This is a genomic window from Rubneribacter sp., assembly GCF_965361815.1.
Genome location: NZ_CBDTNW010000063.1, coordinates 1 through 41,995 on the forward strand (window position 1 = coordinate 1; position 41,995 = coordinate 41,995).

A 41,995-nucleotide genomic window follows, 5' to 3' on the forward strand; every position below is an offset into this window, starting at 1 on the left:
GACGGTCGTGACGTCGACGACGGTGACGTTCAGCTTGCGTTCGAGCTGCTCTCCGTAGCTGGCCCATACGCGCGACAGCAACGCGAAATCCCCGCGTTCGGCCATGACGGCCAAAACGTCGACAAGGACCGGATGGCATTGCGCGAACACCTTGCGCGCAAGCTCGTTCCTCTGCTCGGGCGTATAGGAGCTGTCCTCAAGGGAGCTGGAGAGGTCCATGTTCGAACGCGCGATGCGCATGACGCGCTCGGCCTGGTCGCGAACCTCGAGCACGGCGTCTTGGCCGCCTGCCTCGTATGCGCCGTCCAGCAGGATAGACGCGTACGCCGCAACCTTTTCCTTGAGAACATGGCGGTTAGTTGGCATTGAAACTGCCCGCCTCGTTCACATAGCGCTCGACGATCTTGCGATGCTCGTCGTCGTTCAGATCCTCGCCGATCAGGCGGGATGCGACAGCCACCGACAAGTCGGCCACCGAGCCTTGCAGCTCGGATATGGCGGCCGTCTTCTCGGCCTCGATGGCGGCGTGCGCCTTCTCGATCATCGCCGCAGCCTCGGCCTGCGCCTTGTCGGTGATGTCGGCCTTCACGGCCTCGCCGGTTTTCTTGGCGTCAGCGACGATCTGGGCGGCCTGGCTCTTCGCGTCCTCCAGCTGGCGCTTGTACTCCTCGAGCACGCGCTCGCTCTCGATGCGGGCCTGCTCGGACTTCTCAAGGGAGTCCTTGATGAGCTGCTCGCGCTTCTCCAGCATGCCCTCGAACTTCGGCCAGCCGAACTTCAGCAGCACGACGGCGACCACGATGAAGCCGATGAGCATGGGGATGAACTCCGCCATGTCCGGCAGGATCGCCGATATGCCGGCCGACTCGCTTTCGGCCGCGAACGCGAGCGCAGGGGACGTGAGCGTGAGGCCGCCTGCGGCGACCGCGACGAACCCGATGCAGGCCCCCGTTGTCCTCGCTTGTTCTTTCACGTGGTAACCTCCTTACAGCCTCATGCGGCGTTTTCCCGATGAAGGCTCAGGTTACACGATGAAGACGAGCACGAAGCCGATGAGGGCGAGGGCCTCGGCGAGGGCGGCGCCGATGATGAAGTTCGTGAACAGACGGCCCTGCAGTTCGGGCTGGCGGGCGGTGGCCATGCAGCAGCCGTAGCAGGCGATGCCGATGCCAAGACCAGGGCCGAACGTGGCCAGGCCGTAGCCCACGAGCTTCAAGGCAGCGAGTGTAATTTCCACAGTGTCCTCCTTTTACCGTTTCCGGGCCGCTCCCGGAAACTCCGATCGTACTATGTCCATCCGGCGGTGGATACGCCGATGAAACCCAAGGGATTGGCGCGACCCGCCCCAGGCGGGCGCGCGGGGCAGCTCCTAGTGCTCAGACGTCGCCAGCGAGATGTACACCGCCGACAGGATGGTGAACACGTAAGCTTGCAGGAAGGCGACGAGCACCTCAAGCGCGTACATGGCGATGAGGAACAGCACCCACGCCACCGAGATGCCGCCGTACACGGCGCCGGCGCCCTGGATGGCCGCTCCCAAAAACACGCTCGCGGCCAGCGCGAAGATGCCGAGCACCATGTGGCCCGCGAACATGTTGCCGTAGAGTCGCACGGCCAGCGTGAGCGCGCGCAGCACCATGGAGAGGAACTCGAAGAACCAGATGACGGGCACCATGGGCTTCGGCAGCCCCGACGGGGCGATGGACTTGATGTAGCCCCAGCCGCCGTGCGCCTTCACGCCCCAGTAGTTGAAGTAGACAAACGAGATGATGGCCAGCGCCCACGTGACGCTGATGGAGCCCGTCGGCGTCTTGCAGCCGGGGATGAGCCCCACGAAGTTCGAGATGAGAATGAAGAAGAACAGCGTGGCCAGGAAGGGCACATGGCGCTTGAAGCCGTGGCCGATGGCGCTTTGTCCCATGTCGCGTCGCACGAACTCGTAACCGTACTCCACCATGCCGGCGAACTTGCCGGACGGGACGAGCGAGAGGCGCTTGCTGGCCGCGAGCACCACGATAAGCGTGATGACCAGGCAGATGATCATCCAGAAGATGTACTGGGTCAGCCCGACTCCGTCCCCACCGAGCACGAATGCCGAATTGAACGACGACTGGAGATGGGGAATCTCCTCCGCAAGAGTTTCAAGAGGGTTCACGTGTCTTACCTTTCCATCCTCACTTACGCACCAGTTTCACCACGCCGAAGCCGATGGCCACAGCCGCAAGCGCCACAACCTCGGCCAAAACGAAGGGGAGAACGAGATCGCGCGCCGCCACGATGCAGATGATGGCGGACGCGAAGATCACGATGAACGATAGCAGCACGCCCAGAAGCAAGGCGCCTGCGTGCCCTATGTTGCTGGTATCGGTCACCCGTCTCGTCATTCGCAAGCCGGCGAACAGCGGCACAAACCCCGCCGCACCGGCCAACGCCCCCAACACGATAGCTCCTGCCATAACCCGCTTTCCTGCTGACCGCGCTTTTGATGCGCATTCCACCAAGCCGTTACGTACCATAGCAGAAGTTCCCCTCCAGCGTGCGGCAAGGTTGCAAAAACCTAGAATTTCCGGGTGAACGGGGAGCCGAAGCAGCCGAAAACTGCATAAAGTTGGGCGAAGGACCGCTGGGACTGCATATCGAGGCCAACGGCGCGGCCCGTTGGCAAGGCGGCCGCGCTTGACGGGGGTCGGATCTGCCGCACGGCGGAAACAGAGGGCGCGAGGGCGGCGAGACATCGCGGCTGCAGCGAGGGGCGGCGTGCGTGAGGCCGCGGCGGGGGCGTTGGAGCGACGTGGCTGCGGCGAGGGTCATTGGGGGCGATGCGGCTGCGGCGAGGGTCATTGGGGGCGACGCGGCTGCGGCGGGCGGCGTGCGCGGCCGCCCCTCTGCTCAGCCTTCGAACACGCGCAGCTTGATGCCCGCTTCCTCGAGCATGGACATGGACAGCTCGTCGGGATAGGGGTTTTGGTAGACGATCTCCTCGATGCCGGCGTTGATGATCATCTTGGCGCACGTCACGCACGGCTGCGTTGTGACGTAGATGGACGCGCCCATGATGTTGGTGCCGTAGCGCGCCGCCTGGATGATGGCGTTCTGCTCGGCATGCAAACCGCGGCAGATCTCCTGGCGCTGGCCCGAGGGGATGCCGAGCTGCTGGCGCAAGCACCCCACCTCGGCGCAGTGGCGCAAGCCCGTGGGCACCCCGTTGTAGCCCGTGGCCAGGATGCGGCGGTCCTTCACGATGACCGCGCCCACCGCGCGTCGGACGCACGTGGTGCGCGTGGCCACCTCGTGCGCCAGCTTCATGAAGTACTCGTCCCAGCTGGGACGGTGGTCGATGACCATAGTCAAACCTCCTTCTCCCCCGCCTCGCCCTACGGGGAGGGCGAGGGACGCGAATACCGGGGCACAACCGGAAAAGCGGCAGCCCACCGGGCCTTCTGCCCCGCCTCGCCCCGCGAGGGGCGGGGACGCGCCCGCTTGGGCGCGCGGCAGCGGCCCGCCGGAGCGCTACTTCGTGCCGAAGATGCGATCGCCGGCGTCGCCCAAGCCGGGGACGATGTAGGCGCGCTCGTTGAGGCCCTCGTCGATCGCGCAGGTGTAGATGCGCACGTCGGGGTCGGCGGCGAGCACGGCCTCTATGCCCTCGGGCGCGGCCACGAGCACGACGAGCTTGATGTTCCTCACGCCGAGCTTGCGCAGGTATTGGATGGCCGCGGTGGCCGAGCCGCCGGTGGCCAGCATCGGATCCACCACGAGCACGTCGCGCTGGGCGATGCTGTCGGGCAGCTTCGCGTAGTACTCGTGCGGCTCGTGCGTCTCGGGGTCGCGGTACATGCCGAGATGCCCCACGAACGTGGAGGGCATAAGCTCCTGGATGCCCTCCACCATGCCGAGGCCCGCGCGCAGGATGGGCACGATGACCATCTTCTTGCCGGCCACCTGCTTGCAGGCGGCCTTGCAGATGGGCGTCTCCACCTCCACGTCCTCCAAAGCGAGGTCGCGCGTGGCCTCGTAGCCCTCGAACAGGGCAAGCTCCCGCACAAGGGCGCGGAAGTCCTTCGAGGAGGTGTCCTTGTTGCGCAGCTTGGACAGCTTGTGCTGCACCATGGGATGGTCGACGACGGTGACGCGGTCGTAGGACATGCGCCCTCCCCTTCCTAGTACGAAAGCTCCGGGTACAGCGGATGCGCGGCCAGCATGGCGTCCACCTTGGCGCGGATGTCGGCGAGCTTCGCCTCGTCGCCCGCGTTGAACACCGCGGCGGCTATGAGCTGGCCCACCTGGTAGAAGTCCTCGGCCGTGAAACCGCGCGTGGTGGCCGCGGCGCTTCCCACGCGGATGCCGCTTGTGACGAAGGGGCTGCGCGGCTCGTTGGGGATGGTGTTCTTGTTGACCGTGAGGCCCACGCTTTCGAGCAGCTTCTCGGCGTCTTTGCCGGTGACGTCGGCGGGCGTGAGGTCCACCAGGCACAGATGGTTGTCGGTGCCGCCGGACACCAGGCGAAGCCCGCCGTCCATCATGCCCTGGCCCATGACGCGGGCGTTCTCCACCACGTGGTCGATGTATTCGGCAAACGAAGGCTTGAGCGCCTCGCCGAACGCCACGGCCTTGCCGGCGATGACGTGCATGAGCGGGCCGCCCTGAGAGCCGGGGAACACGGCGCTGTTGATCTTCTTTCCCAGCTCCTCGTCGTTTGAGAGGATGAAGCCGCCGCGCGGGCCGCGCATGGTCTTGTGGCTGGTGGACGTCACGATGTCGGCATGCGGCACGGGGCTTGGGTGCGCGCCCGTGGCCACGAGGCCGGCGATGTGGGCCATGTCCACCATGAAGTACGCGTCCACCTCGCGCGCGATGGCGACCATGCGCTCGAAGTCGATGACGCGCGGGTACGCGCTCGCGCCGCCCACGATCACGCGGGGGCGGCACTTTTTGGCCTGGGCCAGAAGCGCGTCGTAGTCGATGGTCTCGGTTTCGGGGTCAAGCCCGTAGGCCTCCACGTGGTAGAGCTTGCCCGAGAAGTTCACGGGGCTGCCGTGCGTGAGATGCCCGCCCTGATCCAGGCTCATCCCCAAGATGGTGTCGCCCGGCTTTAGGATGGAGAAGTAGGCCGCCAGGTTGGCGTTGGCGCCCGAGTGGGGCTGCACGTTGGCGAACTTCGCGCCGAAAAGCTCGCAGGCGCGGTCGCGCGCGAGGTCCTCCACGATGTCCACCTTCTCGCAGCCGCCGTAGTAGCGCTTGCGGGGGTAGCCCTCGGCGTACTTGTTCGTGAGCACGCTGCCCACGGCCTCCATGACGGCGGGCGACGTGAAGTTCTCCGAGGCGATGAGCTCCACGGAGTCGCGCTGGCGGGCAAGCTCCTGGCGAAGCGCGTCGGCCACCGCGGGATCGGACTGGGGCAGATAGGTCAAGGGCATGACGGTTCCTTTCGACGGAATGTTTCGTCGTATGCTAGCACAACGGAGCCGGCGCGGGGCACGCGGGCCCGAAGGGGATCGGCCGAGGCGGCGGGCGCCCCGGCAGCGCACGAAACGCCCGCGAGCGCGGGAACCCGCGCTCGACGGCCGACGAACAGGGCCCTGCGCCCGGCGCCCGACATGCGCGAAAAGCCTCGGCAGCACGCGAGTCCGAGCAAAACGCCCGGGCTACTCGCTTTCCAGAGCGCTTATCTTGCACACGCGGTCCGCGTGGCGGCCGCCGCCGAAGTCGGTGGAGAGGAAGGTGTCCACGATCTCGCGATTGGTGGAAAGGTCCACGAAGCGGCCCGAGACGGCCACGACGTTGGCGTCGTTGTGCTCGCGCGCGAGCGCCGCGAACACGGGGCTGGTCACGTTGGCGGCGCGGATGCCGCGCACCTTGTTCGCGGCAACGGCCATGCCGATGCCCGTGCCGCACACGAGCACGCCGCGCTCGGCCGCGCCGCCTGCCACGTCCCGCGCCACGAGGGCGGCGTAATCGGGATAGTCCACGCGCGCGTCGGTGTCGGGCCCGCGGTCGATCACGTCGTGGCCCTGCTCTGTCAGATGGTCGACGAGCGCCTGCTTCTGCTCGTAGCCCGCATGGTCGCTCGCAATGCTGATCCTCATTCTAGGACAACCCCTCTTTCGATCCTCGCCCGCCGACGCGCCCGACGGCGCGCGAGCGGCCCTTCTCCATCGTGCGGCCCACGGCGCGCGCCCAACCGTCCAAAAGCCGCGCACGACAGGCACCGTCCATCCGCGGTTCGAAACGCGTGGCATCGCCGCCCAGGTCAAGCAGCTGCGCGGTGTCCTTCCAGAACCCGCCCGCCAACCCGGCGAGATACGCCGCGCCAAGCGCTGTTGCCTCCGTATTCTGCGGACGGACAAGCGGCGTGCGCAAGATGTCGCTTTGGAACTGCATGAGAAAACCGTTCGCCGACGCGCCGCCGTCCACCTTGAGCTCGCGCAGGGGCACGCCCGCGTCGGCCTCCATCGCCACGGCGAGGTCGTGCACCTGGTACGCGAGCGCCTCCAGCGCGGCGCGCACCACCTGCGCGCGCGACGTGCCGCGCGTCAACCCGTAGATGGCGCCGCGGGCCTCCGCGTCCCAATGCGGCGCGCCCAGGCCCGTGAACGCCGGCACCACGTACACCCCGCCCGTGTCGGGCACGCTTTCAGCCAGCTCCTCCGTCTCGGCCGCCGTGGCGACAAGCCCCAGCTCGTCGCGCAGCCACTGCACAAGCGCGCCCGCCGTGAACACGCTGCCCTCCAGCGCGTACTCCGGTCCCGCCGCGCCCGGCGCGCTGGCCGCCAGCGTGGAGAGGAGGCCGTGGCTTGAGCGGCACGCCTTGCCGCCCGTGTGCATGAGCAGAAAGCAGCCGGTGCCGTAGGTGTTCTTCGCCTGGCCCGGCTCGAAGCAGCGCTGGCCGAACAACGCCGCCTGCTGGTCGCCCGCCACGCCGAGGATGGGCACGCCCTCCACCACGCCGGGATGCGAGGTGAGGCCGAAGCCGCCCGCGGAGGGGCGCACCTCGGGCGCCATCGACAGCGGGATGTCGAACAGGTCGAACAACCACGGGTCCCAACGCATCTCGTGGATGTTGTACAGCATGGTGCGGCTGGCGTTGGTGGGGTCGGTGGCGTGCACCTTCCCGCTGGTGAGCTGCCAGATCAGCCAGGTGTCCACCGTGCCGAACACCAGTTTGCCCGCCTGCGCGTCCTCGCGCGCGCCCGGCACGTTGTCAAGGATCCACTTGATCTTGCTGGCCGAGAAGTACGCGTCGGGAACAAGCCCCGTGCGCTCGGCGATGGCGCGCACCGTTTGCGGGTCGGCCGCCAGCTGCTCGATGAGAGGCGCCGTGCGACGGCACTGCCACACGATGGCGTTGCTCACCGGGCGCGCCGTCTCGCGGTTCCACACGACGCAGGTTTCGCGCTGGTTCGCAATGCCGATGCCGGCGATGTCGGCGGGCGCAAGACCGTGGGACACCACCAGCTCGGTGAGCGCTCCCAGCTGGGAGGACAAAAGGTAGGTGGGCGAATGCTCCACCCAGCCCGGCTGCGGGTAGATCTGCGGGAAGGGGTTTTGCACCGCGCCCACGGCGCGCCCCCGCGCGTCCACCAGCACGGCGCGCGAGGACGTGGTTCCCTGGTCGAGCGCTATCACGTAGCGTGCGGTCATAGAAAAGCCTCCTTGCGCTGTTCGCCTTGCCCGCCGGCGACGTCAAAGCCGACGGAGGCGTCGTGGCCGGCGGGGACGCTGCGGTCGGCGGGAACGACGCCGCACCCGCCGAGCGAAGCCTCGCCCTCCTCCCCTTCCCCGCCTTCCCGCCGCTCGGCGGCGCACGCTTCGGCCCAAGGGCGCTGCGCTTCGGAATCGGGGAAGCGTTCGGCCAGGCGCGCCTCCGTCCATTCGGCCACGTCCGCGAACACGCGGGCGCGCTCCGGCTCGTTCAGCACCTCATGCCGCATGCCCTCGTAGAGGATCTCATCCACGCGCTCCACGCCGCTTTGACGCATAAGCTCGACGGCGGCGCGCACGCCTTGACCTTCATCGCCTACCGGATCCTTCGTTCCCGCAACGAACAGCAGCGGCAGGTCGTTCGGCACGCGCTGTGCGCAGGCAGGCGACGCCACCTCTCCGGTAAGGTCGGTGAGGGCCGCATAGCCGCCCACGGTGAACATCGCACCGCACAGCGGGTCGGCGATGAAGGCGTCCACCACGTCGGGGTCGACGGACAGCCAGTCGAAGGGCGTGCGAGCGCCTTCGATACGCTTGCCGTAGGCGCCCGCGCCCATGCCGTCGATAAGCGCACTCCGGCGATGCTCCCCTGCGAAGCGCGCGACCAGGCGCGCGAGCAGGTTGCCCGCCTTCGACAAAGCGCGCGGCGGGTTGCCCGTGCCGCAGAGAACCGCGGCGGCCAGCCCGTCCCCGTGACGCGCCAGGTAGGCGCGCACGATGAAACTGCCCATGGAATGGCCGAACAGGACGTAGGGGATCGACTCGCCCACACGGCGCGTCATCTGCTGGCGCAGCTCGTGCACGTTGGCAATGAGGGCCTCTTTGCCGTACGCGAGCGGAATGTGACCGAGGTCATCCGGCGTGGCGGCCGTGCGACCATGGCCCACATGGTCCTCGCCGCACACGACGAACCCCTGACGTGCGAGGTAGCGCGCGAACTCGTCATAGCGAGCCATGTGCTCGGCCATGCCGTGGACGATCTGAAAGACGCCGCGCGGACACGCGGCGCCCGAAGCGACGTCAAAGCGCTGCCAAAGCAGCCCTTTGATCTGGTACGACCCGTCGGCTGAAGGGCATTTCAGATCCTCGCGGACAATGCTTGACGCAGTGGAAGTCATGGTTATTTTCCTTCCTCGCTCAGCGTCTCGATGTCGGAGAGCGTGATGGCCCCTTCGCGCAGCACGCGCGGGCGCGGGCCTGTGCAGTCGAGGACGGTGGAGGCCACGCCGCTTTTGCCGGCGTCGTGGACATCGGCGTCGTCGGCCAGGACGGCAGCTGCGCGGGAGGCGAGCGCGGGATCGACCGCGGCAAGCGAGCGCGGCGCGGGATGCCCGGAGATGTTCGCGGACGTGGTGGCCAGCGGGCAGCCCGCCGCCCGGATGAGCGCGAGGGCGCGCGCGTTGCCGGGCATGCGCAGGCCGACGGTGCCCGCATCCGAGCGGAACGCGGGCGGCACCGCTTTCGAAGCGCGCACGACGAGCGTGAGCGGACCCGGCCAGAAGCGCGCTGCGGCAGCCCGCGCGAAGTCGGGGACGCCCGCGCCGTAGCGGTCGAGGTCATCCGGCGAGCCAACGAGCCAGGCGATGGGCTTGCCGCGGTCGCGCTCCTTCAGCGCGTAAAGCGCATCGGGGCCTGCGGTCGCGCGGATGGAAACGCCCAGGCCGTACACGGTGTCCGTGGGAAACACCACCGCCTGGCCGCGCTTGAGCGCATCGGCGGCCTCCTCGAAGGTTGCGCGAACGGGCATGGGGCTCCTTCCCGACGGATGCGCCGGCGTGGCGCGACAGGAAACACTACGGGCATTGTACCCCGATTTGCGAGTTGCCGTATACTGGGCGTGCTCAAGGAACTCACGCGAAGTTGAATCCGGGCTTTTTGGTTCAGCCTCGCAGCGCTTCGATGCAGGCTCAAACCCCTCAACCCGCATCGATAAGGAAACGTCGCATAAAAGGCAGATTGGACGGAACGGCAGCACAATGGGAGATTTCTCGAAGCGGGTGTTTGAGGTGGTACGGCGGGTGCCGCGCGGCACCGTGGCAACCTACGGGCAGGTGGGGCGGCTCATCGGCGCGCCGCGGTCCGCGCGCTACGTGGGTTACGCGTTGCGGACGAACCCCAAGCCCGGCACCGACCCAGGATGCATTCCGTGCCATCGCGTTGTGTTCAAGGACGGGTCGCTGTGCAAGGGCTTCGTCTTCGGCGGCCCCGACGAGCAGCGCGCGATGCTCGAAGCCGAGGGCGTGACGTTTCTTGCCGACGGGCGCGTGGATATGGAAGCGTGCCAGTGGGACGGGCGCGAGGGCGGTGCCGACGCGGACGACGCCGACATCCCGTGCGCGCCGCCGCCCGACTTCGATTGGGCGCACGAGCTGGGAGAAGAGTAGCGCGCAGGGGATTACCTTGCCTTTGGAGGCCCTCGGTGGAGGCGCGGGGTTGGCGCTGCCGCCGCGCCGTCAGCCGAAGGCGCGCGCAAGCGCTTCGGCCACGCGCAATCCGTCGCAGGCCGCGCTCATGATGCCGCCCGCATAGCCCGCGCCCTCGCCGCAGGGGTAGAGGCCGCTCCCCGACGGGCCGCAAGCCTCCGGAGTCTCCGCGCCCTCCCCTGTTCGCACGCGTGCCTGCAACCCCTCGTCGCGCACGATGCGCACAGGGCTTGAGCTGCGCGTTTCCACGCCGGTCATCACCGCGTCGGCATCGGCGAAGCCAGCGAGCCGACGGTCGAGCGCAGGCAGCGCCTCGGCGATCGCGTCCGCGATAAACGGCGGCAGGCAGGCGCGCAGGTCGCACCAAGCCACGCCGCGCGCGTAGGTGGGGCGCACCGTGGCGCTTGCGCGCCCAGCGCAACCGGCCAGAAAGTCGCCCACCGTCTGCGCGGGAGCGGCATACGGCGCGCCGCCGGCCGCACGCGCCGCCTTGTAGGCCGCGCGCTCCATGCGCCGCTGCAGCTCAACGCCCGCAAGCGGATGATCGCTTCCGAAATCATCCGGCCCCACGCCCACCAGAAGCGCGCTGTTGGCGTTTTCGCCGTCGCGCGCGAAGCGGCTCATGCCGTTCACCACCACGCCGCCCTCCTCGCTGGCGGCGCACACCACCTCCCCGCCCGGGCACATGCAAAACGTGTAGGCGCTCCGGCCCCCCGGCAGGTGGACGGCCAGCTTGTAGTCGGCCGCCCCGAGCGCCGGATGCGCGGCGGCATCCCCGTATTGCGCCCGGTTGATGGCGGCCTGGCAATGCTCGATGCGCACGCCCACCGAAAACGGCTTCTGCTCCATGAACGCACCCGCCTCGTGGAGCATGGCGAACGTGTCGCGCGCCGAATGCCCGCAGGCAAGCACCACACGCCGTGCGGCGATGCGCTCCCGCGCTCCCGTGCGCCCGTCCAGCACCTCCGCGCCGGCCAGCCGCCCGCCCTCGAAATCCAACCCAACGAGCTGCGCATGGAACCGCACCTCGCCGCCCGCGTCTTCGATCTGCGCGCGCAGGGAGCGCACGACGTCCGCAAGCACGTCGGTGCCGATGTGGGGCTTCGCCTGCCAGAGGATCTCCTCGGGCGCGCCCGCGTCCGCGAACCAACGCAGCACATGGCGCGCATACGGGCTTTTGATGTTGGTGGTCAGCTTGCCGTCCGAGAACGTGCCCGCGCCGCCCTCGCCGAACTGGATGTTCGTCTGCGCATCAAGCGGACCGCCTGCATCGAAGGCCGCGACGGCGGCTTGGCGTTCGTCCACGTTGCCGCCGCGCTCGATCAAAAGCGGCCGCACGCCCGCACGCGCCAAATAAAGGGCTGCGAACAGGCCGGCGGGACCCGCGCCCACAACGATGGGCCGCGGCTCGCCGGACGCCGCATACGCGCGGGCGAGGTCGGACACGGCAAGGGGCGCGTACGGCGCGTGCGCGCGCACGTTCGCGCAACCTTGGGCGAGCGCGCGGCGCTCGGCCGCGCTGTCGGCCAGCTGCACGGCAAGGGTCGCCACGAAGTGGACATCGCGCTTCTTGCGCGCGTCCACGCTGCGCTTGAGCAGCCGCACGTCGCGCACGGCTCCTTCCGCAACGCCGAGCGCGCCCGCAGCCGCCGCTCGCACGCATGCCTTAGCCTGCGGACCCGGCACACCCGCGTCAAGCGGAAGCCTCACGTTGGCGACTTCAAGCACGGCCCGTCCCCTTCTCCTTACGCTTTGCGAGCGCGGCTGCGGCAGCGCGGCCCGCCACGATGCCGCTCGCCCACGCCCAGTGCAGGTTGTAGCCGCCGCAGGGCGCGTCCACATCAAGCGCCTCCCCCGCCGCGAACAGACCCGGCAGCTCCCGCGCCTCCAACGTGCGCGCGTCGAACGCCGCGACGGCGAACCCGCCGCGCGTCACCTGGCACTGCCGCGCATCGCCCACGCCGCGCACGGCAAGCGCGAATCCTTTGAGCGTGCGGGCAAGCGCAGGCGCATCGCCGTCCGCAAAGGGCGCATCGGGCCGCAGCCCCGCCTGCTTGAGCACGGCGCGCGCCACCTGGGACACGAACATGCCCACCAGCAGCCCCTCGCCCGTGGGCGCACCGAGGCGAGCGCGGCGATTGCGCAGGTTTTGCTCGCATGCGCGGGCGTCGAACTGCGGCAGGAGGTCGAGCAGCAGCGCATCACCCGGGCGCGCGAAGCGCGAGAGGTTGAACACCGCGATGCCCGACACGCCGTAATCGCGGAAGAGCACTTCGCCCGCTTCGGCCGCGCGCGGCGCGCCGTCCGGGTCCGCGAGCGCGGCCGTGCATCGCACGCGGATGTTGTTGAGCGGCTTGACCAGGTCCGTGTCGGTGCGCAGCGGACCGAGCACCGGACGCTGCGCCTCGAAGGGGAGCGCGCCGGGCACCAAGTCGCGCGCCGTACGGCCGCCTGTCGTCACGATCACGGCGCGCGCATGCGCGATGGCGCCGTCCGCGAAGCGCACGTGCCAGCGATCGCCGGCGCGCTCGGGCGCATCGATGCGCGTCGCCCGATGCTCGCACTCCACGCGCACCCCTTCGCGCGCAAGCGCCGCACGCAGCACGTCGAGCACGCTCGACGCCTTGTTCGCAAGCGGATAGAGCCGCCCCTCCCCCTCCTCGCGCCACACAAGCCCCAGGTCGGCGAAGAACGCATGCACGGGATCGGCCGCACAACCTAAAGCTGCCGCAAACCCATCTTCGCCCACATCCGCCGCCTCCCGCGCGCTGTCCGCCGCAAGCGCCTCCAGCACCTTGCCCACAAACTCGGCGTTGCGGTACATCCCCGCATCCACCTGCGCGTTCGAGAAGTTGCACCGCCCGTTGCCCGTCGCCAGAATGGAGCGCCCCACGCGCTCGTCGGCCTCGAACACCACAACCTCGGTACGGCGCCCGTCCCCCTCTTCGCGCACCGCGCGCGCCGCCGCCACAGCGGCCGCCAATCCCGCCGCGCCGCCTCCTATGATCGCTATCGTTTCCATGCGCCCATTATACGGTATACGCCAGGGCAACGATTAGTTCGCCCCTGTCCTCTTGTATCGAGCAATCTCCCAAGGACAGAGCACCCAAGGACACAGGACGGAAATACGTTTCCTTTTTACACATTTTCATAAGGAGTTTATGGCTGTTTTACCACATTTTCATAGGGAGTTTTGAAACAGAAAAAGGGCGTGCAGGCCGAAGAAAATCAAAGAAAATCAAAACAATGAAACAATGGCGCAAGACGGACGGAGTTAGATTTAAGATGTGGGATGCACCCCAAATGTGACGTTATCCCCGTCCTGCTGTCACCACTCTGCTGTCACCACTGCTGTCACCATTGTCACCATCAATGTGACGTTATCCCCGTCCTGCTGTCACCCTGGGTTGTGCGCCACACCCGCAGACACGGAGATAAGCGACGACTGACTTGGCGAGCAGGTGCGCTTCGCCGCCGACTGCACGATATCAGTCGCATACACGCCCGCCTCGCTATTGAGAACAGCCAAATGTGACGTTATCCCCGTCCTGCTGTCACCCTTGCTGTCACCCTGGAGATGTGGGATATACTCCAAATGTGACGTTATCCCCGTCCTGCTGTCACTCTGCTGTCACTACGCAGGACACCGGGATAACGCCACACTTGAAACGTGAGATGTACCCCAAATGTGACATTATCCCCGGCGGAGTCGCGCTCTCCGCGCCACAGCACCCTGTCACATAATCTATGCCCCGAGGGCCCGGATCGGAATGACGTAGATGCCATCCTCGGCCTCGCGCGCAAATTGGCCGTTGCCGGTGATCACCGCCATGAACGCTGGAGGTCGCACCTGCGCCCCCTTCGCGCTCAGAACCTTGGCGCGCACCCTCTTCAAGTTCCCCACCGCCGCCTCGACCTTGTCCTCGCTGACCTTGAACTCGAAAGCCGCCCAAGAGCCGTCGGCCAACTCAACAACGGCATCGGCCTCCAAACCCGTTTCGTCGCGGTAGTACCGCACCGGCTCGCTGCCAACCGACGGCAACGCGCTCGCATACACCATGAGGTCGCGCATGCAGAGGTTCTCGAACACAAGGCCGAACGTTTGCCAGTCGGCGATAAGGCCATCGACCGAAAGCCCCAAGGCGGCAACCGCCAAAGAGGGGTCGGCGAAATATCGTTTGGGCTTCACGCGAAGCCGCTTCGGCGACCGAGCCGGCGGAAGCCAGCCGGGCACCTCTTGAGTAAGGTAGATCCTCTTTAGGAACCCCGTATAGCCTGCGAGCGTCTTTTCGGAAGGCGCCTCCTCCGCGTTGCCGTACATATCGGCCGCAAGCGTCTTGTACGTGGGCGCTTGGCCCAGATTCCGCGCGATAGACCGAATGAGGGCCCGGGAGGCGCTTGGGTCCTTTCCGTGGGCCGGAGCGCTGTTTTCGCATATCGACCTCAGGTATTCCCGGGAAACCTCTTGCGCAGCCTCCACCGCCTCGTCGAACACCTCGGGCCACCCGCCACGGCAGCAAAGTTCCACCAGCCTTCGCGAATCGTGCTCGACAGAAGCCCTTTTGAAGTCGCCTTGGAAAAGGCCTTTGAGCGACACCTCACCCGTGGAATCGCCCGACTCGCACAGCGTCATGGGAAGCATCCGGACGCGACCGATACGGCCCGCCCCGCTGTGGCGACTCTCCTCGTCACAAGGCGTGGAGGAGCCGGTCAGTATCCACGCGCCGCGCACCTTGCGGCGGCGATCGATTTCGTGGCGCACTGCATTCCAGACGAGAGGGGCTTTCTGCCACTCATCGACGATATGGGGTTGGTCCCCCTCGAGAACAAGAAGAGGATCGGCCTTGGCAAGTTGGAGATTGTTTCCTTCATCCAAATAGGCGATGGAGTTGCCATGGGCGCATGCCGTCCACGTCTTGCCGCACCATTTGGTTCCCGCAATCTCAACGGCACCGAACATACTCAGATAACGCTCAACCTGCTCGTCCACAATGCGCGGGCAATACCCCTCGGGCAGCAACGAGCCGTATCTCAATTCGCCAGATGCCATTCTCCCTCCTTCGATCAGGGAAAATTATAGTTGCTTCCGAAAATCCGTGAAAGATATTTCCGAAAATCCGTGAAAATTTCTTCCGAGAATCCGCCATTGCCAGCATGGCAAGTGCAGGATGGGGCGGTTGACACGCAGGATGCGCATGGGGTTGTGCGCCACGCCTGCAGACACGGAGATAAGCGACGACTGACTTGGCAAGCAGGTGCACTTCGCCGCCAACTGCACGATAACAGCCGCATACACGCCCGCCTCACTATTGAGAACAGCCATGAGAGTCCCCATACGCCACCACGACACGAAAAGTTGACTTTTTATGCCATGTCCGTACACGAAAAGTCAACTTTTCGTGCCATTCACCACTTCGTATGGCAACAAACCGGCGCGCGCCATCACGTTGGCAGCTTCCAAATTCAGCGGCTCGCCGCCTTTGATAGTGCGCATGAGCTGCTTGAACGTAGCCGACGGCAGGCGCTCCTGCATCGTGTGCTCGTCGAACACCATCGAGCCGCAAACATCCGAAATCCGCGCTATTGGCAGCTTCTCTCATCCGTTTTCAGCGAGCAAAACCTTACCTGGCGACGACACCACACGCCAAAGCGCCGCGCCGGCAAAACCCGCATGAAACACGATGTCAACAAGCAAGCGGCGCAAGCACAGGCAGAGCAGGGTGCGGAAAGAGAGGAGCGAACTCAATTACCCCTGCGCAAACCACTTCCACGCGGGCACCTGGCGTATGCGCACGCCATCTTGCTCGTAGGTGCGCTCTTCGCCATTGAGCACAACAAGCGTGCCCTCGCTGTTTCCCGTTTCAAGCAACGCCTCGAACAGCGCCCGCGTTTCGCGACGGCGCGTTCGCTCGTTGTCAACGTCCACGTTTACCTGGTACAACTCCGTCACCTCTCCGAAAAGCGCATCGCCGCACGCGAAGTCGACCTCGTAGCCGTGCCCTTTCGTGATGTACGACGACACGCCGTCGCGCCGCAGCCCGCGCGTTCGCCGCCGCAGTTCGAGGTACACCGCGTTCTCGAGACGCTGACCTGCGTCGTTAACGCTCGCCCATGCGTTCGCCGCCGCCAAGCCGGGGTCGACGGCGTACACCTTGGGAGGCCGTCGCCCACCCTGCGCCAACGCGCGGGAAAACTCGCGCACCGTGAACACCAAATACGCCTGCTCGAAATACGCCAGCAAATCGCCCAGCAGCTCGCGGCTGGTGGCAATTCCCGCAGAACGCAGGTCGCCCTCTATCTTGCGAATGGAAAGCTCGCGCGCGTTCGAACCGAGCAGACGCTGGGCGAACAGCGACGCCACGCGCGGCTTCGACACGTTGTGTCGCTCCACCACATCACGCGACACCACGCGCTGCGCGTACGATTGCAGAAGCGCCACCGCCTGCGGGTTCGGAAGCTCAACCGCCGCCGGAAACCCGCCGCGCACGAGATATTCATCCAACAGGTTCTGCAACGCCCGACGCTCCTGCGACGACGGAGTCACGCTGGGCACCTTCGCGCCGCGCGCCGCCGCATATTCCGCAAACGAATACGGCAGCAGCTCGAAGTCGATGGCGCGCCCGCGAAAGGCGGTCGAGATTTCTTCCGAGAGCATTTTCGACGACGACCCGCTTACGTAAATAGTCGCCTTCGTGGCGTCAACCACGCGCCTCAACCACGCGCTCCACCCCTCCATCTCCTGAAGCTCGTCGAGAAACAGGTAGACCCCCTGGTCGGCGGCTGAAGGGTGCAAACGGAAGAACACTTCCAGCACAGCGTCGCCAACCTCCGAGGTGACGGGCGCCAGCCTGTCGTCCTCGAAGTTGAAGTAGCAGAGGCGCTCCGATGAAACGCCCCGAGCAAGCAGGTTTTCCATTTCCTGAAAAAGCCGGTAGCTCTTGCCGCTGCGGCGCATGCCCGTGACCACCTTCACCAGGTTGCCAGCACGCGGCTCAAGCGGCTCTCCCAGGTCGAGCGCACGAGGCACGATGGGGCGGTAATAATCCAGCGAGAAGCTGCTCAGCAGTTCCGGTATGAGGTCGTTCATGGCGTAACTCCTGTTTTAGCATTTTTGGCAAAATTAATTTGCCATAGTATAGCAAATTCGGTAAAGTAACTTTGCCAAATCGTCTAAATCTGGCCAGGAGAACACGGGGCGTAACGCGGAACGCAAGAAAAGGAGGGGCTTCGGGTCAGAGAAGCCAGCTGGATTGCTTACGTTGCAACGTTCGATAACGTCGGAGAGCAACTGCGCATCGTACAGCTTGAGCCGTTCGTCTTCGAAGTTGAAAAACAAAATGACTCACGCGGAAACCCTGCGGCAACGATGCGACGCATCTCCTGACAGAGCCTGAACGTTTTACCGCAGCGGCGCGCCCCCGTTATCGCCGTCGCCAGATTTCCCTATGCGTGCGACTCGATGTCGCCAAGGGGCAAATTTTTCGGACCGCGAAAGGCGTGGCTCTTTGTTGAACCAACGTTGACGCGGCCCCGCCGGAGGCGGCCCGGCGGGGGGCCACCCGCAAGTTGGTCACAAACTGCGCCCTGTGGCACTCCAGGCGGCCGATCCGGCGCGTTGACGAAGCGCGCGATTCTCACGACCTGGGATTTCTTTGGATGCGAGAGGCGCGGAGGACGGGAAACCGGGCGCGCGCATGCCAAAGGGCGTGGTTTGTGACCAACTTGCAGGCGCGGCCGGCCCATGCTGGCGGCGGTTTAGCAGAAAGAGGCGTGGAAACCGCCAATCGGCAGCCCTGACCGCAAGCGAAAACCTTGGCCAGAAGGAAGGCGGCGGAGAAGCAAGCTCTCGCTCGCGAGCGGCACAAGCCGAAGCCCGCCAGCCGGCACAACCCAAAAAAAGGCGCGCGAGCCGAAGCCCGCGCGCCCGCATGCGCCGCCGCCGACGGGCCGCGCGCTACTTGTTCTCCATCACGGGAATGGGCGTCTCGTCCTTCTCGTCGAGGTTCTTGTCCCACACATAGTGCTTCGTCTCGCGCGCGATCAGGCCGGACAGGATCAGCACCACGATGATGTTGGGAACGGCCATGAGCGCGTTGGTGATGTCGGAGATGGTCCACACGAAGTCCCCCACGCCGATGGCGCCGAGGAACGCAACGACCACGTACAGCACCTGGTACGGACGGATGGCATGCTTGCCGAACAGGTAGGTGACGCAGCGGTTGCCGTAGTAAGACCAACCCAGGATGGTGGAGTACGCGAACAGGATCATGCCGATGACCAGTATGGGCGTGCCGATGTAGGGAATGGAGCCGAACGCCGCGCTCGTGAGGTCGGCGCCCTCGGCTATGGTGCCGCTTTCCATGATGCCGGGGTTGGCGAGCATCGTGGACACGAGCACGATACCGGTGAGCGCGCAGATGACCACCGTGTCCCAGAACGTGCCGGTCATGGACACGAGCGCCTGGCGCGCCGGATTGCGCGTGGAAGCCGCCGAGGCCACGATGGGCGCCGAGCCCAGGCCCGACTCGTTGGAGAACAGCCCGCGCGCGCAGCCGAACTGCAGCGCCATCATAAGGCCGCTTCCCACCGCGCCGCCGAACGCCGCCTTCGGCGTGAAGGCGCACTCGAAGATGAGGCAGATGGCGGGCCACACGTACTCCCAGTTCATGCCGATGATGACGATGCAGCCCCACGCGTAGGCGATGGCCATAAACGGCACGAGCTTCTCGCACACCCGCGAGATGACCTTCACGCCGCCGAAGATGACCACGCTCACCATGATGACGATGGCCAGCCCGATGCCCCAAGCGGGGATGCCGGGGAAGTTGGACACGATGATGCCCGTCATGGAGCTGGACTGCACCGCCGAGCCGATGCCGAACGAGGCGATAGCCGCGAACAGCGCGAACGCGCCCGCGCCCAGCATACCCCACCACGGCGCCTTGCCGTCCTTCTCAAACGCGCGCCGCCACGTGTACATGGCGCCGCCGAGCATGGCGCCGTTGTGGTCGCGCACGCGGTACTTCACGGCGGCGTAAGTCTCGGAGTACTTGGTGGCGATGCCGAACACGCCGGTGAGCCACATCCACAAGACCGCGCCCGGCCCGCCTGCCAAAATGGCCGTGGCCACGCCCACGATGTTGCCCGTGCCGATGGTGGCCGAAAGCGCGGTGCACAGCGCGCCGAACTGGCTGATGTCGCCCGGGGCGTCCGGGTCCTTCGTCACCGACAGCTTGATGGCGGTGGGCAGCTTGCGCTGGATGAACCGCGTGCGAACCGTCAGGTACAGATGCGACCCCAGCAGCAGGATGATCATCGGCGGCCCCCACACGAAGGCGTCGATGTCGTTGATGATCTGGACGATGTCCATGACCCCACTCCTCTCCTCCATGGATGCGGAAGCGGGCAAAGGGCTTATGCCGAAGCGGGTTTTCCACGTGGGATCCCGGCGGGAAAGCCGCTTCGGCACAGGCGCTTTCGCACGCTAAAGTACGAGGATTATAGCGAGGCCATGCATTACGGTTTGTTAACAAATGCGAAATTCCCAGCGAGCGGCGCGAGGACGTGGAGAAGCGCGATGCGCCGGCGGCGCAAGTGACGGCAGCCCCCCGAAACGCCGAGCGCCCCGGAGAGCCTCCTCCGGGGCGCTTGCGGCAGCCGGCCTATGCGACCGTCCTACTCCTTTGCGGCGCGCGCCGCGAAGGCGGTGTCGTCGGGCTGCGCGGCAAGCAGCGGGTCGACCGTGATCACGAAGTTGGGCTTGGTGCCCGACGCCTCGTCGGACACGATGTCGGCCTGGTGCGCGCTCTGGAGCGCGTCCATCTCGTCGGCGGCGATGTTCATGCCGGGGCACGCCGCCACGCATGCGGGAAGCTCGCCGCGCGCCTGGCGGTCGACGCACAGGTCGCACTTGTAGGTCTTGCTCTCCTCCTCGTCGTAGCAAGGAGCATGGTACGGGCACGCCTCGATGCAGGTTTTGCAGCCGATGCACAGGTCGTGGTCCTGCTGCACTATGCCGTTGTCGAGCTTCGTGTACGCCTGTACCGGGCAGTTCTTCAGGCAGGCGGGGTCCTCGCAGTGGTTGCACGACATGGACAAAAACGACACGGCCAGCGGCGCGTCCTGCCTGATCTCGGTCACGCGGCGCAGCAAAACGCCCTTGTTCAGCCTCTTCTCGCTCTTGCAGGCGATGGAGCAGGTTTTGCACCCGTAGCAGTTCTTGTTGCTCATCCAGAATCCCAGCGCCATGGCCTTACGCCTCCTTCTTCACTTCGACGAGCGTCTGATTGCAGCAGTGGGTGCCGCCGAGCGTCTTCCACTTGTCGTTGGTGACGTGGCTCGACGAGCCTCCCTGCTGCTCCCACCAGCCGTTCTGCAAGCCGACGACGCCCTGCTTGATGCGCTGCCCCACCTCGGCCACGCCATGGTGCTCGCCGCGGTCGTTGAACGCCACCACCGCATCGCCCTCCGCGATGCCACGCGCCTCGGCGTCGGCCGTATTCAGCAGAATGACGGGTTGCTTGTCGCACACCTCGTCCATCCACTCGAGGTTGTTGAACGTGGAGTGCACGCCGCGGTACGTCTTGCGCTGCACGCTGAACAGGGGGTACTTCGCCGCCAGCCCATCGCCGTTACGCGCGTCCTCCTCGGCGCGGGCGTAGGTGGCTATGGGGCTGAAGCCCTCCTTCTTCCAGGAGCCCACCCAGAACTCGGCCTTCTTGGACTTCGTCAGGAACACGCCGTCTTTGTAGGGGATGTAGTCGGCGCCCACCACGTCGACGGCCTTCTTCTCCGCAAGCTCGTCGTAGGACAGCCCGGCGGGCTTCACCACGTTGTCTATCATCTCGCTCATCGGCTTGCCGAACGCCTCGCCAAACCCGAACCGGCCGGCCAGCTCGGCGAAGATGTCGAAGTCGCTCTTCACCTCGCCCGGCCCCTCGACGGCCTTCTCGCACAGCTGGATCCAGTGGCTGCGGTGGTTCGCCAGCACGTCCTCGTGCTCGAACTGGGCCGCCACGGGAAGCACCAGGTCCGAATAGAGCGCGGTGGACGTGAGGTACTGGTCGACCGTCACGACGAACGGAATCTTCTCAAGCGCCGCGCGCACCATGTTGGTGTTGGGCCACTGGGTCATGGGGTTGCCGGTCATCGACCAGAGCACGTTCACCTTGAGCGGGTCCTCGTTCAGGACGGCCTCGCCGAACTTGAAGCGCGGAATGGAAGGCGCCGGGTCGTCCACCTCGGGAACCTCGATGGGGTTGCCGGTCTTGACCTCGTTCACGCCGCCCGCATCGCTCACGCCGTCGCCCTCGTGGCCCACGTGCCCGCACAGCGCCGCCAGGTACAGCTGCGTGGCCACGGCATACGTGCCGTTCTCGGTGCGCATGAAGCCGCCCATGTTTTGGATGATCATGGCGCGATCGGCCTGGGCGTACTCGCGGGCCAAGCGCTCGATGTCGGCCGCGGGCACGCCGCATTCGGCCTCGGCGGCCGCCGCGTCCCACTTGGCCGCCTCGGCGTAGATGAGTTCGAACTCGGTGTCGTAGGCATCGGCCGCAGACGTGCCGTCCAGCGTGAGCGCGGGCTCTATGCCGTCCTCGTCATGCCGGACGACCTGGCCGCTTTTGGCGTCGAACACCATGAACGAAGCCGGATCGTCGGCGCTTTCCAGCACAGGCTCGCCGGTGGCCTTGTCCACAAGGCACGGCGCGCAGGTGTGCGCGAGCGCGTACTCCTCGTCGTAGAGGCCCTCGTCGATGACCACCTTGAGCATGGCCAGCGCCATCGCCGCGTCGGTGCCGGGCCACGGGGCCACCCATTCGGACGCCTTCGAGGCCGATTCGGTGAAGATGGGGTCTATCACCACCACCTTGCCGCCGCCCTCCACCACGTTCTCGAAACGCTGGAAGTAGCCCTGCTTGGAGATGGCGGGGTTGTTGCCCCATACGATGACGTAATCGCTTTTTTCTATCTGGTTGCGCGTGTCCAGGAAGCGCTGGCCGTAGATGGGGATCTGCGCCGCCGTGGTGCCCGCGCAGCACAGCGATCCCACCGTGGTGCTCGCGCCGCCCAAGTGCGCGAAGAACGCGTTGGCCACCGGGCCGTGCATCGAGCCGAAGTTGCCCGAACCGGTGACGTAGCAGATGGAGTGCACCCCGTCGGAGTCGATGGCCTCGGAAAACCTCTGCTCGATGAGGTCGAACGCCTCGTCCCAGGTGATCTCCTTGAACTGGCCCGACCCCTTCTCGCCGTCGCGCAGAAGCGGCATCGAGAGGCGGTTCGGGTCGTCGGCCATGTAGCTGCGGGCGATGCCGCGCGCGCACGCCGCGCAGTCGTTGAGTTCGGACGACTCGACTTTGACGATCTTTCCGTCCACCACGTACGCCTTCAGGTTGTGGTGCTGGCACTCCGGCGGGCAGCTGGTGTAGAACACCTCGGCGCCCGCGTACGGGTCGGCGGCCTCCTGCGCGCCCGCGCCCTCTTGCGCCTCCTCGGCGCCCTTCGGGCCGCATCCCGCAAGCCCCACGGCCGCCGCCGCGCTCGCCGCCGCCGCGGCCCCCACGAACGTCCTGCGGGTCAGGGTCGGTTCGGCATGTTCGGTCGCATGCTCCATGAGCTTCCTCCTCCGTTCTCGTCCCATCGCGCCGTCTCTCCCCCGGCGCGTTCCTCGCCCCGTATTCTGCGCGCCGCGCCGACCCGATTCAATGCACGTCAGCGGAACTTTTCGTTAAGAAATCCTTCCGAATTATTAAAAAACTATAACCTCCGCAGCGCGTGTTCCCTTCGAACGCGAAGTTCGGGATAATAAGAGGATGACAGGGGGAGGCCGCATGGACGAGAGGGGTTCGAAGCCGCGCCGCTTCGGCATCAGGTTCAAGTTCGCCGTGGGGATAGGCGCGCTCATCGTGGCGCTCATGGGCGTCGACGCCCTGTGGAACATGGGGCTCCAACAGCGGCAAGCCGAAAACGAAGCGCTTGAGAAAGCCGAGGTGCTGGCCGACGAGATGCGCGCGGTCTGGGATTTCGTCGACCTGAACCAAGACGTCGTCAACCGCAACGACGACGGGACCTTCCGCACCAAGCACCTCGTGTGCGTGGTGGCGGCGAAGTCGGTGGCCACGCTGTTCACCACGAACACGAACTACATCGTCCGCTTCACGAACACCTCGCCGCGCCAAGCCGCCAACGCGCCCGACGAGTTCGAGCAGCGCGCCTTCGACGCGTTCGCCGCCGACCCCGGGCTCACCGCCTTCTACGGAGTGGAGTCCGACGACGAGGGGCGCAGCGTGTTCCGCTACGTCGAGCCGCTCTACGTGACCGAGACGTGCCTCGAATGCCACGGCCAGCCCGTCGGCGAGCTGGACCAGTACGGCTACAAGAAGGAGGGCATGCAGGTGGGCGACGTGGGCGGCGCCATGTCCATCACCGAGCCCATGGACATCTACGACTCCGGAATGCGCACGAGCGTGCTGCAGCAGGTGTTCATGGTGCTGCTCGTGCTCGTGATAGCGGGCGCGGGCATCTACGTGGGCGTGAGCCGCCTCGTGCTGCGGCCCATCGAGGCGCTCGGACGGGCGGCCAAACGTGTCGGCGAGGGGGACTTCTCCTACGACCTGGCCCTCGACAACGTGCGCCGTCCCGACGAGGTCACCGAGTTCGCCCGCGACTTCGACAAGATGGCGCGCAGGCTCGAAGGGCTCTGCACCGACCTCGAGAGCGAGGTGCAGGCGCAAACCGACAAGCTCTCGGCCTTGAACGACCTTTTGCTCCACCAGAAAGCCGAGCTCAAACACGCGCTCGACCGCCTCAGCGAGGAAACGGCGTACAAAAACGAGTTCTTCGCCATCATGAGCCACGAGCTGCGCACGCCGCTCACCTCCATCCTGGCGTTCGCCCGCATGCTGCGCGAGAACGACGGGCTTGACGCCAAGACGCGCAGCGCCGTCGACGAGATAGAGGCCAACGCCACCCTCCTGCTCAACATGGTGAGCAACATACTTACTATATCCAAGGCCGAGGCGCGCAAGAACGAGCTTGTGCGCGAGCCGGTGGACTTCGTCGACCTGCTCGGATTCATCAGAAGCTCGCTTGCGCCCGTGGCGCGCAACAAGGACATCACGCTGACGGCGAAGGCCGAGCCCGACGTGCCGCTGTCGATGGCCGACTGGGAGAAGCTGCGCCGCATCGTGGAGAACCTCGTGGACAACGCCATCAAGTACACGCACGCCGGCGGCTCGGTGTCCGTGCGCGCCTCGTTCGAGCCCGCGCCCGCCGATGCGGAGCGCTTCCCCTGTGGGGCCGTCGCGCTGGCCGTGGCCGACGACGGCATGGGCATCGCGCCCGAGGACCAGGAGGGCATCTTCGAGCGCTACCGCCAGGCCGGGCAATCGCCGAACCGGCGCTACCGCGGCACGGGCCTTGGGCTTGCGGTGGTGAAGGAGCTTGCCGAGCTGCACGGGGGCACGGTGGAGCTTGAGAGCGAGCGCAAGGTGGGAAGCACCTTCACCGTGCGCATTCCCTACGTTGCCGTCGATACGGAGGACTACGATGAAGATTCTGCTCGTTGACGACGAGCCGGCCATCGAGCGGCTCGTGTCGGGCCTCGTCGCCGACGCGGGCTACGAGTTCGCCTACGCCGAGGACGGCCTGGCCGCGCTCGAGGCGGCAAAGCGCGAGAAGCCCGACCTCGTCATCATGGACGTGATGATGCCGCGGATGGACGGGTTCGCGTCGTGCGCGGAGCTTCGCCGGCGCGGATGCACCGTGCCCGTCATCTTCCTGTCGGCGAAAGGCGACATCGTGGACAAGGGCGTGGGATTTCAGTCGGGCGGCGACGACTACCTGGTGAAGCCGTTCGATCCGCGCGAGCTGCTCATGCACATCGAGGCCCAGCTGCGGCGCGCCTCGATGGCTGCCGCAGGCCCCGCCGCCGCGTCCGCGACGGGGGCCTTGCGCGTGGGGCGCTTCTCGCTCGACGCGGGACAACACCTCGCCACCAAGGACGGCGCGCGGCTTTCGCTCACGCCCAAGGAGTTCAAGATCCTGTTCGCGCTGGCCTCAAGCCCCGGGCTTGTGCTGTCGAAGGAGCAGCTGGTGGAGGCCGCGTGGGGCCGCGAGTTCGTCGGCGAGACCACGAGCATCACCGTGTTCATCAAAAAGCTGCGCGAGAAGGTGGAAGACGATCCGTCCGACCCGCGCGTCATCCTCACCGTCTGGGGCATCGGGTACCGGCTGGACCCGGAAGCGTGCTCGTAGGGCGCCTGCGGCCAACCCGGGCTGCGCGGCGCAGGGCGGGGCGGGCTTTGCGGCCGCGCTCCACGACGCGGCGCAGAACGCGCGCGTGCACCGCCGAGGGCGCCCGGCACACAGCCGCAAAGCGCGCTCCGCACGCCGCCGAGCGGACGCCCTCTACTTCCCCTCCATCTGGGGAATGGGCGTCTCGTCGGCCTCGTCCAGGTTGCCGTCGTAGACGTAGTGGCGCGTCTCGCGCGCGATGAGGCCGGACAGGGCCAGCACCACGACGATGTTGGGAATGGCCATGAGCGCGTTGCCTATGTCGGAGACGGTCCACACCACATCCCCCACCCCGATGGCGCCCAGAAACGCCACGGCCACGTAGACCACCTGGTAGGGGCGGATGGCGTAGCGGCCGAACAGGTAGGTGATGCAGCGGTTGCCGTAGTAGGACCAGCCGAGGATGGTGGTGTAGCTGAACGCCACCATCCCCAGCACCAAGATGGGCGTGCCGATGTAGGGGATCTTCGCGAACGCCGCGCTGGCCAGCTGGGCGCCGGAGTAGACGGCGGGGTTCTCCAGGATGCCGGCTTGGATGTCGGGGTAGGCGAGCATCGTGGACACGAGCACGACGCCCGTGAGCGCGCAGATGACCACGGTGGACCAGAACGTGCCGGTCATGGCCACGAGCGCCTGCTGCGCCGGGTTGCGCGTGGCGGCCGCCGAGGCCACGATGGAGGCCGAGCCCAGGCCCGACTCGTTGGAGAACAGCCCGCGCGCGCAGCCGAACTGCAAGGCCACCATGATGCCGCTTCCCACCGCGCCGCCGAACGCGGCCTTCGGCGTGAAGGCGCACTCGAAGATAAGCCCGAGCGCCTGACCCAGAAACGGCCCGTTCAGCACGAGGATGACGATGCAGCCTCCCGCGTAGGCCACGGCCATGAACGGCACCAGCTTCTCGCACACCTTGGAGATGGACTCCACGCCGCCGAAGATGACCACGCTCACCAGCACCACGATGACGATGCCCACGCCCCACGCGGGAACCGGGACGTTCGAGGTGATGATGCCCGCCATCGCCGACGCCTGCACGGCCGACCCGGTGCCGATGGCCGCTATGGCCGCGAACGCCGCGAACGCCACCGCGCCCGCCTTCGCCCACGCCGGCACGCGCCCGCCGGCCCCGGCGTCGCGCCCGCCTTCGCCGTTGCGGCGAAACGCCCGCTCCCACACGTACATCGCGCCGCCCAGCATGGCGCCGTTGTGGTCGCGCACGCGATACTTCACCGCCGCGTACACCTCGGCGTACTTGGTGGCTATGCCGAACACGCCGGTGACCCACATCCAAAACACCGCCCCCGGCCCGCCCGCCAGGATGGCCGTGGCCACGCCCACGATGGACCCGGTGCCGATGGTGGCCGCAAGCGCCGTGGCCAGCGCGCCGAAGTGGCTGATGTCGCCTTTGCCCTCCGGGTCAGACGTGAGGGAGAGCTTGATGGCCTGGGGAAGCCTGCGCTGGATGAACCCGGTTTTGAACGTGAGGAACAGATGCGATCCCAGAAGGAGCGCGATCATGGCCGGGCCCCATACGAAGCCGTCTATGGTGTTGAGGATCTCAAGCATGACCCGTGCATTGTACCGCGTCGAGCGCCCGGGAGGGTAAAACAACGCCGCGCGCACACAAACGCGGCGCGAGCGGGAACGACGCCTCCGCGCCGCGCCGCAGCCCGCTGCAGCCCGCCGCGCCCGCAGCCGCCGCAGCCTCCGCAGCCGCAGCCTCCGCAGCCGCCGCAGCCCGCAGCCGCCGCAGCCCGCCGCGCCCGCAGCCTCCGCAGCCGCGACCGTCCGCCCCCCTTCGGGAGCGCGCGGCTTGCCATCCGCGTCCGCCATGGCTACAATGTGCGCCATGGATTCTGTTTCAGGGCGAGGTGCGATTCCTCACTGGCGGTAATCCGGCCGCGGCGAAACGCCGCGCGACCGGGAGTCCGCGAACCCGAGACGGCGCGCGAACCTGCATCCCGCGCACCGCATCGGGCTGATTCCGGTGGGATCCCGGAACCAACGGTCATAGTCCGGACGGAAGAGGCAGAGATCCGCGGCCGCGCCGCACAGAAGGCGCCAGGCGGACCCCCCGAAGCCTGTATGAAAGGAATTCATACGGGCTCGTTTTCTCTCAGGCCGGAAAACCAGACCCGACCGCAGGAGGCCTCGAGAGAAAGGAGCTGCCAATGGCAGCGAACGTTCCCGACACCCCGACGCGCGACGCCTACGACTTCACCAACACGAACCGGTGGAGCACCCGCCAGCTGGTCACGATGGCGCTTCTGTGCGCCATCGCCTCGCTGCTGTCCTTCGTCCAGATCCCGCTGATCCCGGGCGTGACGTTTCTGACCTACGACCCCTCGCTCATGCCGGCCATGGTGTGCGGCTTCGCGTTCGGGCCCGGCGCGGGCATAGCCGTGGGCGCGGTCGCCGCCGTCATCCACGGGCTCATCTTGGGAGAATGGGTGGGATCGCTCATGAACATCGTGGTCACGCTGTGCTTCGTGTGGCCGGCGGCGGCCCTCTACGCCCGCAGGCGCACGCTCGCGGGCGGGGCGGCGGGGCTGGCCGTCGGCGTGATCCTGGCCACCATCGGGTCCATCGTCGCCAACCTGACCATCGGCGTGGCGTTTTGGTACGGCAGCTTCGACGTCATCATCCCTTTGCTGCTGCCCGCCGTGCTTCCGTTCAACCTTGCGAAGGGAGCCATCAACGCCGTTTTGACCTTGGTGGTGTACAAAGCCGTCTCCAACCTCATAACTCCGAAAAAATCCCAGGTGACGGGGCGCTAGAGGCGCGAAGCGGACGCAAACCCACGTAAGGCGAGGACTGCCATGATAGACTGCACCGAACTCGAGTTCACCTACGACGGGGCCCGTCTGGCGCTTCGCGGCATAGACCTGCGCATCGACGCCGCGGAGTTCGTCTGCATACTGGGCGGCAACGGCAGCGGCAAAAGCACGCTGGCCAAGCACCTGAACGCGCTGCTTCTGCCCGACAAGGGCCGCGTCAGGGTGGACGGAATGGACACGACCGACCCCGCAAACGTCTACCGCATCCGCTCCACCGCCGGCATGGTGTTCCAAAACCCCGACGACCAGCTGGTGGCCTCGCTTGTGGAGGACGACGTGGCGTTTGGGCCGGAGAACCTGGGCGTGCCCGCAGACGAGCTTGCCCAGCGCGTGCGCGACGCCCTTGAGGAGGTGGGACTCACCGGGTTCGAAAGGCACGAGACCTACGCCCTCTCCGGCGGGCAGAAGCAGCGCGTGGCCATAGCGGGCGTGCTGGGCATGCATCCGAAGGTGCTCGTCTTGGACGAGGCGTCGGCCATGCTCGACCCGCGCGGGAGGTCCGGGCTTATGCGCGTGTGCAAAGAACTCAACGCCCGCGGCATGACCGTGGTCATGATCACCCACTCCATGGAGGAGGCGGCCCAGGCCGACCGGGTGGTGGTGCTCGACCGCGGCAAGGTGGCGCTGGAAGGCCCGCCCCAAGAGGTGCTCGTGCGCGCCGACGTGCTGGCCGGGCTCAACCTGGAGGTGCCGTTTTCCTGCGAGCTGTCCCGCAAGCTGCAGGAGCGCGGGCTGGCCGTGCCCCTGTGCGTGGACGAGGAAAAGCTCGCGGAAGCCGTGCCGCCCCTCCTTGGGGCGCCTGCGGCGAAGGAGCCTTGCGCCCCGGCCCGCAAGCCCGAAGAGGACGGCGCGCGCCCAACCCCGAAAGACGGCGAGGCGCGCCCGGCGGCCATAGAGTTCCAGGGCGTCTCCTACGCCTACGACCCTCCGAAGGAAAAGCGGAAAAAGCGCGGCCAGGACGCCGGAGGCAAGCAGGCGAAATGGGGCAACGACCCCGACGCCGCATGGGCCGTCCGCGACGTCAGCTTCTCCGTGGCCGCAGGGGAGTTCTTCGGCATAGCCGGGCACACCGGCTCGGGGAAGTCCACCCTCATCCAGCATATGAACGGCATCCTGCACCCGACGCGCGGACGGGTCCTGGTCAAGGGCAGGGACGCCTCCGACAAGGCGAACGCGTCCGCCGTTCGCGCCGAGGTGGGCGTGGTGTTCCAGTACCCCGAGCACCAGCTGTTCGCCGACACCGTCTACAACGACGTGGCCTTCGGACCCCGCAACCTAAGGCTGGCCGAGGACGAGGTGGACGCCCGGGTCCGCGAGTCGCTGGGCCTGGTGGGGCTTGACTTCGACGAGCTGCGCGACAAAAGCCCCTTCGAGCTGTCCGGGGGCCAGCAGCGCCGCGTGGCGTTCGCCGGCGTGCTGGCCATGCGGCCTGACGTGCTGGTGCTGGACGAGCCCGTGGCCGGGCTTGACCCTGCGGCGCGGCGCGACTTCCTGGACCTCATAACCAGCCTGCACGACAAGGGCCTGACCGTCGTCATGATATCGCACAGCATGGACGACCTCGCCAGCCGCTGCGACCGCGTGCTGGTGCTCAACGAGGGCGCGGTGTTCGACCTGGGAACCCCGGAGAAGGTGTTCTCGCGCGCCGCCGAGCTCAACGACGTGGGCCTGGGACTGCCCTCCGCGCAGCGCATGGCGAACGACCTGCGCGCGAGGGGCGTCCCCCTGCCCGAGGAAGCCCTGTTCGACGCGGACTCCCTCGCCGCGGCGCTTGCCACACTCGCCCGCCCGACCGTTCGCGAAACGGAGAGCGCCCGATGAACGTGTTCTCGTTCGGAAGCTACTTCCCCGCCGAAAGCCCCCTCCACCGCCTGGATCCGCGCGCGAAGCTGCTCCTGGGCTGCGCGTACATCGTCATCGCGCTCATCGCGAGCACGCCGGCCGCCCTCGGCGCCCTCGGCGCGTTCACCGCCGCGTGCTACCTCGCATCGAGCATTCCCCCGGGCAAGGCCCTGCGCTCGCTCGCCCCGCTCATGCTCATCGTCGCGGTGGCCTCCGTTCTGAACCTGTTCGTCATCCAGGACGGAGCCGTGATCGCGGAGTGGGGGCCCATCCGCATCACCGACGGGGGCGTGGGACGGTTCCTGTTCGTGGCGGCGCGGCTCACGCTCATGATGCTGGGCATGAGCCTCATCACCATGACCACCCCCACCCTCGATTTGACCGGAGCGCTCGAGCGGCTGTTCTCGCCGCTTGCCCGTTTCGGCTTCCCCGCCCACGAGCTGGGCATGATCATGGGCATTGCGCTGCGCTTCATGCCGCAGTTCGCAAGCGAGCTGGTAACCGTCCACCGCGCCCAGGTCAGCCGGGGCGCGGGGCTGGCGGGCAGTTCCGTGAAGGGCGTGCGCATGCTCTCGTCTTTGACCGTCCCCTTGTTCGCGAGCGCCTTCCGGCACGCCGAGACGCTGTCGGCCGCCATGGACGCCCGCTGCTACCACGGCGGCGCCGGGCGCACGCGCCTGCACCCGCTGCGGCTGTCCGCGCGCGACGGCGTGGCCGCAGCCGCCATGGCCGCCCTGCTGGCCTGCGTCCTTGCGGCGAACGCCCTGACGCTGCCCTGACTCCCGCCCCCCCTGCCCGCCCGTCCCAGGCGGCGCGCCGGAAACGGGCGGGCCGCCCCGACAGATAGGAGAGACTCATGACCACCGGAAACCAGATCATCCTCCAGTACCTGACCAGCGTGCCGGCCTGGTACCTGGCCACCAGCGTAGACGGCCAGCCGCACGTGCGGCCCTTCAGCTTCGCGGCCGAGCAGGACGGCAAGATATGGTTCTGCACCGCCACCACCAAAGACGTGTGGGAGGAGCTTGTCGCCAACCCGCGGTTCGAGGCCACGTCGTGGTGGCCCGGCCACGGCTGGCTCATCCTGCGCGGCAAGGCGGGTTTGGACGACCGCGCGAACGACGAGATGCGGCGCGCGGGATACGAGCACCTGGAAAGCCTTGGAGAGAGCTACGACGGTCCGGACGATCCCGTGCTCGTGTTCTTCTCCGTCGAAGAGCCTCAGGCTTGGATCTGCAACCACGACGAATGGAAGCCCGTCGAGCTGTAGCCCCTTTGCGCGAGCCGCCTGCGCAGGGCAGCCAGCCCCTCCGTCCGACCCCGCGCCCCCTCTCTGTCAAACCAAGATCGACACGAGCTTATGTTTGCCTAACGTTCAAGCCGAGCTTCCTCTGATCGGGCGCCTCGGAGGGTCCTCCGCGCCCGGCGGTCCGGTAACCCTCCGAAGCGCCCGGCGGGACCTTGCGCGGCAAGCCGGCACGGCCCGCGCCGTCGGCGGTTTAACGGATAGCGAGACAGTCATGGACAAAACGGACCCCGGTCCACATGGCCTCGGCCAAAATCGGCCCGATTCGGGGCCTTCGCGAAGGGACGCGCAGGAAGGCCGCGCGTTTCCCCAGGCAGGCGGCTTGCGCTTTTGACTATCCTCATGCGAGGATGTGGATCAGGGGCCGTTTTGTCCAGAGGGGCGCAGCCTCTCCGTTGAACCAGGATCGACGTAGGCCAGACCGGTTCGCCAGGCAAAGCCCCGCCCGTCGGGCGGGGAGAACCCTTCGAGGCGCCCGACCGGAGAAGTCCTGGCTCGGGATTTGGCAAACGCCGGTTCGTGCCAATAGCGGTTTAGCAGAGAGGCGCGCGAACGCGGAGGCCGCGTCCGCAGGTTGGTCGCAAACCGCGCCCTATGGCACTCCGGAGGGCCGATCCGGCGCGTCGGCAGGCCGCGCGATTTCCGCAACCTGGGATTTCTCCGGGCGCGGGAGGCGCGGAGGGCGGAAAGGCGGCCCCGCGCGTGCCACAGGGCGCGGTTTGCGACCAACTTGCGGGCGGCCCCTTGCCGGACCGCCTCCGGCGGGGTCCGCGCCAACGCCAACAGAGAGCGCGCCGATCGTCCGCCAAGCGCAGCCGCAGCCTCACACCTGCAGCGCGTAGAACACAAGGCGTGCCACGAAGATGGCGACCAACACAGCCGCGCTGCCGCCCACCAAAAGCGACACCGCCGAGCGCGCGGCGTTTTCCGGACGCACGGCCGCGCGGTCGCGCATGGGCACGGCGGCGGCCGCCCCGGCGGTGCGCCCGAACGCGGCGGCGCGGTCGGGCGAGAGCGCCGTGCGCAAACAGACCAGCATGACGACGAACCCCGCTATCGAGATGGCCAGGTACACCCACGACCCCGGCAACGCCTCGGCCCCGGGGAAGAACGCCGAGACCACCGACTGGGCGTAGAGCATCTGGGACGCAACGGCGAAGATGGCCGCCACCACGCCCACGAACGCCGCGAACATCGACGCCGACGAGAAGCGCGCATCCTGCGCTTCCGCCATTCCGCCGCCAAGCGCCACCACGAGCACGCCCAAAGGCACGCCCCCCGCCGCGCAGAAGCCCGCAACCCCCACGGCCGCAACCGGCGACGCCCACGAGGAGACGGCCGATCCCCAGTACGCCGCGCCGATGAAAAACGACAGCGCAAGGGCGCCGACCGCCAGCACCGAGGAGAACACCGCGCGCGCCCGGCATGTCAGGACCCCCATCATCGCAACCACCCAATACGCCACCGCAACCAGCACGAACAGCAGGCTCGCCAGCAAAACGAGCGGCATTGACCCAAGCCACGCGCTTTGCAAGACGCCCGCAGCGCGCGCCGGCAGAGCGAAGGACGCAAGCGCCGCCGCGAAGCCCACGGCAAGGATGCCCAGCGGAAGCAGCGTCCAGCGGTCGATGCGCGCAAGGCGCTCATCCGAGAAACGGGTTGTCAGAAACGCGATGGCCAGCCCGACAAACGCGCCCGACGCCATGGGCACGAGCGTGGTGAACAGCACCATCGGCATGTGCATAAACGCAAGGTTCATATCCGCACCTCCTTGGGGGATTCGCGAAAGCCGGACGGGCCGGCGAAGCCCCGGTCGTTGTTCGATCATCGCACCATCCTATGCGGCCGCATCGCCGCCGGCACTGGGCGCGCGCATCGTTCGACGGTCCGTAGCCCCGCCGTGGCCGCCCCGTCACAGCGCGGGTCGAAGAAACGGCCCTCCCCGAAGTCTGCCGCGAAGTCCGGTATACTGCGGAGTGGCATGCCTGCGAAAGCCGACGGGAGGGTCCGCGTGTCGCCTCGAAGCATCATCCGCATACTCATACCGAACGTCGCCACGCTCGGCTATGCGCTGTTTTTGGCCATCAACGCCGCAGGGGTGTGGGGCGGCGTGTTCCCGTTTTTGCCCCTGGAGTTCCAAACGCCGCAGATCGTGTTCTGGTTCTTCTTGGCGCAGTCGCTTGCGTTCTCGGCCAGCTACTTCGCAAGCGCGCTGGGCGTGTACTTCTTCCCCGGGCCCACGCGCGCCTTCATCGTGCGCCTGGCCACCGTGCCCTACCTGCTGGGATGGTGCTGCCTGATAATCGCCATCTACGTGGCCGCTTGGGCGCTGCCGATGGTGGTGACCGGCGGCGCGTTGCTGGGCTTGGGTTCCGCAGGGTTCTACATGCTGTGGCAACGCCTGTTCGCCAGCATGGACTCCGACGCCAGCAACCACAGCCTCATACTGGGAACGGCCTGGGGCGCCGTGCTGTACTTCTCGCTCTACCTCATTCCCCAGGCGGTGACAGCGTTTCTCATACCGCTCGTGTTCTTGCCGCTGTTCGGGCTGGCCATTGCCCTGACCAGCCGCCGCATCGATCGCGACCAGGCCATGTTCCAGGACGTCCCGCGCGAGCACCCCCGCGTGTACCGGCGCGTGGTGGACGACTACTGGCGCAGCGCTCTGTGCGTGGGCGCGCTCGGGTTCTGCACCGGCATCATGCGCTCGCTGGCCATCGGGGAGCCGGCCGTGGGATCGCTCGTGAACATCCTGTCGATGGCGGGCATGTGCTCCGCCGCCGTCGCGCTTCTCATACTGTGGCAGTTCAAGAACCTGCGCGTGAACGTGGTGGGCGCGTACCGCATCTTCTTCCCGTTCGCCATCACGTCGTTTCTGCTGTTGCCGTTCCTGCCGTCCGAATACGAGCGCTGGCTGGCCGCCATCCTGTACGCCGTGTACAGCGTGGCCATCATGCTCATGATGATCCAATGCGCCCAAGCCTCGCGCGACCGCGGCATCAACCCCGTGTTCATCTACGGGTTCTTCGCCGGCATCGTGTACGTGCTGCACGACGTGGGGTTTGTGAGCGGCACCTTCGCCGAGCAGATCACGGTCATCGGCATCTCTCCTCTGGCCGTGGTGGCGCTGGTGGCCGTGTATTTGCTTGGGCTCATGTACTTCGTCGGGCAGGGCGGGTTCAAGCGCGTTCTGCAATCCGCACAAGGCCGCCTGCACGGCGAAGGGGCCAGCATCGAGCTGGTGGCGCTGAAGCCTCGGGGCGAACGGACGCGCCCGGTTGAGCGAACCGCGGCGCCGGAGGAGCCGGCTTCCGCCGCCGAGGACCCCGCATGCACGCGGAAAGAGAGCACGGAGTCGGCCGCCGAGGATCGCACGCCCGCCGAAAGCCGCGCGCCCGCCGACACCCCGGCCAAACCCTCCAGACGGCCCGCCGACGAACCCGTGTACCAGGACCGCATCTCCAAGCAAGCGGCCCTCGTGCGCCAGCACTACCGCCTGAGCGCCCGCGAAGCCGAGGTCATGGAGCTCATCGCGCGCGGCAACACCGTGGCGCGCATCGCCGAGGACCTGGTGGTGTCCGAGAACACCATCCGCACGCACTCCAAGCGCATCTACGCGAAGCTCGACATCCACAAGAAGCAGGAGCTGCTGGACCTCATCGACGCCTTCGACCCCCACGAGCTGGAGGAGCGAAAGCCCGCGACGCCAAAGCAGCCGACGGGGCACCGCCGCTCCGCGAACACGCTGCAAAAGAAGAGGACGCGCCGCAGAACATGAGACACGCTGAAGGGACGGCGAAGGGGCGGCAATCCGCACGTCGGCGAAGCGCGCCAAAATCGGATGACGCCGCCAGCGCGCGTCTCGCCTCTTGGCGCCTACTCCTCGGTGACGTCGCCCGACTGGTCCAAGCTGATGGGGTCGCCCACGAACGTCGGGGGCATTTTGAGCAGCGTTTGGAAGAAGTCCTTCGTGCGCGCGGGGACCTCGCGCACATCGTACTGGAGCTGATGGGCGTATTCGCGGTAGTCGCTCGGCACGCCGATAGCCTCAAGCCCCAAGCCGCCCGCCGCGTAGAGCGCCCGGTACAGGTGGTAGGTCTGCGTGGCCACCACGATGCGCTCGGCGCCGAACACGTGCTTGGCGCGGTACATGCTTTCATAGGTGGAGAAGCCCGCATGGTCGCAGAACACGTCCTGGCTGGGGACACCCTGGGCCACCGCGTAGTCCTTCATGGCCTTGACCTCGTTGTAGGCCACGGTGCTGTTGTCGCCGCTCATGATGATCTTCGGCGCCGCACCCGCGAAGTACAACGCTATGCCGTCGTCCAGGCGGTCCTGCAGGATGCTCGACGGCGTGCCGTCCGCATACACCGACGCGCCCAGCACCACGATGGCGTCCGCGCGGAACGCCGCGGCCTCCTCGGCACCGACAATGCGGTCCTTCGAGGTCAGCACCACGACCGCGTTCGTGCCCGCAACCACCAGCGCCACCGCCAGCGCGCATCCCAGCAGCACACCCAGCATCGCCTTCAACCATCCATGTCTCTTCGCCTTCGCCATAGGCGTCGATGATAGCAAAGCCGCGCCCTTCCCGCCGCGAGCCGCCGCGCTTCGCCACCGAAACTCAAGGGGGATTCCACGCAAACTGCGCGCGAAGGAAGGAGGGCGGGCGCCTACGGGGCGAGCGTGCCGAGCGGCGCCACGATCACGCCATCCTTATGCCAACACGCGTACACAAGAAGCGTTTTCGGCGAGTTGGCGCGAATTCGTTCGGCGAGTTGGCAAAAGCGAGCAGCGCGGCAATGCGGAGGCGGCGCGCCACGCAGAGCCTCCCGTTGCCCATGAAGCTACCATTTTCCATTTGTTTGAAATCATTCGCTATTGTTTGATAGCGAATGATTTATAATCGAAAGCAAATTCACCAGAAAGGAGACAGCATGGCCGCATCGGGCACAACGGTTCCTTTGGGCAACCGCGTCAACACCGCCCTCAAACGAGAGTTCGAGGAAACCGCCGAGGAACTTGGCATGACCTCGACAACCGCGCTCACCGTGTTCATGAAACGTTTCGTGGAAGACGGCGGATTCCCCTTCGAAGTGCGTCGCCGCGTGCCCACCGAGGAGAAGTTCGCTGCGGAGATGGACGAACGATACCGGCTGATGCGTGCGGGCGAAGGCGCTTACCACGACCTTGCCGAGGTGTAGCGTCATGCCGTACTTCTGGGGCGATGCCGCATGGAAAGACTACCAATATTGGCAATCGCAAGGCAAAAGAACGCTCCGCAAGACCAACGCGCTGCTGAAAGACATTGCCCATGCAGGGAAAGAGGGAAAGCCGACAGGCAAAGCGGAGATCCTCAAAGGGACCGCCGAAGCGTTGAGAAGCGCAAGGGTCGATTCCAAGAACCGTCTGGTGTACCGGGTTGACGGCGATGTGGTCTACGTCGTCTCATGCCGAGGGCGCTACGGCGACAAGTAGCAAGCGCGGAGCCCCCCCCCGAGCAGCTCTACGAGCTGCTCGCGCAACTCAGGTTGCGGTCGCGCGACAAGTCCGACGCGCGCATCGCCGGCATGCCCGGGGCGACCGCGCGCCTACGGGGCGAGCGTGCCGAGCGGCGCCACGATCACGCCGTCCTCGCGCCGATACGCGTACGGAGTGCCGGTGACCACCATGAGAAACGAGGGCGAACCCATCTTCTCCTCGTCGATGTCGTCGCGAATGGACAACAGTGACTTCGCACCTTCGTCTATGCGCTCTTGCGAGAACAGCTTCGCCTCCACAAGCGCGTATCTGCCGTCGCGAAGATGCAGCACGGCATCCGCTTCCTGCCCGCGTTTGTTTCGATAGTGGTACACATCGCCGCGCAAACGTTGAGCGTACACCCGCAGATCCCTCACGCACAGCGACTCGAAAAGGAGTCCATAGGTCTTCAAGTCGTTCATCAGGTCGTTCGGACCAAGCCCCAGGGAGGCGGCCGCTATAGAAGGATCCACGAAATGGCGGGTGTCGGACGTGCGAATGGCCGTTTTCGACCGCAGATTCGGATGCCAGGAAGGAAGGTTCTCAATGACGAACAGCTTTTCCATGACGTCAACGTAAGACGAAATGGTGTCCTCGCTGAGCGACTCGGTCTCGTTGGCCAGCATATCGGACCTGATGGTAGTGTAAGTTGCCCCTGTTGCCGAATGCCGTGCGTAAGAGCGCAAAAACCTGGAGACGCGCTCCCTGCTTCTGCGCACGCCGTCGATTTTCGAGAAATCCGTGTTGACAAGATCGTCGTAGTAGTCGATAGCCTGCGCAAGCGCAACCGACTCCTTGCAGCCTATCGCCCTGGGCCATCCGCCCCGGCACAAAGCGAAAGCCAAATCCTCCAGCGAAAGAGAGGTTTCCCCGAACACCTCGCTTTCACCGTCGAACAGCTCCGCAAGCGACACCGCCCCGTTCGAATCCCCCGACTCGAACAGCGTCATCGGACGCATGCGCATCCTGGTGATGCGACCCGTACCCGAGTGCGCTATCTCGTCGCTGGCGGGAGGCGTCACCGATCCCGTAAGGATGAACTGGCCGAACTCATCCCGCTGGTCAACTTCGAAGCGAACGGCATCCCAAATAGAGGGAACAACCTGCCATTCGTCTATAAGCTTGGGAGCATCCCCCTGCAAAAAGCGCTTCGGAGACGCTTTGGCAAGCATCATGTTCTGCTCCCTGGTTGAAGGATCCTGCAGATACACCGCGCTTCTCGCAGCCTGGGCCGCCGTTGTCGATTTCCCGCACCATTTGGGGCCTTCTATGAGCACGGCCCCTTTTGCCTCGAGCTTTGAGCGGAGCACTTCATCGGCAATGCGTGGATAGTATTTTCTCATCTATGCCTTTTCTCGCGAAAGTTGGCGCTACCTCGGCATATTGTACAACAAGAAACATTTTTCGGCGAGTTGGCACAGTTTCATTCGGCGAGTTGGCACGGTTTTGTTCGGCGAGTTGGCGCGAATTCGTTCGGCGAGTTGGCGCAAACCCACCCTCCCTGCCGTCCTCCCCAAGCGCTCCTCCCGTCCTCACTCCCCCTGCCCGAACAGCTCGTAGAGCTCCTCGCGGCTGCGGACGCCAAGCTTGCGGTAGATGCGGCTCGTGTGCGCCTTCACGGTGCCGGGGGCCACGAACAGGTTCTCGGCTATCCGCGCCGCCGTCTCGCGGCGCGCGAGCAGCTGCAGCACCTCCTCCTCGCGCGGACTCAGGTTGTGATCGCGCGACAGGTCCGACACGCGCATGGCCAGCATGCCCGGGGTGAACACGTCGTCCTCCCCCGGATCGCCTTTGAGGTTGATGCCCCACTTCGCCGACAGATGCTTCTCCGTGAAGAACAGCGCGGCGAAGGCCACCGCAACCGCCGCCACAATGCCGATGTGCAGCACGTCCATCTGCCCCCGCGTCAGAAACGCCGACCCAAGCGCGAACACGCCCCACCCGGCGGACTCGGCCAGGTAACGGATGCCCCGCTCGATGCCGTTGAGCCATGCGGCGGCAATGCCGAACCGGTACACGATGTTGCTCATCACAATGGCGACGAACAGAGACAGCATGGTGTAGCCCGCATCGTAGCACGCTGCCGCCATCTGCGATTCCGGCGAGAATTGCGGCGCGATGAACAGCAGCCCCACTATCATGAAGGGAAACGCCAGCTGGTAGATGGTGTCGAAGTTGAACCACTTCGACGACGACAGCACGCCGAAGAACACGAACAACGCCATGAGCACGGTGCCCGCGATATTGCCCGCCACCAGCGTTTTGTCCGGCAGCACGCCAAACCCCGTCGCCAGCGTGCACACGGCCATGAGCAGAATGGGCTTCCACGGCACCTCGGACAACCTTGGCTTGCCCATGGGCTTGGGCAGGTCGAACTCGGGAAGCTGCCGTATCGACCGGCGCACCCAGCTAAGCGACACCAAAGGCAGCACCACGGAGAACACGGCGATGTGCGCCGGATCCAGGCCGGCGAACAACCATTTCAGGCACTCGCCCAGCACGATGGCGCCCGCGTAGTACACCGCCACGCGCATGGGATTGAGCGACCCGAAGAACTCGGACCACATGAGGATGAGCAGCGCCAGGCCCGCTCCCGCCAGCACAAGCCCCGTGTACTTCATCGGCGCCGCCCGCAACCAGAAGCACGCGATCACCACAAGCGCCGACCCGCCCACCATGGAGGCGGCGCACGCTCTGACGATCACCCGGTTGCACCACAGGGGCACGATGCGGCGCGCGAACGCCACCACCAACAGCGACACGACGCCGATGGCCCCTTCGAACACGGCGTAATCGAAGAACTCGACGGTGGGAAACGCCTCGTAGCGGAAAAACGTCGACAGCCACGCACGGTACAGCCCCACGCCGAGGAACGCCACGGGCAGCATGCCGACGCGCGCGAGCACGTCCTTCCAGCGCCCAACGAACTCCTTCATGCGAATCCTCCCCTTCCTGCGAAGCCGGTTCCTCATCTTACCCCAAAACCTCTGGGCCGCCCTATGGGTCGCCTGGGTGTATTGCCAGGGGTTACATTTTTAAACTCGGGGCGGGTTACGCATTGAACCCTGTGCGAGGCGAATCGGCGGCGCGCATCGGCGCTAGGATGGACCCACCCCGGACAAGCGAGATCAGACCAGAGGGAGCCGGGGCATGCCAAAAGGAGGGCAGCACTATGGAAGGACTTTCACGCAGGCAGTTTCTGACCGGAGCGGCGCTCGCCACCGCAGGCGGGGCGCTGGCGCTGGGCGGCTGCGCGCCGTCGGGCGGGACGTCCGGCGCAAGCGCGGGCGGGTCGCTTCCCGAAGGCGCCGGGGTCGCCACGGTGGGCACCGGCATGGGAAAGCACGGCACCATCCAAGTGGAGGTGGTGACCAAAGACGGCGCCATCGAGCGCATAGACGTGCTGGAGTCGCGCGAGTCCTTGGGCCTTGGCGATGTGTGCTTCGACAAGCTTGGCAAGCTCATCGTGGACAACCAAACGCTCAACGTGGACGTGGTGACAGGCGCATCGCTTTCGAGCATGGCCTACCTCACCGCCGTCGCCGAAGCGCTTGACCAGGCGGGCGAGAAGTCGTCGGAGTGGAAGAAGCGCGACAAGGCGATCGAGCAGCCGGCCGAGGACATCGCGGAGGCGTACGACGTCATTGTCGTGGGCACCGGCGGCGCGGGCTTCACGGCTGCCATCAGCGCCGCGAACAAGGGCAAAAGCGTGCTGCTCATGGAGAAGCTCGGCGTGTTCGGCGGCTCCACCGCCCTTTCCGGCGGCGAGATGGCCGTGCCCGGCAACTGGATCCAGACCAACTCCGGCGTGGCCGACACCCCCGAGCAGCTGGCGAAGGACATGCTGGAAGGCGGCGACAACCGCGGGGACCCGGAGCTTGTGAACGTCATCGCGAACGGCGTGTACGACGCAGCGCAGTGGCTCACTTACGAGGGCGGCGTGTCCTGGGAGCACAACCTGCTGTTCTTCGGCGGGCACTCGGTCAAGCGCTCCATCATCCCCACCGGGCACATCGGCAACGCGATGACCACGAAGCTGACCACGCGCGCGCAGTCCATCGACAACATCACCCTGGTTGACAACACGAAGGCCACGGCACTCGTCACAGGATCGGACGGCAGCATCAGCGGCGTGAAGGCCGAGAACACGGTCACGGGCGACGAGTACTCGTTCAGCTGCAAGGCGGTTGTGCTGGCAAGCGGCGGCTTCGGCGCCAACGTGGAGATGCGCGCGGAGGCCAATCCGGACTACGGCGAGCAGTTCAACTCCACCGACTCGGTGGGCGCGCAGGGCGACGGGCTGACCATGGCCTCGGCAATTGGCGCGGACCTCGTGGACATGGAGCTCATCCAAACCTACCCCATCTGCGACGTGGACAACGGCGCGCTGCTCTACCTTGACGATTTGCGCCTTGACGAGCGCACCGTCATGTTCAACAAGGAGGGCAAGCGCTTCGTGGAGGAGCTTGACCGCCGCGACGTGCTGTCAAGCGCCATCCTCGCCCAAACCGACGAGCGCGCTTACGAGATCTGGGACCAAGCCGCAGCCGACGAGACGAAGGTAGTTGACATCCACTCCGACGAGTTCGAGAACCTTGCATCCCGCAAGCTGTGCGTGAAGGCCGACACGCTGGAGGAGGCGTGCGAGCCGTTCGGCATTGACGCGGCGGCGCTGATCGAAACCATCGAGCAGTGGAACAGTTACGTGGACGCGGGCGCCGACCCCGACTTCAACTACCGCGGCACCATGCACAAGATAGACACGCCGCCCTACTACATCATGACGTACAAGCCGGCCGTGCACTACACGATGGGCGGTTTGCGCATCAACCCGAGCGCCGAGGTGCTCGACACCGCAGGCGCGCCCATTCCCGGCCTGTTCGCAGCCGGCGAGGTGGCCGGGCACAAGATGGGCACGAACCGGCTGGGCTCCACCTCCATGGCCGACATCTACACCTTCGGCCGCATCGCCGGCGACAACGCCGCCGCCTACGTCGGCTAGCGTTTCGCATATCCCTCCCCTTGGCGGGGCCCTCTGGGGCGCCCGAGGGGGCCGCCACCCTTTCGAGGGAAGA

At 66.4% G+C, this 41,995-nt stretch carries 36 protein-coding genes and 1 riboswitch; of the genes, 11 read left to right on the forward strand and 25 right to left on the reverse strand.

Going from position 1 to position 41,995, the window contains the following annotated elements; genetic code table 11:
* The 12 genes from ACWKY3_RS04350 to ACWKY3_RS04405 all read right to left on the reverse strand — a co-directional run.
* On the reverse strand, positions 1-366 hold a 366-nt coding region (locus tag ACWKY3_RS04350; RefSeq protein ID WP_449315195.1), incomplete at its 3' end, for a F0F1 ATP synthase subunit delta.
* A complete protein-coding gene (atpF, locus tag ACWKY3_RS04355; protein WP_449315196.1) occupies positions 356-973 on the reverse strand; it encodes a F0F1 ATP synthase subunit B in 618 nt (205 codons plus the stop codon). The genes ACWKY3_RS04350 and atpF, both read right to left, overlap by 11 nt.
* A 51-nt stretch (positions 974-1,024) precedes the next feature.
* Positions 1,025-1,237, reverse strand: a complete 213-nt coding sequence (gene atpE / locus ACWKY3_RS04360) for an ATP synthase F0 subunit C (protein ID WP_449315197.1) — start codon at positions 1,235-1,237, stop codon at positions 1,025-1,027.
* A 132-nt stretch (positions 1,238-1,369) separates the two neighbouring features.
* Positions 1,370-2,155, reverse strand: a complete 786-nt coding sequence (gene atpB, locus ACWKY3_RS04365) for a F0F1 ATP synthase subunit A (RefSeq protein ID WP_449315198.1) — start codon at positions 2,153-2,155, stop codon at positions 1,370-1,372.
* Positions 2,156-2,174: 19 nt separating this feature from the next.
* Complete coding sequence (locus ACWKY3_RS04370; RefSeq protein WP_449315199.1) at positions 2,175-2,456, reverse strand: hypothetical protein; 282 nt, start codon at positions 2,454-2,456, stop codon at positions 2,175-2,177.
* 433 nt (positions 2,457-2,889) lie between these two features.
* A complete protein-coding gene (locus ACWKY3_RS04375) occupies positions 2,890-3,345 on the reverse strand; it encodes a deoxycytidylate deaminase (protein WP_449315200.1) in 456 nt (151 codons plus the stop codon).
* A gap of 165 nt (positions 3,346-3,510) precedes the next feature.
* A complete protein-coding gene (gene upp, locus ACWKY3_RS04380) occupies positions 3,511-4,146 on the reverse strand; it encodes a uracil phosphoribosyltransferase (protein WP_449315201.1) in 636 nt (211 codons plus the stop codon).
* Between the two features lie 14 nt (positions 4,147-4,160).
* The gene (gene glyA / locus ACWKY3_RS04385; protein ID WP_449315202.1) at positions 4,161-5,417 is read right to left on the reverse strand and encodes a serine hydroxymethyltransferase; all 1,257 of its coding nucleotides are present in this window, start codon (positions 5,415-5,417) and stop codon (positions 4,161-4,163) included.
* Between the two features lie 228 nt (positions 5,418-5,645).
* The gene (rpiB, locus tag ACWKY3_RS04390) at positions 5,646-6,086 is read right to left on the reverse strand and encodes a ribose 5-phosphate isomerase B (RefSeq protein WP_449315203.1); all 441 of its coding nucleotides are present in this window, start codon (positions 6,084-6,086) and stop codon (positions 5,646-5,648) included.
* Position 6,087: 1 nt separating this feature from the next.
* Positions 6,088-7,641, reverse strand: coding sequence for a glycerol kinase GlpK (gene glpK, locus ACWKY3_RS04395; protein WP_449315204.1), 1,554 nt, complete (start codon positions 7,639-7,641; stop codon positions 6,088-6,090).
* Positions 7,638-8,819, reverse strand: coding sequence for an alpha/beta fold hydrolase (locus ACWKY3_RS04400; RefSeq protein ID WP_449315205.1), 1,182 nt, complete (start codon positions 8,817-8,819; stop codon positions 7,638-7,640). Before ACWKY3_RS04400 ends, glpK begins: the two co-directional genes overlap by 4 nt.
* Before the next feature lie 2 nt (positions 8,820-8,821).
* Positions 8,822-9,448 carry an L-threonylcarbamoyladenylate synthase gene (locus ACWKY3_RS04405; protein WP_449315206.1) on the reverse strand — a complete coding sequence of 209 codons (627 nt, stop codon included), beginning with the start codon at positions 9,446-9,448 and terminating at the stop codon, positions 8,822-8,824.
* Between the two features lie 229 nt (positions 9,449-9,677).
* Between ACWKY3_RS04405 and ACWKY3_RS04410 the strand changes: the two genes are divergently transcribed.
* Entirely contained in the window at positions 9,678-10,085 is a 408-nt protein-coding gene (locus tag ACWKY3_RS04410) for an MGMT family protein (protein ID WP_449315207.1), read from the forward strand.
* A 69-nt stretch (positions 10,086-10,154) separates the two neighbouring features.
* Here the strand turns inward: ACWKY3_RS04410 and ACWKY3_RS04415 are convergent, their stop codons facing one another.
* The 8 genes from ACWKY3_RS04415 to ACWKY3_RS04450 form a co-directional block, all read right to left on the reverse strand.
* Positions 10,155-11,852, reverse strand: coding sequence for an NAD(P)/FAD-dependent oxidoreductase (locus ACWKY3_RS04415; RefSeq protein ID WP_449315208.1), 1,698 nt, complete (start codon positions 11,850-11,852; stop codon positions 10,155-10,157).
* A complete protein-coding gene (locus ACWKY3_RS04420; RefSeq protein ID WP_449315209.1) occupies positions 11,845-13,146 on the reverse strand; it encodes an aminoacetone oxidase family FAD-binding enzyme in 1,302 nt (433 codons plus the stop codon). Before ACWKY3_RS04420 ends, ACWKY3_RS04415 begins: the two co-directional genes overlap by 8 nt.
* A gap of 723 nt (positions 13,147-13,869) precedes the next feature.
* Positions 13,870-15,174, reverse strand: a complete 1,305-nt coding sequence (locus tag ACWKY3_RS04425) for an ATP-binding protein (protein WP_449315210.1) — start codon at positions 15,172-15,174, stop codon at positions 13,870-13,872.
* A 339-nt stretch (positions 15,175-15,513) separates the two neighbouring features.
* Positions 15,514-15,714: a glutamine synthetase III gene (locus ACWKY3_RS04430; protein ID WP_449315229.1), complete on the reverse strand. Its 201-nt coding sequence runs from the start codon at positions 15,712-15,714 to the stop codon at positions 15,514-15,516.
* Positions 15,715-15,870: 156 nt separating this feature from the next.
* Complete coding sequence (locus ACWKY3_RS04435) at positions 15,871-17,211, reverse strand: ATP-binding protein (protein ID WP_449315211.1); 1,341 nt, start codon at positions 17,209-17,211, stop codon at positions 15,871-15,873.
* An 867-nt stretch (positions 17,212-18,078) separates the two neighbouring features.
* Positions 18,079-19,494 (reverse strand): alanine/glycine:cation symporter family protein, encoded by a 1,416-nt coding sequence (locus ACWKY3_RS04440; protein WP_449315212.1) that lies wholly within the window; start codon positions 19,492-19,494, stop codon positions 18,079-18,081.
* A 305-nt stretch (positions 19,495-19,799) separates the two neighbouring features.
* The gene (locus ACWKY3_RS04445) at positions 19,800-20,372 is read right to left on the reverse strand and encodes a 4Fe-4S dicluster domain-containing protein (protein WP_449315213.1); all 573 of its coding nucleotides are present in this window, start codon (positions 20,370-20,372) and stop codon (positions 19,800-19,802) included.
* Positions 20,373-20,376: 4 nt separating this feature from the next.
* Complete coding sequence (locus ACWKY3_RS04450) at positions 20,377-22,737, reverse strand: molybdopterin-containing oxidoreductase family protein (RefSeq protein WP_449315214.1); 2,361 nt, start codon at positions 22,735-22,737, stop codon at positions 20,377-20,379.
* Positions 22,738-22,954: 217 nt separating this feature from the next.
* Here ACWKY3_RS04450 and ACWKY3_RS04455 point away from each other — a divergent pair, with 217 nt between their 5' ends.
* Positions 22,955-24,691, forward strand: a complete 1,737-nt coding sequence (locus ACWKY3_RS04455; protein ID WP_449315215.1) for a c-type heme family protein — start codon at positions 22,955-22,957, stop codon at positions 24,689-24,691.
* Positions 24,672-25,379, forward strand: a complete 708-nt coding sequence (locus ACWKY3_RS04460; RefSeq protein WP_449315216.1) for a response regulator transcription factor — start codon at positions 24,672-24,674, stop codon at positions 25,377-25,379. Before ACWKY3_RS04455 ends, ACWKY3_RS04460 begins: the two co-directional genes overlap by 20 nt.
* Positions 25,380-25,532: 153 nt before the next feature.
* On the opposite strand, the gene ACWKY3_RS04465 is transcribed toward ACWKY3_RS04460, so the two are convergent.
* The gene (locus tag ACWKY3_RS04465; RefSeq protein ID WP_449315217.1) at positions 25,533-26,981 is read right to left on the reverse strand and encodes an alanine/glycine:cation symporter family protein; all 1,449 of its coding nucleotides are present in this window, start codon (positions 26,979-26,981) and stop codon (positions 25,533-25,535) included.
* A 287-nt stretch (positions 26,982-27,268) separates the two neighbouring features.
* A riboswitch (FMN riboswitch) is annotated at positions 27,269-27,450 on the forward strand.
* Between the two features lie 136 nt (positions 27,451-27,586).
* Here ACWKY3_RS04465 and ACWKY3_RS04470 point away from each other — a divergent pair.
* From ACWKY3_RS04470 to ACWKY3_RS04485, 4 genes are all read left to right on the forward strand, one after another.
* On the forward strand, positions 27,587-28,192 hold the full coding sequence (locus tag ACWKY3_RS04470; RefSeq protein WP_449315218.1) for an ECF transporter S component: 606 nt from the start codon (positions 27,587-27,589) through the stop codon (positions 28,190-28,192).
* A 42-nt stretch (positions 28,193-28,234) separates the two neighbouring features.
* On the forward strand, positions 28,235-30,073 hold the full coding sequence (locus ACWKY3_RS04475) for an energy-coupling factor transporter ATPase (protein WP_449315219.1): 1,839 nt from the start codon (positions 28,235-28,237) through the stop codon (positions 30,071-30,073).
* Positions 30,070-30,873, forward strand: a complete 804-nt coding sequence (locus ACWKY3_RS04480; protein ID WP_449315220.1) for an energy-coupling factor transporter transmembrane component T family protein — start codon at positions 30,070-30,072, stop codon at positions 30,871-30,873. Before ACWKY3_RS04475 ends, ACWKY3_RS04480 begins: the two co-directional genes overlap by 4 nt.
* Positions 30,874-30,950: 77 nt before the next feature.
* A complete protein-coding gene (locus ACWKY3_RS04485; protein WP_449315221.1) occupies positions 30,951-31,364 on the forward strand; it encodes a pyridoxamine 5'-phosphate oxidase family protein in 414 nt (137 codons plus the stop codon).
* Positions 31,365-32,223: 859 nt separating this feature from the next.
* Here the strand turns inward: ACWKY3_RS04485 and ACWKY3_RS04490 are convergent.
* Positions 32,224-33,159, reverse strand: a complete 936-nt coding sequence (locus tag ACWKY3_RS04490) for a DMSO reductase (RefSeq protein WP_449315222.1) — start codon at positions 33,157-33,159, stop codon at positions 32,224-32,226.
* Between the two features lie 222 nt (positions 33,160-33,381).
* On the opposite strand from ACWKY3_RS04490, the gene ACWKY3_RS04495 reads away from it, so the two are divergent.
* Complete coding sequence (locus ACWKY3_RS04495; RefSeq protein WP_449315223.1) at positions 33,382-35,178, forward strand: LuxR family transcriptional regulator; 1,797 nt, start codon at positions 33,382-33,384, stop codon at positions 35,176-35,178.
* 98 nt (positions 35,179-35,276) lie between these two features.
* Here ACWKY3_RS04495 and ACWKY3_RS04500 read toward each other — a convergent pair whose 3' ends face one another.
* Positions 35,277-35,924 carry a SanA/YdcF family protein gene (locus tag ACWKY3_RS04500; RefSeq protein WP_449315230.1) on the reverse strand — a complete coding sequence of 216 codons (648 nt, stop codon included), beginning with the start codon at positions 35,922-35,924 and terminating at the stop codon, positions 35,277-35,279.
* Between the two features lie 413 nt (positions 35,925-36,337).
* On the opposite strand from ACWKY3_RS04500, the gene ACWKY3_RS04505 reads away from it, so the two are divergent.
* Together ACWKY3_RS04505 and ACWKY3_RS04510 are read left to right on the forward strand one after the other, a co-directional pair.
* Positions 36,338-36,604 (forward strand): type II toxin-antitoxin system RelB/DinJ family antitoxin, encoded by a 267-nt coding sequence (locus tag ACWKY3_RS04505; protein ID WP_449315224.1) that lies wholly within the window; start codon positions 36,338-36,340, stop codon positions 36,602-36,604.
* 4 nt (positions 36,605-36,608) lie between these two features.
* Positions 36,609-36,878: a Txe/YoeB family addiction module toxin gene (locus ACWKY3_RS04510; protein ID WP_449315225.1), complete on the forward strand. Its 270-nt coding sequence runs from the start codon at positions 36,609-36,611 to the stop codon at positions 36,876-36,878.
* Positions 36,879-36,991: 113 nt separating this feature from the next.
* Here the strand turns inward: ACWKY3_RS04510 and ACWKY3_RS04515 are convergent, their stop codons facing one another.
* Positions 36,992-38,263 (reverse strand): ATP-binding protein, encoded by a 1,272-nt coding sequence (locus ACWKY3_RS04515; protein ID WP_449315226.1) that lies wholly within the window; start codon positions 38,261-38,263, stop codon positions 36,992-36,994.
* A gap of 189 nt (positions 38,264-38,452) precedes the next feature.
* Positions 38,453-39,856 carry a response regulator transcription factor gene (locus ACWKY3_RS04520; RefSeq protein WP_449315227.1) on the reverse strand — a complete coding sequence of 468 codons (1,404 nt, stop codon included), beginning with the start codon at positions 39,854-39,856 and terminating at the stop codon, positions 38,453-38,455.
* A 236-nt stretch (positions 39,857-40,092) separates the two neighbouring features.
* Here ACWKY3_RS04520 and ACWKY3_RS04525 point away from each other — a divergent pair, with 236 nt between their 5' ends.
* Positions 40,093-41,922 (forward strand): flavocytochrome c, encoded by a 1,830-nt coding sequence (locus ACWKY3_RS04525; RefSeq protein WP_449315228.1) that lies wholly within the window; start codon positions 40,093-40,095, stop codon positions 41,920-41,922.
* Positions 41,923-41,995 lie beyond the last annotated feature (73 nt).

Bases quoted from the DNA above. Each gene is read 5' to 3' on its own strand.
- ACWKY3_RS04370 (WP_449315199.1), bottom strand. From the start codon at position 2,456: ATGGCAGGAGCTATCGTGTTGGGGGCGTTGGCCGGTGCGGCGGGGTTT.
- ACWKY3_RS04375 (WP_449315200.1), bottom strand. From the start codon at position 3,345: ATGGTCATCGACCACCGTCCCAGCTGGGACGAGTACTTCATGAAGCTG.
- upp (WP_449315201.1), bottom strand. From the start codon at position 4,146: ATGTCCTACGACCGCGTCACCGTCGTCGACCATCCCATGGTGCAGCAC.
- glyA (WP_449315202.1), bottom strand. From the start codon at position 5,417: ATGCCCTTGACCTATCTGCCCCAGTCCGATCCCGCGGTGGCCGACGCG.
- rpiB (WP_449315203.1), bottom strand. From the start codon at position 6,086: ATGAGGATCAGCATTGCGAGCGACCATGCGGGCTACGAGCAGAAGCAG.
- glpK (WP_449315204.1), bottom strand. From the start codon at position 7,641: ATGACCGCACGCTACGTGATAGCGCTCGACCAGGGAACCACGTCCTCG.
- ACWKY3_RS04400 (WP_449315205.1), bottom strand. From the start codon at position 8,819: ATGACTTCCACTGCGTCAAGCATTGTCCGCGAGGATCTGAAATGCCCT.
- ACWKY3_RS04405 (WP_449315206.1), bottom strand. From the start codon at position 9,448: ATGCCCGTTCGCGCAACCTTCGAGGAGGCCGCCGATGCGCTCAAGCGC.
- ACWKY3_RS04410 (WP_449315207.1), top strand. From the start codon at position 9,678: ATGGGAGATTTCTCGAAGCGGGTGTTTGAGGTGGTACGGCGGGTGCCG.
- ACWKY3_RS04420 (WP_449315209.1), bottom strand. From the start codon at position 13,146: ATGGAAACGATAGCGATCATAGGAGGCGGCGCGGCGGGATTGGCGGCC.
- ACWKY3_RS04425 (WP_449315210.1), bottom strand. From the start codon at position 15,174: ATGGCATCTGGCGAATTGAGATACGGCTCGTTGCTGCCCGAGGGGTAT.
- ACWKY3_RS04435 (WP_449315211.1), bottom strand. From the start codon at position 17,211: ATGAACGACCTCATACCGGAACTGCTGAGCAGCTTCTCGCTGGATTAT.
- ACWKY3_RS04440 (WP_449315212.1), bottom strand. From the start codon at position 19,494: ATGGACATCGTCCAGATCATCAACGACATCGACGCCTTCGTGTGGGGG.
- ACWKY3_RS04445 (WP_449315213.1), bottom strand. From the start codon at position 20,372: ATGGCGCTGGGATTCTGGATGAGCAACAAGAACTGCTACGGGTGCAAA.
- ACWKY3_RS04450 (WP_449315214.1), bottom strand. From the start codon at position 22,737: ATGGAGCATGCGACCGAACATGCCGAACCGACCCTGACCCGCAGGACG.
- ACWKY3_RS04455 (WP_449315215.1), top strand. From the start codon at position 22,955: ATGGACGAGAGGGGTTCGAAGCCGCGCCGCTTCGGCATCAGGTTCAAG.
- ACWKY3_RS04460 (WP_449315216.1), top strand. From the start codon at position 24,672: ATGAAGATTCTGCTCGTTGACGACGAGCCGGCCATCGAGCGGCTCGTG.
- ACWKY3_RS04465 (WP_449315217.1), bottom strand. From the start codon at position 26,981: ATGCTTGAGATCCTCAACACCATAGACGGCTTCGTATGGGGCCCGGCC.
- ACWKY3_RS04470 (WP_449315218.1), top strand. From the start codon at position 27,587: ATGGCAGCGAACGTTCCCGACACCCCGACGCGCGACGCCTACGACTTC.
- ACWKY3_RS04475 (WP_449315219.1), top strand. From the start codon at position 28,235: ATGATAGACTGCACCGAACTCGAGTTCACCTACGACGGGGCCCGTCTG.
- ACWKY3_RS04480 (WP_449315220.1), top strand. From the start codon at position 30,070: ATGAACGTGTTCTCGTTCGGAAGCTACTTCCCCGCCGAAAGCCCCCTC.
- ACWKY3_RS04485 (WP_449315221.1), top strand. From the start codon at position 30,951: ATGACCACCGGAAACCAGATCATCCTCCAGTACCTGACCAGCGTGCCG.
- ACWKY3_RS04490 (WP_449315222.1), bottom strand. From the start codon at position 33,159: ATGAACCTTGCGTTTATGCACATGCCGATGGTGCTGTTCACCACGCTC.
- ACWKY3_RS04495 (WP_449315223.1), top strand. From the start codon at position 33,382: ATGCCTGCGAAAGCCGACGGGAGGGTCCGCGTGTCGCCTCGAAGCATC.
- ACWKY3_RS04500 (WP_449315230.1), bottom strand. From the start codon at position 35,924: ATGCTGGGTGTGCTGCTGGGATGCGCGCTGGCGGTGGCGCTGGTGGTT.
- ACWKY3_RS04505 (WP_449315224.1), top strand. From the start codon at position 36,338: ATGGCCGCATCGGGCACAACGGTTCCTTTGGGCAACCGCGTCAACACC.
- ACWKY3_RS04510 (WP_449315225.1), top strand. From the start codon at position 36,609: ATGCCGTACTTCTGGGGCGATGCCGCATGGAAAGACTACCAATATTGG.
- ACWKY3_RS04515 (WP_449315226.1), bottom strand. From the start codon at position 38,263: ATGAGAAAATACTATCCACGCATTGCCGATGAAGTGCTCCGCTCAAAG.
- ACWKY3_RS04520 (WP_449315227.1), bottom strand. From the start codon at position 39,856: ATGAAGGAGTTCGTTGGGCGCTGGAAGGACGTGCTCGCGCGCGTCGGC.
- ACWKY3_RS04525 (WP_449315228.1), top strand. From the start codon at position 40,093: ATGGAAGGACTTTCACGCAGGCAGTTTCTGACCGGAGCGGCGCTCGCC.